Annotated in this window: 51 protein-coding genes and 2 riboswitches (2 of these 53 only partly in view); of the genes, 16 read left to right on the top strand and 35 right to left on the bottom strand. The window is 38.8% G+C overall.

The features are described 5' to 3' along the window. The 11 genes from ccsA to M3166_RS01285 all read right to left on the bottom strand — a co-directional run. Window positions 1-602, bottom strand: the 5' portion of a protein-coding gene (gene ccsA / locus M3166_RS01335) for a cytochrome c biogenesis protein CcsA (RefSeq protein ID WP_251686639.1). The gene continues 226 nt to the left of window position 1, outside the view; only the first 602 of its 828 coding nucleotides appear in the window; it begins with the start codon at window positions 600-602; its stop codon lies beyond the left edge, outside the window. A gap of 139 nt (window positions 603-741) precedes the next feature. After that, window positions 742-2,097: a glutamyl-tRNA reductase gene (hemA, locus tag M3166_RS01330; RefSeq protein WP_251686638.1), complete on the bottom strand. Its 1,356-nt coding sequence runs from the start codon at window positions 2,095-2,097 to the stop codon at window positions 742-744. 346 nt (window positions 2,098-2,443) lie between these two features. Then, a complete protein-coding gene (locus tag M3166_RS01325) occupies window positions 2,444-5,404 on the bottom strand; it encodes a vWA domain-containing protein (protein ID WP_251686637.1) in 2,961 nt (986 codons plus the stop codon). Between the two features lie 12 nt (window positions 5,405-5,416). Continuing rightward, window positions 5,417-6,850 carry an S-layer homology domain-containing protein gene (locus M3166_RS01320; RefSeq protein WP_251686636.1) on the bottom strand — a complete coding sequence of 478 codons (1,434 nt, stop codon included), beginning with the start codon at window positions 6,848-6,850 and terminating at the stop codon, window positions 5,417-5,419. Window positions 6,851-6,927: 77 nt separating this feature from the next. Beyond that, window positions 6,928-8,622, bottom strand: coding sequence for a phosphate ABC transporter ATPase (locus M3166_RS01315; RefSeq protein WP_251686635.1), 1,695 nt, complete (start codon window positions 8,620-8,622; stop codon window positions 6,928-6,930). 142 nt (window positions 8,623-8,764) lie between these two features. Beyond that, window positions 8,765-8,938: a YjfB family protein gene (locus M3166_RS01310; RefSeq protein ID WP_251686634.1), complete on the bottom strand. Its 174-nt coding sequence runs from the start codon at window positions 8,936-8,938 to the stop codon at window positions 8,765-8,767. Between the two features lie 123 nt (window positions 8,939-9,061). Continuing rightward, window positions 9,062-9,643 carry a ribosome biogenesis GTP-binding protein YihA/YsxC gene (gene yihA / locus M3166_RS01305; protein ID WP_079528090.1) on the bottom strand — a complete coding sequence of 194 codons (582 nt, stop codon included), beginning with the start codon at window positions 9,641-9,643 and terminating at the stop codon, window positions 9,062-9,064. After that, on the bottom strand, window positions 9,643-11,985 hold the full coding sequence (lon, locus tag M3166_RS01300; RefSeq protein ID WP_251686633.1) for an endopeptidase La: 2,343 nt from the start codon (window positions 11,983-11,985) through the stop codon (window positions 9,643-9,645). The genes yihA and lon overlap by 1 nt, the downstream gene beginning before the upstream one ends. A 258-nt stretch (window positions 11,986-12,243) precedes the next feature. Next, window positions 12,244-13,515, bottom strand: a complete 1,272-nt coding sequence (clpX, locus tag M3166_RS01295; RefSeq protein ID WP_251686632.1) for an ATP-dependent protease ATP-binding subunit ClpX — start codon at window positions 13,513-13,515, stop codon at window positions 12,244-12,246. A 385-nt stretch (window positions 13,516-13,900) separates the two neighbouring features. Beyond that, window positions 13,901-15,190 (bottom strand): trigger factor, encoded by a 1,290-nt coding sequence (tig, locus tag M3166_RS01290; RefSeq protein WP_251686631.1) that lies wholly within the window; start codon window positions 15,188-15,190, stop codon window positions 13,901-13,903. 109 nt (window positions 15,191-15,299) lie between these two features. Further along, complete coding sequence (locus M3166_RS01285) at window positions 15,300-16,289, bottom strand: DUF3196 family protein (protein ID WP_251686630.1); 990 nt, start codon at window positions 16,287-16,289, stop codon at window positions 15,300-15,302. 343 nt (window positions 16,290-16,632) lie between these two features. On the opposite strand from M3166_RS01285, the gene proC reads away from it, so the two are divergent. The 4 genes from proC to M3166_RS01265 all read left to right on the top strand — a co-directional run bounded on the left by proC (window position 16,633) and on the right by M3166_RS01265 (window position 21,303). Further along, window positions 16,633-17,442, top strand: coding sequence for a pyrroline-5-carboxylate reductase (gene proC / locus M3166_RS01280; RefSeq protein WP_251686629.1), 810 nt, complete (start codon window positions 16,633-16,635; stop codon window positions 17,440-17,442). 201 nt (window positions 17,443-17,643) lie between these two features. Next, complete coding sequence (locus tag M3166_RS01275; RefSeq protein WP_251686628.1) at window positions 17,644-18,873, top strand: saccharopine dehydrogenase family protein; 1,230 nt, start codon at window positions 17,644-17,646, stop codon at window positions 18,871-18,873. Window positions 18,874-18,905: 32 nt separating this feature from the next. Then, a complete protein-coding gene (gene nspC / locus M3166_RS01270) occupies window positions 18,906-20,066 on the top strand; it encodes a carboxynorspermidine decarboxylase (RefSeq protein WP_251689986.1) in 1,161 nt (386 codons plus the stop codon). A gap of 190 nt (window positions 20,067-20,256) precedes the next feature. Next, window positions 20,257-21,303, top strand: a complete 1,047-nt coding sequence (locus tag M3166_RS01265; RefSeq protein ID WP_251686627.1) for an LLM class flavin-dependent oxidoreductase — start codon at window positions 20,257-20,259, stop codon at window positions 21,301-21,303. A gap of 66 nt (window positions 21,304-21,369) precedes the next feature. On the opposite strand, the gene M3166_RS01260 is transcribed toward M3166_RS01265, so the two are convergent. Continuing rightward, window positions 21,370-22,833, bottom strand: a complete 1,464-nt coding sequence (locus tag M3166_RS01260) for a protein adenylyltransferase SelO (protein ID WP_251686626.1) — start codon at window positions 22,831-22,833, stop codon at window positions 21,370-21,372. Window positions 22,834-23,035: 202 nt separating this feature from the next. On the opposite strand from M3166_RS01260, the gene M3166_RS01255 reads away from it, so the two are divergent. Both M3166_RS01255 and M3166_RS01250 read left to right on the top strand, forming a co-directional pair. Continuing rightward, window positions 23,036-23,626 (top strand): biotin transporter BioY, encoded by a 591-nt coding sequence (locus tag M3166_RS01255; protein WP_251686625.1) that lies wholly within the window; start codon window positions 23,036-23,038, stop codon window positions 23,624-23,626. Window positions 23,627-23,734: 108 nt separating this feature from the next. Continuing rightward, window positions 23,735-24,184: a universal stress protein gene (locus tag M3166_RS01250; protein ID WP_251686624.1), complete on the top strand. Its 450-nt coding sequence runs from the start codon at window positions 23,735-23,737 to the stop codon at window positions 24,182-24,184. Between the two features lie 43 nt (window positions 24,185-24,227). Here M3166_RS01250 and M3166_RS01245 read toward each other — a convergent pair whose 3' ends face one another. The 3 genes from M3166_RS01245 to M3166_RS01235 form a co-directional block, all read right to left on the bottom strand. Continuing rightward, on the bottom strand, window positions 24,228-27,413 hold the full coding sequence (locus M3166_RS01245) for a DEAD/DEAH box helicase (protein ID WP_251686623.1): 3,186 nt from the start codon (window positions 27,411-27,413) through the stop codon (window positions 24,228-24,230). Window positions 27,414-27,609: 196 nt separating this feature from the next. Further along, on the bottom strand, window positions 27,610-28,653 hold the full coding sequence (locus tag M3166_RS01240; protein ID WP_251686622.1) for an acyl-CoA dehydrogenase family protein: 1,044 nt from the start codon (window positions 28,651-28,653) through the stop codon (window positions 27,610-27,612). Between the two features lie 20 nt (window positions 28,654-28,673). Continuing rightward, entirely contained in the window at window positions 28,674-29,189 is a 516-nt protein-coding gene (locus tag M3166_RS01235; RefSeq protein WP_251686621.1) for a DUF4242 domain-containing protein, read from the bottom strand. 163 nt (window positions 29,190-29,352) lie between these two features. Between M3166_RS01235 and M3166_RS01230 the strand changes: the two genes are divergently transcribed. Beyond that, a complete protein-coding gene (locus M3166_RS01230; RefSeq protein WP_251686620.1) occupies window positions 29,353-29,781 on the top strand; it encodes a winged helix-turn-helix transcriptional regulator in 429 nt (142 codons plus the stop codon). Between the two features lie 15 nt (window positions 29,782-29,796). Here M3166_RS01230 and M3166_RS01225 read toward each other — a convergent pair whose 3' ends face one another. Genes M3166_RS01225 through M3166_RS01215 form a run of 3 tightly spaced genes read right to left on the bottom strand, consistent with a single transcriptional unit; the run spans window position 29,797 to window position 32,304 of the window. Further along, a complete protein-coding gene (locus tag M3166_RS01225; protein ID WP_079528125.1) occupies window positions 29,797-30,558 on the bottom strand; it encodes an ABC transporter permease in 762 nt (253 codons plus the stop codon). A 19-nt stretch (window positions 30,559-30,577) separates the two neighbouring features. Then, window positions 30,578-31,516: an ABC transporter substrate-binding protein gene (locus M3166_RS01220; RefSeq protein WP_251686619.1), complete on the bottom strand. Its 939-nt coding sequence runs from the start codon at window positions 31,514-31,516 to the stop codon at window positions 30,578-30,580. Window positions 31,517-31,527: 11 nt separating this feature from the next. Further along, the gene (locus M3166_RS01215) at window positions 31,528-32,304 is read right to left on the bottom strand and encodes an ABC transporter ATP-binding protein (protein ID WP_251686618.1); all 777 of its coding nucleotides are present in this window, start codon (window positions 32,302-32,304) and stop codon (window positions 31,528-31,530) included. A 206-nt stretch (window positions 32,305-32,510) separates the two neighbouring features. Here M3166_RS01215 and M3166_RS01210 point away from each other — a divergent pair, with 206 nt between their 5' ends. Continuing rightward, window positions 32,511-33,074 carry a GNAT family N-acetyltransferase gene (locus M3166_RS01210; protein ID WP_251686617.1) on the top strand — a complete coding sequence of 188 codons (564 nt, stop codon included), beginning with the start codon at window positions 32,511-32,513 and terminating at the stop codon, window positions 33,072-33,074. Window positions 33,075-33,108: 34 nt separating this feature from the next. Here the strand turns inward: M3166_RS01210 and M3166_RS01205 are convergent, their stop codons facing one another. Further along, on the bottom strand, window positions 33,109-34,902 hold the full coding sequence (locus M3166_RS01205; protein WP_251686616.1) for a carbon starvation CstA family protein: 1,794 nt from the start codon (window positions 34,900-34,902) through the stop codon (window positions 33,109-33,111). 367 nt (window positions 34,903-35,269) lie between these two features. On the opposite strand from M3166_RS01205, the gene M3166_RS01200 reads away from it, so the two are divergent. Further along, window positions 35,270-35,554, top strand: a complete 285-nt coding sequence (locus M3166_RS01200; protein ID WP_251686615.1) for a KGG domain-containing protein — start codon at window positions 35,270-35,272, stop codon at window positions 35,552-35,554. Window positions 35,555-35,836: 282 nt separating this feature from the next. Continuing rightward, window positions 35,837-36,388: an integrase gene (locus M3166_RS01195; protein ID WP_251686614.1), complete on the top strand. Its 552-nt coding sequence runs from the start codon at window positions 35,837-35,839 to the stop codon at window positions 36,386-36,388. A gap of 104 nt (window positions 36,389-36,492) precedes the next feature. On the opposite strand, the gene M3166_RS01190 is transcribed toward M3166_RS01195, so the two are convergent. Further along, window positions 36,493-38,157, bottom strand: coding sequence for a ribonuclease J (locus M3166_RS01190; protein WP_251686613.1), 1,665 nt, complete (start codon window positions 38,155-38,157; stop codon window positions 36,493-36,495). A 163-nt stretch (window positions 38,158-38,320) separates the two neighbouring features. Between M3166_RS01190 and M3166_RS01185 the strand changes: the two genes are divergently transcribed. Further along, window positions 38,321-39,004 (top strand): TraR/DksA C4-type zinc finger protein, encoded by a 684-nt coding sequence (locus tag M3166_RS01185; protein ID WP_251686612.1) that lies wholly within the window; start codon window positions 38,321-38,323, stop codon window positions 39,002-39,004. 50 nt (window positions 39,005-39,054) lie between these two features. Here the strand turns inward: M3166_RS01185 and M3166_RS01180 are convergent, their stop codons facing one another. Together M3166_RS01180 and M3166_RS01175 are read right to left on the bottom strand one after the other, a co-directional pair. Continuing rightward, a complete protein-coding gene (locus M3166_RS01180) occupies window positions 39,055-40,146 on the bottom strand; it encodes an NAD(P)-dependent alcohol dehydrogenase (protein ID WP_251686611.1) in 1,092 nt (363 codons plus the stop codon). 164 nt (window positions 40,147-40,310) lie between these two features. After that, window positions 40,311-41,615, bottom strand: coding sequence for a globin-coupled sensor protein (locus M3166_RS01175; protein WP_251686610.1), 1,305 nt, complete (start codon window positions 41,613-41,615; stop codon window positions 40,311-40,313). A gap of 201 nt (window positions 41,616-41,816) precedes the next feature. Here M3166_RS01175 and M3166_RS01170 point away from each other — a divergent pair, with 201 nt between their 5' ends. Continuing rightward, the gene (locus M3166_RS01170) at window positions 41,817-42,809 is read left to right on the top strand and encodes an EAL domain-containing protein (protein ID WP_251686609.1); all 993 of its coding nucleotides are present in this window, start codon (window positions 41,817-41,819) and stop codon (window positions 42,807-42,809) included. 84 nt (window positions 42,810-42,893) lie between these two features. On the opposite strand, the gene M3166_RS01165 is transcribed toward M3166_RS01170, so the two are convergent. From M3166_RS01165 to M3166_RS01125, 9 genes are all read right to left on the bottom strand, one after another. After that, window positions 42,894-43,802, bottom strand: a complete 909-nt coding sequence (locus tag M3166_RS01165) for a glycine betaine ABC transporter substrate-binding protein (protein ID WP_251686608.1) — start codon at window positions 43,800-43,802, stop codon at window positions 42,894-42,896. Between the two features lie 141 nt (window positions 43,803-43,943). After that, window positions 43,944-44,858 carry a glycine betaine ABC transporter substrate-binding protein gene (locus tag M3166_RS01160; RefSeq protein ID WP_008405123.1) on the bottom strand — a complete coding sequence of 305 codons (915 nt, stop codon included), beginning with the start codon at window positions 44,856-44,858 and terminating at the stop codon, window positions 43,944-43,946. A gap of 197 nt (window positions 44,859-45,055) precedes the next feature. After that, window positions 45,056-47,419, bottom strand: a complete 2,364-nt coding sequence (locus M3166_RS01155) for a bifunctional 2',3'-cyclic-nucleotide 2'-phosphodiesterase/3'-nucleotidase (protein WP_251686607.1) — start codon at window positions 47,417-47,419, stop codon at window positions 45,056-45,058. Between the two features lie 125 nt (window positions 47,420-47,544). Further along, window positions 47,545-48,162 carry a thiamine phosphate synthase gene (gene thiE / locus M3166_RS01150; RefSeq protein ID WP_251686606.1) on the bottom strand — a complete coding sequence of 206 codons (618 nt, stop codon included), beginning with the start codon at window positions 48,160-48,162 and terminating at the stop codon, window positions 47,545-47,547. Further along, window positions 48,146-48,958 carry a bifunctional hydroxymethylpyrimidine kinase/phosphomethylpyrimidine kinase gene (gene thiD, locus M3166_RS01145; RefSeq protein ID WP_251686605.1) on the bottom strand — a complete coding sequence of 271 codons (813 nt, stop codon included), beginning with the start codon at window positions 48,956-48,958 and terminating at the stop codon, window positions 48,146-48,148. The genes thiE and thiD overlap by 17 nt, the downstream gene beginning before the upstream one ends. After that, the gene (thiM, locus tag M3166_RS01140; RefSeq protein ID WP_251686604.1) at window positions 48,955-49,698 is read right to left on the bottom strand and encodes a hydroxyethylthiazole kinase; all 744 of its coding nucleotides are present in this window, start codon (window positions 49,696-49,698) and stop codon (window positions 48,955-48,957) included. The genes thiD and thiM overlap by 4 nt, the downstream gene beginning before the upstream one ends. Next, window positions 49,676-50,368: a thiaminase II gene (gene tenA / locus M3166_RS01135; RefSeq protein WP_251686603.1), complete on the bottom strand. Its 693-nt coding sequence runs from the start codon at window positions 50,366-50,368 to the stop codon at window positions 49,676-49,678. Before tenA ends, thiM begins: the two co-directional genes overlap by 23 nt. A 75-nt stretch (window positions 50,369-50,443) precedes the next feature. Further along, a riboswitch (TPP riboswitch) is annotated at window positions 50,444-50,542 on the bottom strand. A 66-nt stretch (window positions 50,543-50,608) separates the two neighbouring features. Beyond that, a riboswitch (TPP riboswitch) is annotated at window positions 50,609-50,707 on the bottom strand. A 137-nt stretch (window positions 50,708-50,844) separates the two neighbouring features. Then, the gene (locus tag M3166_RS01130; RefSeq protein WP_251686602.1) at window positions 50,845-51,825 is read right to left on the bottom strand and encodes an NAD(P)H-dependent flavin oxidoreductase; all 981 of its coding nucleotides are present in this window, start codon (window positions 51,823-51,825) and stop codon (window positions 50,845-50,847) included. 121 nt (window positions 51,826-51,946) lie between these two features. Continuing rightward, a complete protein-coding gene (locus tag M3166_RS01125) occupies window positions 51,947-53,203 on the bottom strand; it encodes a glycoside hydrolase family 18 protein (RefSeq protein ID WP_251686601.1) in 1,257 nt (418 codons plus the stop codon). A gap of 205 nt (window positions 53,204-53,408) precedes the next feature. On the opposite strand from M3166_RS01125, the gene M3166_RS01120 reads away from it, so the two are divergent. Further along, window positions 53,409-53,849: a cell wall hydrolase gene (locus tag M3166_RS01120; protein WP_008405114.1), complete on the top strand. Its 441-nt coding sequence runs from the start codon at window positions 53,409-53,411 to the stop codon at window positions 53,847-53,849. A 78-nt stretch (window positions 53,850-53,927) separates the two neighbouring features. Here M3166_RS01120 and M3166_RS01115 read toward each other — a convergent pair whose 3' ends face one another. Continuing rightward, window positions 53,928-54,131: a hypothetical protein gene (locus M3166_RS01115; protein ID WP_008405113.1), complete on the bottom strand. Its 204-nt coding sequence runs from the start codon at window positions 54,129-54,131 to the stop codon at window positions 53,928-53,930. Window positions 54,132-54,265: 134 nt separating this feature from the next. On the opposite strand from M3166_RS01115, the gene M3166_RS01110 reads away from it, so the two are divergent. Beyond that, window positions 54,266-54,427, top strand: coding sequence for a hypothetical protein (locus tag M3166_RS01110; RefSeq protein ID WP_008405112.1), 162 nt, complete (start codon window positions 54,266-54,268; stop codon window positions 54,425-54,427). A gap of 64 nt (window positions 54,428-54,491) precedes the next feature. Here the strand turns inward: M3166_RS01110 and M3166_RS01105 are convergent, their stop codons facing one another. Continuing rightward, window positions 54,492-54,644 (bottom strand): YpzG family protein, encoded by a 153-nt coding sequence (locus tag M3166_RS01105; RefSeq protein WP_008405111.1) that lies wholly within the window; start codon window positions 54,642-54,644, stop codon window positions 54,492-54,494. 196 nt (window positions 54,645-54,840) lie between these two features. On the opposite strand from M3166_RS01105, the gene M3166_RS01100 reads away from it, so the two are divergent. Next, entirely contained in the window at window positions 54,841-55,125 is a 285-nt protein-coding gene (locus M3166_RS01100) for a hypothetical protein (RefSeq protein ID WP_008405110.1), read from the top strand. A gap of 43 nt (window positions 55,126-55,168) precedes the next feature. Here the strand turns inward: M3166_RS01100 and M3166_RS01095 are convergent, their stop codons facing one another. Further along, the gene (locus M3166_RS01095; protein WP_251686600.1) at window positions 55,169-56,359 is read right to left on the bottom strand and encodes a M14 family zinc carboxypeptidase; all 1,191 of its coding nucleotides are present in this window, start codon (window positions 56,357-56,359) and stop codon (window positions 55,169-55,171) included. 197 nt (window positions 56,360-56,556) lie between these two features. On the opposite strand from M3166_RS01095, the gene M3166_RS01090 reads away from it, so the two are divergent. After that, a complete protein-coding gene (locus M3166_RS01090) occupies window positions 56,557-57,186 on the top strand; it encodes a hypothetical protein (RefSeq protein ID WP_251686599.1) in 630 nt (209 codons plus the stop codon). Window positions 57,187-57,580: 394 nt separating this feature from the next. On the opposite strand, the gene M3166_RS01085 is transcribed toward M3166_RS01090, so the two are convergent. Then, on the bottom strand, window positions 57,581-57,671 hold the 3' end of the coding sequence (locus M3166_RS01085; RefSeq protein WP_008405106.1) for a hypothetical protein. The gene runs 446 nt beyond the window's last position; the window shows 91 of its 537 coding nt (coding positions 447-537); its start codon lies beyond the right edge, outside the window; it ends in the stop codon at window positions 57,581-57,583.

Raw genomic sequence — 57,671 nt, 5'->3', positions numbered from 1 at the left:
AAAATTAAACTTATTAATAGCAATGGAATACCAATAATGGTCGATAAATTAATCCACTTAACCATTTGCTGTAAACTAGGCAATCGTGACCATAAATTCGTAAACTTTTTTTGCTTTAATATGCGATATAAAATTAAATACAGCAGCGAGAAGACAAACGCAACCGAAAAAGCGGCGTATGACACAATCGCAAAACTAATATGGATTAACAGCATTTCCGAAACTAATGAATCACCGACAATCTGATCATTCGTTTGCGGTGCAAATAAGTGAATTGTCATAAATACAAAGCTCAATACATTAATGAAAAACACCGGTAAATCAACTCGTACAATACAATGAAGGACGATTGAAAGTGTTGTTAAGAGCCATGCATAAAAGAATACCCCTTCATACAACGACAAAATAGGAAATCGTTTCGTTTCAATGATAAACAAGACGATAAATAAAGTTTGCAACACCCAGACGATGGAAACAAACCAGAAGGCTACACGCCTGAATTTTATATTTTTATAAAGGTAGTCTGAAAAATAAAGTACGATACAGAGCCCATAGAGAATGATCATGAGCTCGTATAATCTTGTCATTACCATTTCTGTCATATGCACCTTCTCCTGATGGAAACTTACTAAAAAAAGCGCTTTCGCTATCTATAATTTTACCATATAGATACGAAAACGCTTATGATTTATTTGAATAAAGTGCTTCAATAAGGCTCAATGTCTATTGGCTATTGTTCAATTAATAAGAGAAACCTGGTTTTAAGGTTACCTCTTGTGCTGCTTCACTGTTTTTAACTTCCGGGCGTAATTGCTGTACTTCTTGCTGCACTTCGTCTTCAATACCGAAGATTTGTTGGAATAATGCAAGCTGTGCTTCCGCATTTTTCTCGTTCGCAAGTTCTTTTGCTTGGAGAATCGGCGTTTTCAATAGCTGATTAATAATCGATTTTGTATGCTTGTTTAAAATTTTGCGTTCGCGCTCTGTTAAATTCGGCATTTTGTTTTCGATACTCATCATCGTTTCTTCTTGAATAGATGCCGCTTTTTTGCGTAAGGCAGAAATAACAGGCACGACACCAAGTGTATTAAACCAATCTTTAAATTGAATAATCTCCTCTTGAATCATCGCCGTAATTTCATTTGCCGCACGTTCGCGCTCTGCCAAGTTGGCTTGTACAATTCCTTGAAGGTCATCAATATCATAAAGGAATATATTTGGCACATCGCCGATACGAGGATCTAAATCACGCGGTACCGCAATATCGACCATAAACAATGGGTCGCCTTTACGGAATTTCGCTACATCTTTCATCAAGTCATAATCGATGACATAGTCTGTTGCCCCAGTTGAACTGATTAAAATATCCGCTTCAAGCAGCGTACATTGCAGCTCATTCATTGCTTTCGCATCGCCATCAAACTTCGATGCCAAGTTTTGAGCTTTTTCAAATGTACGGTTAATCACCGTTACTTTTCCTACACCATTTCCGTATAGGTTTTGAATTGCAAGCTCACCCATTTTACCGGCACCTAAAATGGCTACATGCTTATCTTTTAAGGACCCAAAGATTTTTTTGGCAAGCTCCACGGCAGCATAAGAAACAGAAACAGCATTTTCCCCAATCGCTGTTTCGCTATGGGCACGTTTTGCGAATGTTACGACTTGCTTAAATAATTGGTTGTAAACTGTACCAGTTGTACCAATTTCCTGACCTTGTAAAAAACTTTTCTTTACTTGTCCTAAAATTTGCGTTTCCCCAAGCACCATGGAATCAATACCAGCCGTCACACGGAATAAATGGTTTAATGACTCATCTTCTTCACGGATGAATAAGTGATCCTCAAACTGTTCCATTGGTATGTTAAACCAGTTCGCCAAAAATTGTTTAATATAGTAGCGACCAGTGTGTAATTGATCAACAACCGCATAAATTTCAGTACGGTTACAAGTAGAGATTATTACATTTTCCAATATGCTTTTTTGGTTTTGTAGCGCTTCCATAGCATTCGGAAGTTCCGATTCGATAAACGAGAGCTTTTCACGAATTTCTACTGGCGCTGTTTTATAATTCAGGCCTACTACTAATGTATGCATGAACCCCCACACCTCACACGTTCTAATTCATTGATTTTATTGTAGCATAATGACAGCATGATTCTAGTTTAGTTTGTGAACATGCTTTGAAAGTATTTACTAAACATACTTAATTAAATCCACAAACAACTTTTAAATTGTCATTGGATGTTTAAACCTTTGTATCTATACCCTAACTTCAGAAAAATACATCTTGTCACAAATAGCGCAAGATGAAGTCTTTTCGGAAAAGGATTTCGAATTGTTATATTAGAATTATTCTAATGTAAGTTTAACAAAGTTCGACATAGATTTCAATCATTCAAACCAAAAAAGAAGCCCACTTTATAAGTGAGCCTCTATTTTGTCACATATTATGAATTTTAGTCCCAATAACTTTTCCTGTTGCATCGAGTGCCTGGAATTCCACTTCTACATATAAATCAAATTCCGGGAACTCATAAAGGTTCGGTCGATGCATATAGCGCGAAGAACCCCGTGCCGGCAAGTCGTATTTAACATCTCCACTCGGTGATATAAATACAACGCGTACACCTTTTACATTGTCGCATCCTGTATTCACATCCGCCAAAATTGTTACTTTTGATGTTTCGATACGCACATCAGTATTGTTAAAGATTGTATCCCCTACTAGACAACTATTGTTCATAACAGGAGTTTTACATAAAATCGTTGTAATGATCGCCTGTAGAGAGCTGTGCAAGTTTTCAATCGATGTAATATTTTGATATGTGCCCTTTGTTTCGGATGAAATATCTTTCAGTAGTTTTTCATTTACCGTTGTATATGATCCAACCGAAACAGTGTGGATAGCAATGCCTTTTTCTCTTGCATCGTTCAGCACGTTAGTGAGTCCGCTGCTGTTTGAATAACCGTCTGTCACAAGGACAATGGCTTTACTTGTATACTGGTTTGTCGTGAAATTACTGATTGCTGTTTCAAGTGCTTTCACAATATTTGTCGATCGATTTTCGTTTTTATACGTTAACAAACTATCGATACTAGAAACGATATCCGCTTTGTCTGTTGCTTCGTGATTTGGACGATTATTGAAGCGATATACATGACTTGGGTTTGCCCCGATTTGTTTAATCGTTTGCTTCACTTTATTCGCTGTATAATTTTTCGCATCGCGCGCTTTCATCGAACCAGAGTGGTCTACAACAAACATAACTTCCGATTCAACGGAACATAAATTGTTTTCATATCGCGGATTGGCAAAGATTTGTTCAGAGACTGTTGTATTTTTCAGACTTTGTACGACTTTATCATAACGTGGATCCAGATCGATCAAGCGTGCCTTAACCTGTGATTTACCATATAAAATATCGTCAAAGTAAACTACAGCAGATCCGCGGCTGCCTGTGCCGTTATTATAGTCTTTCGTATTTGTATCAAATGATACGACACGCGTTTTTCCGTTAAATGTTACTTCCACCGTTCCTTTATAGTCGGTAATAATTACCCCGCCTGGTGCGACAAGGTTTACGATTACCTTCGTATAACGGTCCATGCCATCCGGGCGCTGCTGCAGTTCTTTTCCTGCAAGCAATACTTTAATTTTCGCAGCGGCACCTTCCAGCTTCCCGATTACGTCCGCATAATCTTTTCGCAATAAGTTTTTGTCGATTTGACCTAAACGATCATACATTGCCTTAATGACCTCAACCGATTCTTCATGTGCTAATGTTACTTGATCAGCAATCGGTAGAAACTTATCTGTCAAATAAATAATGACCGCATGGAGCATTGAATCGAATGCTTCAGTATCTTCTTCACTCATAACACCTTGCAAATCATATGTTGCACGTCCCTCATTGTTGACCGTGTACATGACTTTAGCATTGCCGAGACCGCCCCAAGAAGACTCCTCTTTTGGTCCTTCGATCATATAGTCGAGAATTTGTTCGAATAGCCAAACCGAAATAATTTGTCCTTCCAGCTTTAGATCTGCATTCCCGTATTGAATTTCCTTGGAAGTAACCTGACCTTGTGTCAATTTCCCGTCAGCAGTTGTATAGTTTTCCCATTTAGACCCTGTCATCACTTTTAAATCCGGATCGTAATCTGAAATTGTAATAACCCCGTTTTGTGTAAATGGTACTGTCGTTGTCCCTACCACACCTGAAGGCAATGCAGGTAATGGTTTTACCCCAGGATCAACCGTTCCTCCATTCCATTCCGTCTGTTCTGGATCAAACACTTCATAAGTAATACGCAATTCCGCTTTTGGCACATAGCGGACAGACGCTTCAATAACCTGATTTTTGTATGTGTAATACTTTTCTGAGGGATTAATCATCTCAAAGCGAATTGTATCAACTACTGACTTCGTTAAAGCAGGAGCCGTTACATATACGCTAAGCTGTGGTCCATCGGTATAAACCGTTGTTGATTGACCGCTTGTACTTGTATTCGTTTCAGAAACTTTTGCCCCGGCTTTTGAAGTCACTTTAAATGCCAATGATTCATCATATGAAATGTCGTTGCCGTAGCTATCGCGCAAATCAATTGTAATTAAAGTTGAATCCACTCCGTTTGCTGTAAGCTCTTCGTTTTCAACATTAATTTTTTTAACCGCTTTATAAACATCCGGACGTGTCACTTTATCATCCGTGTTTTTACCAGGAGTTGTCGGAATCGTCACAGTACCGTTTTTACTCTCAACAAAGTTCACCGGTAATGTAATTTTATTGTTGTCTTTGCCGGCAGGTGTACTTGCCAGACCTTCGATCGCCAATTTCCCCTGCTGATTGATACGGTACATGAAGACCGCCATATCACCGCGATTAATGTTGCGCGTCGGCTTATAGTCTTCATATGTGCGCTTTCCGGTTGTACCTGTTGTAATTTCGTTCATATATAAATATCTGACTGCCTGGATCTCGGATAAATCGAGACCATTTACCGCCGCATAAAGCTTTGCAAAGTGGCCGCGTGAAATATTGGCATTGCGCTTTGACTTATTATTCACGCCATATAACGGAATATTCAAGTCACCATAATATTCATAGAGCATATCTTTATCATTTGTATTGAAGTGATAGTTTTTGTCCATCTTCGCTAAAAACTGCAGCATCTGCCATTCCATCACGAGTGTACCGGACTGGAACTTATTCCCTTTATATAACTGCAAATAATCATTATCTATTGTCCATTTGGCTGCTTTATATTTCGAATTTTTTTTCGCTATATCCGAAATTTGCTTGCTTGCAGCTTCCGTTTCTGCAGCACCGAACGGAAATACCACGGAAAATACTAGTAGGCAACTGAGCAGCATGGCCATTAGTTTCTTCATTTTACTCATGTTTGCATCCCCTTAGTTAAAGAACAGAATATTGTCTCGGTAATTCTCTTTTAAATCTGCTTCTAAATAACGTAAAAATCGTTCAATAATCGCGGAAGACTGTGCACGTGTCAGTGTTGCTTTCGGATTGAAATAACCGTCGCTGCCTGACATTAGCCCTAACTGAGTTGCGACATAAATTGCATCGCGTGCATAATCCGTAATTTTGTAATCATCTTTATAGTCTGTAGAATAGCCTGGATCAGGTGCTTTTCCTTCCAGTCCAAGTGCGCGCACTAAAATTGTCGCTGCCTGCTGGCGTGTTAAAAAACCATCCGGATCAAATGTCGTAGGATTTTTTCCTTTAATAACTCCTTTATCAACCGTTGCCACTAAGTAATTGTAATCCTTTACTGTACGTTTCACGTCTTTGAAAATAGAAGGCTGTGTCTTTTTGCGGTTCGTTTCTTCCAATACACGCAGATCAATTGCTTTACCAATAGCAACTGCAAAATCATAGCGCTGTACAGGTGTATTAGGTGAATAGAAGTTCGATTGATCATCCAATATCCCAAGTGAATACAATTTTTCAATTTGCTCACGTGCCCAGTTGGAAGATAAATCACGGAATTTTGGAATTTTCAGCATTTCCAACTTTGGCATATAATCGATATTGCTTGCGACCGTTCCTTCGCTACCAGGTAAATCGTATTCGTATTCCGATAGCGAATCGGCAGAGCTAATCGTTTTATAGTTGCCGTTAAAACTTGATAAAGATGCATCGTTTTCGTTATATTCTAGTGTTCGTGACTTGGATGTCGATACTTTGTTTTTCACTGTACCGATCGTTCCGTCATCATATTCAATCTCGAAATCTGTAATTTGTGTTTCAGTAGCTCCCCAGAAATTTTCATATCCTTCATTTCGGCTATCTGCATGTACCGTTATCGTTTTTGTAACAGCATTCTTGCCTCGGCCTGTCGTTTCGGTATATGTTTTGCGGGCAATCGCATTTCCTGAATAATAGTCAGATGCCGGACGCTTGTCTGTAATCGTACTTTTAGAAAGCTGGTAATCCGCCAATGTAAATGTTCTGTCGCCAACTGTAATTTTTTCGGTAAATTTTGTAACCTCACCCGTTGCTGAACTTTGCCCTACTTGGTCATAGTTTGTAACATCGTATGTATACGTAAAATTCCGCGTCAGCTTTTCTCCATTTGGTCCAGCCAACGTAAACTTGTATGTCTCGGTTAACTTGCCTTTAGATTCTCTCGTTGAAATCGTTACATTTTTATTTGTGCCCGTAAATTTAATCGGTTTTCCTGTTAAGAAAAAGTATTCTTCATACTCATATTCGTTTTTTATACCGCCTGTTAAATCGATAGATTGTGCGGAACTTGCTGAAGTGAGCAGCATCAGAAAAAATGAGCATGCCAATAGGAAGGTGAAGCAAAGTTTCTTTCTCACAAATTCGTCCCTCATTTCTTTAAAATTCACTTTTGTTTAAATGGCATGCGAGAAACTTGTCCCGCATGCCTTTTTAATTAGTTTACTAATAATACATAAACTTCCGATGTTGAACGTGCAATTGCTGTTACATGATCTGCCTTATGGATATCAGTAATATCGATTACTTCACCATCTTTAATAACCATCGCTTTTGATAGGTCGAGTGAAAGCGAACCGAAACGGTAGTTCCAGTAACCATCTTTGCTCCACTGGCTGCTGTTAACAACAGATATCTTTTTCGTATTAAAATTAATCGAACTTACACGGCCTGTTAATGTTAACGTAGCCAGTTTTTCATTTGGCACAAAATGAATGCCCTCAATATGACCTTCGTTTACAAAGAAATATCCATAATATGGATTTGGTGAATTTGTATAATTATCATATAAATCAAGATCCAGTTCCGGAATGACTTTGAATTGCTTTGTTCCGTCCAGTTCAGATGCGATTGTAGAATTACTGTAAGCAAATGATGTAATGGTCTTATCCATAGTCCAGAAATGATTATCGAAACGTTGTAAATCTGATAACTCCACTTCATATGCATCTAAATCCGCTACATCAATTCGACCAAAGTAAAGTTTATATTTTGATAGATTCGGTGCTAAATATGCATTATTTGTTATATTGACGATATGAGCATAATCACTCTTAGCCGCACCATCCGTTAATACAAATGCCGTTGTCGAAATCGGTTTTTGCGCTAAATCAAGAGCAATAAGGCCTTCAGGTTCTACTAAACGGCCATTGCGGATTAAAATCGAACCGTTATGGTAATTTAATTTCAAAGAATTTTTAAGTTGCAGTGTATTCACACCAAGATTGACACTTGTAATAGGTTGATAGAATGTACGCTCATTTTTAGCTAATACGATAATCTTATCGATTACTTCCTTGCTGAACTGAGTTTTTGTTACAAAATAAAGCTCACTATTTTTATATTTTTTTAATTGGCTTTTTGAGATTTTTTTATTTCCTACGTAAATACTTGTATTGTTTGTAAAATTAAATGTTGCCTGTGTCTTCGTTCTAACCGTCCCAAAGCGCCAGTTTAGTAGAGGATGCGCATTCTTAACATTTAGCGAATTTTTGTTTGTATTAACCGTATTTAAATCTGCTTTATATAATTCTGTCACCATATTGGCTGTACTCATAATCGTAATTTCAGCGATACGGGAAGTATTGGCTGTTGCAAATTTTAAGCGGACACGGTCTCCTACATAAAGTGAACTTAAATCTACTGATGAGCTTCCTTTGAACACTTCCGTATTGTTTGTCACTGTATAATTTTTAGTTGAAGCGCCGTCGATTTTTACACGGAGCTGCAAACCGTTCGGATCAATCTGTGTCACAGCACCGGTTACTTGTTTGCTGTTTTCGACGATTGAACCGCCTTCTACATTTGTAGATCCACGCATTTCTGTAATTTTGCCTAAGTTTAATTTAATCGTGACACTCATGCCTGCTTTAAATCCTGCAATTGTTGTCAGCGTATTATTAATATAGTATTTCTGCGTATTCGCAAGGTTAAATGTTGCGGTTTTCCCTGCACTGTTTTTTAATGTGACACTTTTTAATGTTCGTGTGATATTCCCTTTCTTATCTTCAGTTTCATTATAATTTGCTTTCATAAATGTATATGTATTTGATGCTTCAGCTTGCTGCCCTGTTGGTAAGATTGCTAAAGCAAAAGTAATTGCCATTAATACGGTAATGATTTTTTTAAGCAATTTTTCCGCCTCCTTCTCTCAGTAACTTTTCTTTTAATTCATAGCAAACGCCTGAAATATTTGTATTTAATCCCAAATATTGTTGCAGGACCTATATAGTGTAACAAATTTGCCGACTATTGGCATTGGTTGTCGAAATTATTTATACGGAAATATCGATTAATTTACCTAATACGGGGTGTGACGCATCGATCACTTCGACTATTTGTTCCGCATTTTCTTGCTGAAACTCCATCACTTTTTTCGTCATGGCCAATGAAACATCTTGCATCAATCCAGTATGTTTCATCGACATCGCTAATGCAGCAATATCCAAATGTACACCTCCTATTTACCTTTATCGGCTAAATACTATGAATATCAAGTAATTATTATTATTTCTGAGAGTAAATTGGCCAAAATAAAAACAACCCCGAAAGTTAATTCGAGGTTGCGTTGTTTACATGCGTGATTCAATTTCGGCCCAGGCCTCTTCAAAACCAAGACCTTTTTCAGAAGAAAACACAATTAATGGATCTTGCTTTTCCATTTGTAATGTTTCGCGGACAATCTTTTTATGCTTATCCCATTTCCCTTTCGGAATTTTGTCGGCTTTAGTTGCGACAACTATTACCGGGATATTGTAATGCTTTAAAAAATCATACATCATGCAGTCATCTGAAGTCGGATTATGGCGAATATCAACAATTAAGACAACCGCTTTTAACTGTTCGCGACTCATAAAGTACTGCTCGATCATTCTTCCCCATGCTGCACGTTCTGATTTTGAAACTTTTGCATAGCCGTATCCTGGTACGTCAACATAATAGAGCTGTTCTTCAATTTTATAGAAGTTCAGCTGTTGTGTTTTACCAGGTTTTGACGAAATACGCGCCATTGCTTTACGGCCAATCATACGATTGATAAACGAAGATTTGCCGACATTTGAACGACCCGCTAAAGCGAATTCAGGTAGCCCGTCTTCCGGGAACTGTTCTGGTCGGACAAAGCTGCCGATCATTTCTACGTTATGGACTTTCATTACTTATTAAAACCTCCATCTAGTGCGAGCGCAAGAACTTCTTCCGCTTGTGAAACTAGTTTAAATGTGAGTTGCTCACGAATTGTTTCAGGAATATCATCAATATCACGTTCATTGTCTTGCGGAATGATAATCGTCGTTAATCCCGCGCGGTGGGCACTTAATGATTTCTCTTTTAAGCCGCCGATCGGCAGTACACGACCCCGTAATGTTACTTCTCCAGTCATTCCAATTTCGCGTTTAATTGCTTTTCCAGTTATTGCAGACACAATAGCAGTCGTCATCGTAATACCTGCTGATGGACCATCTTTTGGTACTGCGCCTTCCGGAACGTGGACATGAATATCGTGCTGATCGAAATATTCAGCATCCACACCTAAATCTTTTGTTAATGTGCGGACAAATGAAAGCGCAATTTGTGCAGATTCCTTCATTACATCGCCAAGCTTCCCTGTTAAAATTAATTTACCTTTACCAGGTGTTAATGAAACCTCGATCTGCAATGTATCTCCACCGACTGTCGTATAGGCAAGTCCTGTAGCAACACCTACTTGGTTTTCCATTTCCGCCTGTCCATAGCGGAAGCGGTGTTTCCCAAGCATATCCACCAATACTTTCGAATTGACCGTTACTTTTTTCTTTTCGCCAGATACGATTTTTTTCGCAGCTTTACGGCAAACAGTCGCAACTTGGCGTTCCAATCCACGAACACCAGCTTCACGTGTATAGTAACGAATTAAATCCGTAATCGCTTCGTCTTTCATTGCCATTTGCGTTTTCTTCAAACCATGTTCCTTCATCTGTTTCGGAATCAAATGGTTCTTAGTAATTTCTACTTTTTCGAATTCTGTATAACCTGCGATATTAATGACTTCCATACGATCCAGTAACGGTGCAGGGATTGTACTTAAATCATTTGCTGTTGCAATAAATAATACATCTTGCAAATTGTATGGTTCTTCGATGAAGTGATCACTGAATGTATTATTTTGCTCCGGATCCAATACTTCAAGCATTGCAGCCGATGGGTCTCCACGGAAGTCATTTGACATTTTATCAATTTCATCAAGTAAAAATACAGGATTTGTCGTGCCTGCTTTTTTCATTCCTTGAATGATACGTCCTGGCATTGCGCCGACATACGTACGACGGTGACCACGAATTTCAGACTCATCACGCACACCGCCAAGTGAAACACGGACAAATTTACGGTCAAGGCTTTCTGCAATAGAACGCGCTAAACTCGTTTTACCTACGCCCGGAGGTCCTGCTAAACATAAAATCGGACCGCGCAATGAATTCATTAATTGACGTACTGATAAATATTCCAAAACACGCTCTTTCACTTTTTCCAGGCCATCATGATCGCGGTTTAAAATTTCTTCAGCATAGGCAATATCGATACGGTCTTCCGTTTTTTCTGTCCAGGGAATCGATACAAGCCATTCCAAATAGTTGCGGATGACACCACTCTCTGCACTTGCAGCAGGCAGCTTTTCGTAGCGGTCCAGTTCTTTTAACGCAACTTTTTGTGTAGACTCCGGCATTCCGGCACTATCGATTTTTTTACGAAGTTCAGCAATTTCACCCGTTTTTCCTTCGCGATCACCAAGCTCTGTTTGAATTGCTTTCATTTGCTCACGCAGATAATACTCTTTCTGTGTGCGCTCCATCGCCTGCTTCACTTTTGTACTGATTTTTTTCTCGAGATTTAAAATCTCCTGCTCGTCATGCAAACGAATCATCAAGTGGTCTAAACGCTTTTTAATGTTCGTAATATCGAGCACTTCTTGCTTTTCATTAATTTTGAAAGGTAAATGAGAAGCAATGACATCTGCTAATCGGCCCGGTTCTTCAATATCAAGCACCGATTCGATTGTTTCCGTCGTAATTTTATTTGAAGATTTTGCGTATTTTTCGAAATACGATAATACAGTACGCATTAAAGCTTCCGTTTCCGCATCTTTGTGCAGCTCATCTTCAAATAGTTCCAAATCTGCAGTTGTAAATTTACCGGAATCTTCATAACGAACCATTTCCGCACGGTTTAAACCTTCAACCAGAATACGCAATGTTCCATTCGGAAGTTTTAGCATTTGTTTTACTTTCGCTAATGTCCCCATTTTATAAAGATCTGCTTTTCCCGGTGAATCAACGCGTAAATCTTTTTGAGTTACCAAAAAGATTGTGCTATCTTCAAGCATCGCATGTTCTAGTGCAGCAATAGAACGTTCTCGACCCACATCAATATGTAAAACCATCGTTGGGTATACAAGAAGTCCTCTTAACGGTAAAACTGGCATATTAGTTAATTTTTTTGTCACGCGGGTATTCACCTCCATCCAAATCTTAAAAACAACCCGCAATATAAGTATGTGTTAGTTTCTTGTCAATTACGCCTAAGCGTAGCTGTGTCCAGATTTTTCCGAGTTTATGTGCTCTAAATACTGGAGCAAACCATAAATAACGCTTCAAAACCTGTATCATTCGGCTAAAAATACCCGAAACTTTATGTATATACGTTTTGTAAGAAAAAGCTGACTTTGGACTTGCTTGAGAAGTCTAAGTCAGCTACATAGTTGGAATCCATTCAGCTAAAATTAAGCTGAAGTTTTTTTGTTGTCATCTTTTTTCAATTCAGACCCATCATCCAAAATTAATTTTGGATCTGCTTTATCACGAATTGTTTCAGCTGTGATGATACATTTTTTAATATCTTCACGTGAAGGCAATTCAAACATAACATCAAGCATTGTCGCTTCGATGATTGAACGAAGACCACGGGCACCTGTTTTACGTTCGATTGCTAATTTAGAAATTTCGACAAGTGCATCATCTTCAAACTCAAGTTCTACATCATCTAGCTCCAACATTTTTTGGTATTGTTTTGCTAAAGCATTTTTAGGTTCAGTTAAAATTTGTACTAATGCATCGACATTTAACTGTTCTAAAGTAGCCAATACCGGTAAACGTCCGATAAATTCCGGAATTAAACCGAATTTCAATAAATCTTCAGGAATTAACTGAGACATAATTGAAGCTTCTTCATCAATATCTTTATTTTGTGTTGAAGCAAAGCCAATTACTTTTTCGCCTTGACGACGTTTAATAATTGTTTCGATTCCATCAAATGCTCCACCTACGATAAATAAGATGTTCGATGTATCGATTTGAAGGAACTCCTGGTGTGGATGCTTACGTCCGCCTTGTGGAGGAACACTTGCAACTGTACCTTCTAAAATTTTCAGTAATGCTTGTTGTACACCTTCACCTGATACGTCTCGTGTAATTGAAGGATTTTCAGATTTACGAGCAACCTTGTCAATCTCATCAATATAAATGATACCCTTTTCTGCACGTTCTATATCATAATCTGCAGCCTGGATTAGTTTTAAAAGAATATTTTCAACATCCTCACCAACATAACCTGCTTCAGTTAAGCTTGTCGCGTCAGCAATTGCGAATGGTACATTTAAAATACGCGCCAACGTTTGAGCAAGTAAAGTTTTACCGCTACCAGTTGGTCCGATTAATACGATATTCGATTTTGATAATTCAACATCATCAATTTTTGAATTCGAATTAATACGTTTATAGTGATTATATACAGCAACTGCCAATGCTTTTTTTGCACGTTCTTGTCCGATTACATATTCACCTAAAATATTTAAAATCTCTTTAGGTTTTGGAATTTCATTGAACTCGATTTCCTCTTCGATCCCTAACTCTTCCACTACGATCTCTGAGCATAGTTCGATACATTCATCACAAATATATACGCCTGGTCCTGCAACCAGTTTACGAACTTGTTCTTGTGGTTTACCACAAAAAGAGCATTTTAAATTGCCTTTTTCATCATTAAATTTAAACAATTTGGTTCACCCCTATTCAAGCAACAATCTTACAAGATTCTAGTTGTTTTATCAAATAAATTGATTGCGCGTTGTTACTAGCTTATTTTATGTCCTATTAAACTTTGCTGGCTGTTCAATAGTTAATGAAATTATATTGTAACTTTTTATCATTAAATATTCAAATGAACCAACTATTATATGTATGTATTCAAAGGTAGAAAACAAGGCACGGGAATACCGTACCTTGTCAAAATCTCATTTTATTCAATCCGTACTAGTTTTATCTTTATGTTAGACGGTAGCCCAGGAATTAAACCGGTACTTGTCGGTACTGATTCTTGCTTCACCATGGTCATGAATCAGTACAGGATTGAATTCGAACTCGATTATTCAAAACAAATAATTAGTTAGAAATTTTAGCGTTTTCAACTAGGAATTCAACTGTTTTTTGAGTGCGGATATCGTTCTCAAGAACTTGAGTTCCACCTAAAGCAGTTAAAATTTGGTCGTTTGACATACCGAATTGAGCAGCCATTTTTTCAACTTCTGTATTGATATCTTCTTCAGATACTTCAATATTTTCAGCTTGACCAATTGCTTCTAAAACTAAAGATACACGTACACGGTTTACAGCTTCTTCAGCCATTTGAGTGCGTAATGCTTCTTCGTTTTGACCTGAGAATTGGTAGTATAGGTCTAAGTTCATGCCTTGCATTTGTAAACGTTGGCCGAATTCTTGAACCATACGGTCAACTTCAGTGTTGATCATACCTTGTGGAATTTCAACTTCTGCATTAGAAGCTGCTTTTTCTACTAACTCGTCGCGTAAAGAAGCTTCAACGTCTGCTTCTTTGTTAGCTAAAGTTGTTTCTTTTAATTTAGTGCGTAATGCTTCTACAGTTTCAACTTCTGGATCGATTTCTTTAGCGAACTCATCAGTTAAGTCTGGTAATACTTTTGTTTTAACTTCTTTAACTGTTACAACGAATTTCGCTTCTTTACCAGCTAATTCAGCAGCATGGTATTCTTCTGGGAAAGTAACTACTACATCTTTCGTTTCACCAGTTTTAGCACCTACTAATTGCTCTTCGAAACCTGGAATGAATGAACCAGAACCGATTTCTAATGCGTAGTCTTCACCTTTACCGCCTTCGAATGCTTCTTCTCCAACAAAACCTTCGAAATCGATTACAGCTGTATCGCCTTCAACGATTGCTTCATCTTCTTTAATTTCTAATTCAGCTTTTTTAGCTAATTGAGCGTCGATTAAAGATTGAACTTCTTCGTCTGTTACTTCAGCAGATTGTTTTGTTACTTCTAAACCTTTATATTCACCTAATTTAGGTTCTGGTTTCACAGTTACTGTAGCAGTGTATGTGAAGTCAGTACCTTTAGTGAAATTCTCAGTACCCGCGATTTCCGGGTAGTCAACTGGCTCAATACCAGCTTCGTCTAAAGCAACTGGGTATGAAGAATTGATAACGATTTCTAAAGCATCTTGGTAAAGAGCTTCTACACCGTACATTTTTTCAAATACGTTACGAGGCATTTTTCCTTTACGGAAACCTGGTACATTAATTTGTTTTACTACTTTTTTGAAAGCTTGGTCTAAAGCTTTATCAACTTCTGCAGCTTCTACAGTAACCGTTAATAAACCTTCGTTACCTTCTTGTTTTTCCCATTTTACTGACATATATATTACCTCCAAAGTTAACATTCGTTTGAATAAACAAACTCGTCATATATATTGTTTGACAACCATTTTAGTATAACATAGATGCTCAATGTTTCAACTTTTTTCACTACTCTTGCAAATCCGACATTTTTTCTATGTTTTGTAAAAAAGTTACTATTTCACCATTCTTTTCGCTGTCTTCACCGAACATTGTTTTCACGTAATCGATATAGCCTGCTGCAACTTCTTCACTGGAATACCCGGACCATTCATACGGATAAAGAACAATTGCATGCTTATCGATTAAGTGCAGCGCAAACTCTAATGTTGAAGGTTCCTGCGCCAATTTCCCCGCTATAATTTCCGTAATTTCCGTATATTGAGGCAGCTTCGTCGGCAACGGAAAATTCACCGGATTTAATTCTATGGACTGATCAAGTTTTGTTACAGTAACTGTCATATTGATTTCCTGTTCAACAAGCAGGATGAGCAGTAAACTCTTTATAAATGGTTCGATTCCATCGTTTTCAATGATTGCTTTCAATTCATCTGAATAAGGACGGATATTCTTTTCTGTAAGCTCATGTATTAGGATCATTTGCTGTTGTGCGGACTTTTCTAAAAATTCTGTTGCCGTAAATTCTTCAAGTTCTTCATCTTCTATAATTGTTGCTTGAAAATGGGATTCCTGATTTTCGGCAATATGGGCGTTCAAGTTTTTTAAACGTTCGAATTTCCCCACTTCATGATCAGGAATTAACTGTTCGTCAAACAATGACTCAATGATTTTTTCGACTTGTTTAAACTGGCGTAATTGCATGCAGATCGTTAAGTACAATTCCATTACTTCAAAGTACATGTTAGGGCCTATCGCAAGCAATTCCTCACATACTTGTTTCGCACGTTCGAAATTTTTTTCTTCATATAATGAGTACGCAAAAATACTAAGTGACATTTCATCCCCTTCACCCAGCAACAAAGCTTGCTCAAATAACTCATTCGCTTCTTTGTATTGGTTATTTTCAGCCATATGTTTTGCTTCATTAAATAACCGGTCCGTCATCCCAGGGAATAAAATTACTTTTCCATGACCTTTATTCTTTTTATTTTCTTTCATCTAATCACTCCATCGGCGACAAAGTAATGCTAATGCACTCTTCGTCCATTGCATTTATTTTAACGTTGTTTTTTCATTCCAACAATAAGTACTCAAAAATTATAGTTATATACAATTGATTACTCGTATGCGTGTTTTAATTCGAAGTTGTTACCCTTTTTCCTCAATGTTCCCGTTCTTACTTGGAAATAACCTATTTTATTGATAATATCAGCAGATTGAAGGTATTTTTATGTGTGAAAAAAGTCGTTCTGGTTGCATTGACCGAGCAGTGCGGTATACTAAGCGCTATGAATATTTACGTAATAGATATAATTAAATTAATTGAAAGAAGGATTTATAAATGAAATTTGGATTTATCGGCCTTGGAAACATGGCTGGCGCGATTATTCACGGCATGATTACAAGCGAGCAATTTAATGCTGCCGATGTACACGGGATGAATAGGAGCCGCGAAAAAACCGATGACCTTGTACATAAATACGGCATTCAGGCAGCCGATACGATCGAACAGCTAATGGAACAAGTTGACGTTATTGTCATCGCTGTAAAGCCCCAAATGTTTGAAGATGTTTTACCCGCAATTAAAAAACACCTGACAAATAAACACATCGTCATTTCAATCGCTGCCGGTAAATCACTCGATTATTTACACGAGGAACTTGGAAGCGAAACGTCTATCTTCCGCGTTATGCCAAATATCAACGCTACCATCGGGGCATCGACAAGTTGTTATTCAACTCAGAAAGCTAGTGACAATCAAAAAGCCATCGTCGAGAAGCTGTTTGCTACAGTCGGAACAATTGTTGAACTTCCTGAAAGCCTATTCTCAATCTTTACAACAATCGGTTGTGCTTCTCCTGCCTTCACTTACCTTTATATCGACTCATTAGCACGTGCGGCAGTTCGTGAAGGAATGCCAAAAGATATGGCACTTCAAATTGCAGCAAGCTCTGTATTAGGCAGTGCGCAAATGGTATTACAATCCGAATCACACCCATGGGCATTGATCGATCAAGTATGTTCACCTGGAGGAACGACAATTCAAGGTGTCACTTCCCTTCAAGTCAATCACTTCGAAAGTACAATCTACGAAGCCGTTGATGCCGTTACGAACCGTGATACATTTTTGCAAAAACAGACAGTTAAATAGAAATGCCAGCCCAGTGGATTTGACTTCTCACTGGGCATTTTCTTTTTTAGACAAAAATGATAATAATTTATGTTTTTCATTTCTCTCAATTCTCAAAAAAAAATATGAGAACATAATTGCTAACTACCGTACTATTCTATATAATCAATCTTGTTTCAAAAATGAAACCAAAAAATTATAGATTTGGAGCGTGACAAGAAATTGGGTAAAGCATTGATTATTGGAGCTGGCGGTGTAGCTAGCGTTGTCGTACATAAATGTGTACAAAACTCAGAAGTATTCGAAGAGATTATGATCGCAAGTCGAACAAAATCAAAATGTGATGCTTTAAAAGATAAATTAGATGGTGGAAAAACGATTATTCACACAGCACAAGTGGATGCGGATAACACTGAGGAACTAATTGACCTAATCAATGGATTTAATCCAGATGTGGTGATCAATGTAGCTTTACCATATCAAGACTTAACTATTATGGATGCATGTTTAGCAACAAAGACTCACTATGTAGATACAGCGAACTACGAGCCTTTAGATACTGCTAAATTCGAATATAAATGGCAATGGGCGTATAAAGAACGTTTTGAAGAAGCAGGTATTACTGCGCTTCTAGGTTCAGGTTTTGACCCAGGTGTAACAGGCGTATTCACAGCGCATGCACAAAAGCATCATTTCGATGAAATTCATTACATCGATATCGTTGATGCAAACGGTGGAGACCACGGACTTCCATTCGCAACAAACTTCAACCCTGAAATCAACATTCGCGAAATTACTGCGAACGGACGTTTCTGGAAAGATGGCGAGTGGGTTGAAACGGAGCCTTTAGAATATAAAACAGTTTATAACTTACCGGAAATCGGTGAAAAAGATTGCTACCTTCTATACCATGAAGAGTTAGAATCTTTAGCGAAGAACATTAAAGGTTTAAAACAAATCCGCTTCTGGATGACGTTTGGCGAAAAATACTTAACACATTTAAATGTACTTGAAAATGTAGGTATGACTTCAATTGAGCCAATCGAATTCCAAGGACAAATGATTCAGCCAATCCAGTTTTTAAAAGCTGTTTTACCAGACCCAGCTACATTAGGTCCTCTTACAAAAGGTAAAACAAACATCGGCTGTATCGTTCGCGGTATTAAAGACGGTAAAGAAAAAACTTACTATGTATACAATGTATGTGATCACCAAGAATGCTACAGAGAAGTTGGCTCACAGGCGATTTCATACACAACTGGTGTACCGGCAATGATCGGCGCAATGCTTGTAATGAACGGCGAATGGCAAAAACCAGGTGTATGGAATGTAGAAGACTTCAATCCAGACCCATTCATGGATGCATTAAATAAATGGGGATTACCATGGCACGAAACAGAAAACCCTGAATTAATCGGCTTGGAATTTACTTCTGCTGGAGAAAAAGCATAATGGCAGATATTAAAAATACGAAAAAACCTGTGATGGCGGCTGCTCTTGCAGAAGAAACAGGCATAGACTGGTCACAGGCACCATCTCCAGCCTTCGTAGTGGACGAGCGATTACTTGAGCGCAATTTAAAACTATTAAAATCCGTACAAGATCGCACGAATTGTGATATTTTACTTGCACTTAAAGGCTTTTCTATGTGGTCAACATTTCCGATGGCGCGCAATTATTTAGCGGGAATTACATCTTCCTCACTATTTGAAGCACGTCTTGGTTTTGAAGAATTCGGCAAGGAAGTACACGCTTACGCTCCTGCTTATGCAGAGCATGAAATCGATGAGTATTTAACTTATGTCGACCATATTGTATTTAACTCTTTTGATCAGTTAAATAAGTACAAAGACAAAGTGTTAAATCACGAGAAAAATATTTCTATTGGTTTACGTGTAAATCCTGGTTATTCAGAAGTGGAAACTCCTCTGTACGACCCTTGCTATATTAACTCGCGTTTAGGTATTCCGGTGGAGTCATTCCGTCCGGATGAACTTGACGGTGTTGAAGGCATTCACTTCCATGCTATGTGTGAGCAAGGTGCTGAAGTTCTGGAGCGTATTTTAGTACACTTTGAAGAGAAATATGGTGAATACTTGCATCAAATGAAGTGGATCAACTTCGGCGGCGGACACCATATTACGAAACCAGGTTATAATGTTGAGCTATTAGTCAGCTTAATCAACCGCATCCAAGAAACATATGGCGTAAAAGTAATTTTAGAGCCAGGCGAAGCAATTGCGCTTAATACAGGGTATTTAGTCGCGACAGTGCTTGATATCGTGCATAACGGCATGGAGCTTGCAATTGTCGACTCTTCAGCTACTTGCCATATGCCGGATACACTTGAAATGCCTTATCGCGCGCATATTATCGGTTCGGGTCAGCCAAACGAAAAAGCTTACACATATCGTTTAGGCGGCATGACTTGCTTAGCAGGTGACATTATCGGAGACTATTCTTTTGATGAGCCGCTTAAAGCAGGCGACAAACTTGTCTTTACGGACATGGCCCATTATACAATGGTAAAAACGCATATGTTCAATGGTGTAAATTTACCAAGTATTTGCACTTACAATGAACAAGATGGAGTGAAAGTAATTCGTACCTTCCAATACGAAGACTACCGTAACCGTCTATCTTAATTAACAATACAGGGTAACAAAACATCCATTTTCTCCTTGAGGAAATGGATGTTTTTCTGTTTTCAGAAGTTCCGTATTTAAATATACTTTTATCATTTTGAATGATTTGTTGCACGAAGCTAATTAATATAGATATTACAGAGTATATGTTAAACTTACTTTTAGTAACTTACTAAAGGAGTCTAATAATATGAAGAAATTTGAATTCGGCATTTATTCCCTTGCTGATATTGGCATCGATCCTTTAACAGGAAACCCCCCCACTCCTTCACAACGTTTGGAGGAAATTTTACAGATGGCGGACTTAACGGAAAATTTAGGACTGGATGTGTTTGGTGTCGGTGAGCATCACCGTCTTGATTATGTCGTTTCTGCCCCGCCTGTTGTCTTGTCTGCAATTTCTCAGCGGACAAAACATATTAAACTGACGAGCACAACAACCGTTTTAAGCACGGTGGATCCTGTTCGACTTTATGAAGATTTTGCAACGCTTGATTTACTTAGCAATGGACGAGCCGAAATTTTAGCAGGTCGTGGTGCATTCATTGAATCTTTCCCCCTTTTTGGGTATTCAACAAGTGACTATGACGCATTATTTGAGGAAAACTTACTTTTACTTCAACAATTAAATTCACAGGCACGCGTAACATGGAGTGGTCAATTTCGCCCAGCTTTAAATAATGCGGAAATCGCTCCAAGACCCTTTAATCAGGAAATTCCTATTTGGGTTGGTGTTGGCGGTACTCCAGAAAGTGCCGTTCGAGCAGGTCGTGTCGGAGTTGGAATGGCACTTGCAATATTAGGAGGCCCCCTTGACCGGTTCCAGCCATTAGTGAATCTTTACCGAAAATCCGGACAGCATCATCCTGAAAAGTTAAATGTTGGAGTTACTGGTCACCTTTTCATTGCAGATACAACGGAACAGGCACAGGAGCAATTTTACCCTTACTATAAAAACTATTGGCAGTATGTTAATCAGCAACGAGGCAGTTTCAGCTTCCAGTTATCTTTTGAACAATTCATCGAAATTACCGGACCGAACATGGCATTATTTGTTGGAAGTCCTGAAGATGTTGCAGAAAAAATTATTAAACAATATGAATTCTTCGAGCATAGCCGATTTTTGGCGCAGCCGGATATTGGTGGTCAACCATTTGAACTTGTAAAAAACAGTATGAATTTATTTGCCAACGAAGTCGTTCCAATTGTTAGAAACCACATTGAGATGAAATTATAAAAGTTTTCTTTTGCAAAGGAAAACAAGCACGGCAACAACTTTTACGTTGTACCATGCTTGTTTTTTTTAAGTTCCACAATAGCTTACAAACGGTGGTTCTTCGTCTGTTGGTGGCTCTGTATATTTTTTGTACTGCTCCGTTATATTAAACGGACTTGTCAGCACTTGCAGCATCTCGGCAAACATTGACGGGTCGCCTTCTGCAAATTGTTCAATTGCCTGTTCCACAAAATGATTTCTTGGAATAACGGCCGGATTAACAGACTGCATTACTTGCATCGTTTCATCAATCGTCGTGTCTTGCTGTTCAATCCGTTCAAACCATGTTTTTTCCCACTGTTTAAATGCCTCTGACTGGAACAAATCATTATTCGGCCGCTTACCTTCCGACAATGCACGGAAAGTATTTGTATAATCCACTTCATGTTCTTCCATTAAATTCAGCAGATCATCAATCAGCTTCTCATCATGTTCATCAATTGAAAGAAGACCTAATTTTTCCCGCATTTCGCTATAATAATATGCTTCATAAATTGATGGGAATTTCCCAAGAATATTTTGTGCTAGCTGAACTGCTTCCTCTTCATTTTCATGAAGGAGCGGCAGCAAGCTCTCAGCAAAACGTGTTAAGTTCCATGATGCGATCGGCGGCTGATTGCGGTAGGCATAACGCCCCTGACGGTCAATCGAACTGAATACAGTTGCCACATCATACGTATCCATAAACGCACATGGCCCGTAATCGATTGTTTCACCGCTGATTGTCATATTATCGGTATTCATTACACCATGAATAAAGCCGATACTTTGCCACTTCGCTATAAGGGCAGCTTGTCTATCAAGTACCGCTTCGAGCAATGCAAGATAGCGGTTTTCCGCCTGCAATAGCTCGGGATAATGGCGCCGGGTTGCATAATCTGCCAAAGCTTTTAAGTCGCCAGCTTCGCCAAATGTAGCCGCATACTGAAACGTTCCGACCCGCAAATGACTTGCGGCAACCCGAGTTAAAACAGCGCCTTCCAAAGCCGTTTCACGATAGATAATATTGCCAGTTGCCGTAACGGCTAGGCTGCGTGTTGTCGGGATCGAAAGCGCATGCATTGCCTCACTGATGATAAACTCCCGCAACATTGGACCGAGTGCAGCACGTCCATCGCCACCACGAGAATATGGTGTAAGACCGGATCCCTTCAATTGAAGATCAAATCGTTCCCCATTTGGCGTGATGTGCTCTCCGATTAATAACGCTCTTCCGTCGCCTAGCATATTAAAATGTCCGAACTGATGTCCCGCATAGGCTTGAGCAATTTGCGCTGCACCATCCGGCATTTCATGTCCCGCCAAAATAGCGGCACCATACTCTTTTAATTCCTGAGCCTTTAAACCAAGCTGCTCTGCTAATGTACGGTTAAAGATGACGATTGAAGGTGATGTCACTTCATTAGCCGTTACATGGGAATAAAAAGTTTCCGGCAACTCCATATAACTGTTATTAAAACGAAAACCAAAATTCTGCTTTTTATCTGTCATTGTTTTCGCCTCATTTCTTTCAAAGATGCACTTATTATAAACTTTTTTATACAAGTTAACCAAAATTACGACCGGTTATATTTATATAAGCACGCCCCTCATATGTTAACCTATCAAAAATAAAAGTTGACACAAAACAAAACTCATTTTATATTTATGTTAACCAGAATAATATAGAAGTTAACGACAAGGGGAGTAATGTATGGAGACTGTTCACAAAACACAAAGCTTTAAAACAATCGATTTAATTTACAGTGCACTTTTTGCGACACTTATTATGGTAGGAGCAAATATTACATCATTCGTACCTTTTCTAACGGTCGGTGGTGTACCGATAACATTACAAGCATTTTTTGCAATATTAGCAGGTTTAGTACTTGGATCAAAAAAAGGAGCCATTGCATGTGCAGTGTATATGTTTATCGGGTTAGCAGGGGCACCGGTATTCTCTAAATTCACAGGCGGATTTTCGGCGATTCTACTACCGACTTTCGGCTTTATCGTAACGTTTATTATTAGTGCATATATTGCCGGTAAAATTGCCGAAAAGTTTCAAACGCGACTTGCCTATATTATTGGCGCACTTATTGCGATGGCAGTTAACTATATTATAGGAACAACATGGATGTATTTCGCCTATACATTATGGGCATCTGCTCCAGAAGGTTTTACATTTAAAATGGCATGGCTTTGGATGATTCCTCCAATGCCAAAAGATATTATTCTTTCAATTTTTGCCGGGTTTTTTGCTTATCGTATCCAAAAGATCCTGAAAATCCTGCCAACAAAATAATATAAAAGATTGCAGTAGAACTCCTCATCTAATGTTATCGGCGTCATCATTATACCGAGATTCATATATTTGATATACTTTATTCAATAGATGAAGGAGGAATTTCATATGGCAAATCATTATCAAAATATAGTTGTTGCAGTAGATGGTTCAGAAATAAGTGATCTCGCTTTTCAAAAATCGATTGATATAGCAAAACGAAATATCGGCTCGACTTTACATATTATCCATGTAATCGATACGAGCTTCTCCACATCTTTTGATATGCTTTATGATAATATGGTTGAATTGGTTCGAAAACATGGTGAAGTTTTATTGGACCGCTATGAATTGGAAGCAAAAGAAGCAGGCATTCCTACAATCAATAAAATTTTAACAAAAGGCACACCTAAGACGATTTTAGCGAGAAAGCTTTCAGAGCATGCGCCAGCAGATATTATTATTTGTGGGGCAACCGGATCAAATGCGGCAGAGCAGATGTTCATGGGCTCCACTACAGAAGCAATCGTTCGGCATGCAACATGTGATGTATTGATTGTACGTACACCAGAAAAATAAAAAAAGGGGTTATGAGGTGCACAAAAATGTCCTCATAACCTTTTTAAATCATTAAAATTTCCCGGATATCTTGCTCGGTTAATGTTCCCTTCGACGATTCATCACCGTCCAATATATCCGAAATAAGCATTTTCTTCTTCTGTTGAAGCTCACTCATTTTTTCCTCAATCGTTCCATTTGCAATAAGCTTAATAACTTGTACAACTTCCTTTTGCCCCATACGATGGGCACGGTCAGCTGCTTGTTCCTCGACTGCCGGATTCCACCATAAATCATATAAAATGACGGTGTCCGCCCCTGTTAGATTCAGTCCAGTACCACCTGCTTTTAATGAAATCAAAAACATATCCCGCTCTCCATCATTAAAAGAGTTACAAAGTGCAATACGCTCTTCTGAAGGCGTTTGTCCATCAAGGTAAAAATATTGTTCTCCGCGCTTGGAAAGCTCTGTCGCAATCATTTTCAACATTTGTGTAAACTGTGAAAATATTAATACCCGTCGGCCGGATGCCTTCGATTGTTCCAATAGTCGGAACAGCTGCTCAAACTTTGCGGAACCACCTTTATACCCTTCGACAAACAATGCCGGGTGACAGCAGATTTGACGCAGTCTCGTAATTCCCGCCAAAATACGAATTCGGTTTTTATGAAACGTTTCTTTGTCCAGATGCTTCATTGTATCAACACGCAACTTGGCCAAATAGGCGGCATACAACGCTTTTTGCTCCGGTAACAGTTCAGCTTTTTCAATCATTTCCTCTTTTTGAGGTAATTCCCCTAATACATGTTCTTTCATTCGGCGAAGGAGAAACGGCCGTACTTTTCGTGCAATATCTTTTCGCTGCATATGGCGGAAATCCTCAAGCTCGCGGAACAGCTGCGGAAAGATGACACGGTAAATCGACCATAATTCCGATAATGAGTTTTCAATCGGTGTTCCTGTTAAACCAAAGCGATTTGTTGCATTGATTCTTTTTACCGTTCTTGCTGTCTGAGTAACCGGATTTTTAAAGGCCTGTGCCTCATCAAAAAATACCGTATGGAAATGCTGACGTTCATAAAATGCGCTATCTTTACGTAATAACGGATAGGTTGTAATAATAACATCATGATCTTCCATTGTACGCAGTAAATGACGCCGCTCCGCTACTTCCCCATCAATGACAATCGCTTCGGCTTCCGGTGCAAATTGCATGAACTCATAAAGCCAATTGTATGAAAGCGACGATGGACAAACGATTAGAACCGGCTGTTTGTTAGCACGGATTATCGGCAATTCTGATACAATAAAAGCAATACTCTGGACTGTTTTCCCAAGCCCCATATCATCGGCAAGCACACCGCCGAATCCATAATTCGAGAGCAATTTCAACCAGTTAAAACCATGTTTCTGGTAATCCCGAAGAATTGGTTCCAGGCTTTTTGGAACTTCAAATGTCAATGATTCAGGATGTAATAACTGACCTGTAAACTGTTTAAACGATTCTTCCGCTTCGAATATATCACTTTGTTCAAATTGCTCCAAAAACGGTAGACTATCCGTTATTGGCATATTAAACGTTAATTCATACTCATCATCCTGAGCTGGAATTGCTCTAAGAAAACGTTGAATTTCTTCGATTTCCCTCGTCTCCAAAGACAGCAATGCCCCATCTTGTAGACGATAATATTTTTGCTTCACTTTGATTGCCGCTAAAATTTCTTTAATTTGCTTATTCGAAACGCCATCCATTTCAAATTTAAATTCCAGCCAATTTGTTCGTTCCTTTTGGACATTCACCCGGATTTTTGGAAAGTTATTTTCTTTGGCAATCCGCAGCTTAACAGAACTTGTTGCATAGATTTTAGCGAGTTTTGTGAGCTTTGGAAGCTGGTGATATAAAAACTCATATTCAAGTTCTTCATTCTGCATATAGTAGCCGCCATCCGTTTTTGTAAAGCCGCTTTCATCCATCAACGCTAAAACTGCCGCTTCCTTTTCGATATCCCGAATGATGAACACGTCATCTGAAAGCTGTTCATCCAATGGTTGAATGACAAATTGCCCGTACTGAAATTCCACACCTGCTAGGAAACGATTTTTCAGACGGTCTAAATAAACGTTTACTACTAATGGGTTTTCCATCTGTTTAACCGAAAGCTCCCGAGCCATTTCGACAACGCCTATTTTTTTCAGTTTAGGTATCACCTGTTCCCGGAAGTAATCCCAGTGTGAATGCTCAATTGTTAATAAAGATTTTTGCTGAAGCATTTGCTTTAATTCGAAAAGCTGCTTCATGCTGTCTTCACTCATTTGCGTCAATTCACCTTCAAATAGCACTAACCGGTAACTTGGAAGCAAGACAGCACGTTCAATTCCTTCTATATAAAGCTGATACTCTTCTCCTTTTGCTTCAATGAAAAAACGAAGTGCTGTAGGCTGTGTTACAATCTTTAATTCGCTATAGCTTTCGTTTTGATAAAATAACAAAACATTTTTCGTATTGGAAATCAATGAAGAAAGTATATACCAGGATGAAGGCGGAATGATCAGCAAATGCTGCTCCTGACTTTGTACAGGCATATCATTATAAAGTGCATCATCTTCTACAATTTTTATAAGGAGCTGTAAGATGGCATCATGCTGTTCGTCAAAACAAAACTGTTCAAAATTATAGGTTGTGTTATGGGAAATCCGGTATGGCTTTTTATTTTTTATATGTGTTAAGAACTCTCGAATAGATAAAATTTGATCTCCATTAACTTGGAGCTGCATTCCAATAACCGGGTCTTGTTCTGTAAATTGAACAGGTGTTATTACGAACTGTACATCCATTACTTCCCGCTTTTCAAAGTGACGCTGCTGCTTTGTCGTTTGTACTGTCTGTTGTTTAAAAATAGAAAGAAAACTGTTTTCAGAAATAAAACTTTCATCGTACTCATCATCTGGCAGCGATTGAGCCTTATTCTTGCTGAGATTATTAATAGCGATAAGAACCGCCGCTACATGTTGACAGCTTTTACTGAAATCACCCAATGTCGGACAACTGCACGATGTCTTAAATTGATCTGTTCCCTCTTTTTCTATCCGGACAACGAATTGTTCCGTGCTTTTTACAACCGCTTCTCCATACATATCCGTATATTGCAGGAAATTCACTTTTCCTGTTTGATAAAAAGTTTGCCCTTTTTTAAAAGAAACGGTTCCGCATAGATTTTTTATTTGTTTTTCCGATAGTTTAATATCCATGCCGTTCCCCCTTTTCTATTCAATCCATTTTCTCATGTCACTCATTGAATTACTAGTTTGAAGCGAAGATGAAGAAAACCTTTAATTCTTCAATAATTACGTTATGAGATGAGTAAATGAAAAAATTAAGAGCAAAAAAATATCATTTCCCCTTAGAGAAAAATGATATTTTTGGGTTATCTTTGCCTCTTCAAACTCAAGCAAAAGATGATTTGATTTTTTCTAGATGTCGGACTGTTGGCGTCAAGTTGGCAAAGAAGTATGCTTCACGCAGTTTGCGTGATGGTACACTTCCTGCAACATAACCGGCAGCTCCATTGTGTATCATGTTCGCCTGTACCGCAGCTAATGTATCATGCACTGCTTGCAGACGTGTGTTGACAATTTCCTTCAATGACAAATTGCCTGCCAAGTTGTTCAACTCTGAATTAATTCTATCATATTGATCCCGCAGTTCAGTTGCCTGTACTTTTAAGTATTCATTACAGCCATTTTGCTTCGCTTTTACTTTTTCAATACCTTCAACTGCTGCCGCAATAACACCTGCACCAAGCGGAACTTGATAATAAATAAACGTAGGGCGAATAATATCGCAAAATGCTTTTGCATCCTCGGAAATGACAAAGTCTTTCGAAATTACAACTTGATTAAATTTACATGAATAAGTCGCGCTGCCATTCACTCCAAGGAAACCAAGTCGTTCATTCATTTCAAGACCTTTGATATCAGTTGGGACAAGCACCAGAACTTCACGACTATCGACTGTCGCAACTGCACCAAAGTAATGACGGTTCCCCAAATTTGATACAGCAGGCAATGTTCCAGTAATAACATAGCCTTCTTCTGTCTTTTCTGCCTTCAGATGAAGTTTTTCTAATCCAGAATAGTACTTCATCGCATTTGATAAACCTGTTGCACCAAGTTTTACGCCGTTTTCCAGCTCAGGTAATATTGTTTGCTTTAAATACGAGTTATTACTATTACGCAAATAAGTTAATGCGGCTAAATGGCACCAAACACAAAACGCTGTTGTCATACAAACCTTTGCTGTTTCACGAACAACCGCTGCCTCATCTTGTAATAGTGTCGATTGGTCCTTATTTGCCGAATGGAAGAATCCAGCCTCACTTAGCGCTAAAATATAATCTTCTGCATAATGTGCCTGTTCATCGACCTTCTTCACTACGGGCTTCAGTTTTTCATCGATGATTCGTTCTAACAATTCTTTGTTCAATGCCATTGTCCCCGCATCCTTTCCTTTTAGTCTGCCAATTCCGTTAATGATGTGATCGGTGTTTGCACTGCTTCACGTGCACGTTTTACAGCTGCTTCATCTGGTGCATCATAGAAACATAAACATTTTGTCATATCTTCACATACATAAGTACGAGAGAATTTTACATCTGGAACTTCTTCGTATTTTACCGAATTTTTCTTTTTACGCTCTAAATATTTTTCCATTGTGATTTCTGCAGGAATTTCCCATTCCACTAGGTAGTTCACTTGCTCGCCGCCTGCTTTGACTTCATCAAGTTCTTTACCGATTAAACGTACTTCCTTTACTAAATCAATAGCAACACCTTGTGTTTGTAATGCTGTTTTTGCTGCTTCCTCATCAGATGCTTCAATAATGAAATAGCCACGGGAAAAATCTTTTGCCACTTGTACTTCGATAACCCCAACACCTTCTGTTGCATGCACTTTTTCGACTAATGCCGCAAATGCTTCCTTTGAAGAAACCTCGTTAATTGTTGATTCTACTAAAAATAAACTCATTGTATTATCCTCCTAATAGTAAATGTTAGATTGTTCTATATTCAAATAGGCGTTCTGATAGAGCGCACTATGAATACCCATTTAAAATGCCTTTTACAGGTTAAAAAAATTAACTCGCATTGCATAAAATTAATGTTTATACTTGTATCAAGGAGGCGAAAACATGAAAACACGTTATGACTTACCTTGTAACATTGCACAAACATTAAATATTCTTGGTGATCGTTGGACGCTTCTCATCATTCATGAACTGCTGATCGGTGAAACGAACTTCAATGATATTAAGCTGAAGCTTCCAGGTTTGTCAGCAAATATTCTGTCAAACCGGTTAAAAGAATTGGAAGAAGCACAGATCGTTCAAAGTGAGCTATATTCCGCCCATCCCCCACGCTACCGTTACACATTAACGGAAAAAGGTACCGCCCTTGAGCATGTTTTCAATTCGATGATTATATGGGGTGCTGATCATCTGGAAACCTGCTATAAAGAAATCGTAGGTCCTGATGAACAGCGTGTAGAAGTCGGATATTATTCTACTGACACTGGCGAACGTGTCGATACGATTCATATACGGCCGTTAAAAACTGTCTAAAATCATTAGGCAGTTTTATTTCGCGCCTCCCCAGATGCGGTTTACCCAGCTTTCAAAATAATGAATGCCTTTATCCAGTAAAAGGCCAAGTACCCCGATTACAACAATACTCGCCATGACTAAATCCAGACTCAAAGAATTTCGTGCATCGACAATTAAAAATCCTAAACCCGATTGCGCACCGACCATTTCCCCGGCTACGAGGAAAATCCATGCAGAACCTAGCGCCATATGCAGCCCATTGGCGATCATCGGAAATGAAGCCGGCAATATAATTTTTCTCATTGTCTCAAAAGGGCTCATTTCAAAATTCGATGCAATGCGTAAATACGTTTTGTCGACTTTTTTTACCGCTGATACCGTTGACAATAAGACCGGGAAAAATGCAGCGATAAAAATAATCACAATCGCCGGCATATTGCCGATGCCGAACCATAAAACGATAAACGGTGACCATGCAATCGGCGAAACCGGTCGCAATACTTGAACTACTGGATCGAGCACTTTCCAGACAGCCGGCAACCTTCCTAAAATCAACCCTAACGAAATGGCTGCAACAACTGCAATAAGATAACCTGAAAAAAATCGTAATAAACTAATTTGTATATGTGCAAACAGCGAACCATCGGAAATGATCGCAAGTAATGCTTCCCCCACTTTTAAAGGCGGAGGGAAAAGTGCCGACTGATGCCCACCTATCATAATTGCAGCTTGCCAAACGACAAGTAATAATAGAAAGCCAAGTGCAATCGGGGACAATTTCTTCACTATCGCCATAATATCCCTCCGTCCTCTACTAATTTACAAAGCTAGCATCAACAAAATCTTCATAGGAAGGCGGGTTTTCGGATAATCCCATTTCCAATAATGCATCACGTAGAATCGCATAGCTGTCTTGTTCAATACTTAAATTGTCGTAGGAAATCCAATCTAATGATATATCCAGTACATTTTTTTCAACTGTTAAATATTGACCAACGACTTCATGCATATGGTCGTCTTTCCCTTGTGCAAGCTCACCGCCTGCTACATAGTCATCGACAAACTTCCCTGCCAATTCTTTATTGTCTTTAATAAACTGACCGCGCAATACTAAACCGCAATCAATCGAATCTTGCCAAATTTCTTCTGACTGATAAAGCACTTTCCCGTTTTCCAATGCAACCGATATCGCACCAAATGGCTCAGCAACTACATAACCAGCAATACGCCCTTCCGCTAAAGCTGCAGGCATTTCCGCTGGCGGCAATTCGATCACATCTACTTCATCGTAAGCAATGCCATGTTTTTTCAGCATTTCATACAGCAAAATATTGTGTGTTGAAAATCTGCTTGGAATCGCAAAAGATTTCCCTTTTAGTTCTTCCACGGAGTTTATATCTTTCCCACCGATCAATACATTGCCATCACGGTGACCAAGTGCCACTGCTTTTAGATCAATGCCTTTTTCCTTTGCATTCATCGCTAGCTGGATCAATACAGATGCCCCATCAATTGCACCAGTATTCAGTGCATCCATCAGCTCTGGCCAAGACCCGAATTTCACGAGCTCTAAATTGTAATCTTCATACTTTTCATCATTCTGCATATATAACGGAACTGCATGCGTAATCGGTAAATAGCCGATTTTAATCGTTGGCTTTTCCCCGTCACCTGCAGAACTTCCTTCATTCGTCCCGCATGCCGACAACACTGCCACGAACAGCATTGTCATGATTAACACTACCTTTTTCATCTACTATCCTCCTAAATATTAAATTCGATTGCTGCTTTATCATGAGTAAACTGGAATTCATTGAATATAATTTCGCGGTAATGCTGAAAATCCGTATCAGCACGATTGCGTTCCTTTGGCAACTTCAGCACAACTTCTTTATGAATTTCACCAGGATTAGGCTTCATAATAAGGATGCGATCTGCTAAATAAATTGCTTCATCGATGTCATGGGTTACTAATACAATCGTCATTTTCTCGCGTTGCTGGATTTGTTTTAATTCATCCTGTAAATAATAGCGTGTAAAGGTATCAAGCGCTCCGAACGGTTCATCCATTAAAATAACTTCCGGTTGAATGGCTAGCGCACGGGCAATTGCGACGCGTTGCTGCATGCCACCCGACAGCTCGCCAGGCAATGCATTTGCACGGTCTTCCAATCCGACCATCTGTAAATAATGGGCCGCTCTTTTTGTAATTTCAGCAGTCGATAAATCTGAATTCTCAATCCCGAGCTCCACATTTTTCCGAACAGAGCGCCATGGCAGCAGCCCGTAATTTTGCATAAGCATAATACAGCGTTTACTAGGTTTTGTAACGGCAGTCCCATCAAGCAGGATCTGTCCTTGATTAGTCGTTTCAAAGCCACCGATACAGTTCAGCAATGTACTTTTACCGCAACCGCTTTTCCCCAGAATGGCAATCACTTCGCCGTGTTTTATATTAAAGGAAACATCCTTTAATACTGTCGGACCTTTTTCTCCATACGACTTTGAAACCTCATTAATTTCAATCTTAGCTGTCGACAATTATTTTTCACCCCAATACCGATTATTCAACTTGGTTTTATATTATATGAGTTATATTATTATACTTACTTAAATAAAACAACCTTATTTTTTAATTAATTTTTATTTTCTAAAAAATAATCGGATATTTTTAGAATATAATGTAAAATAGAGCAATCTACTCTTTGTAGATTTCGTTTGTTTTATCGGAAAGTGAGGTTATATGAATGAAAAAAGTAACATTAGTTCCACAAGCGCTTAGCTATGCGAAAGAAATCCATCGATTATCAATGGCGCCCGAAGTAAAGAATGCACTCGGGCTCCCTACACAATCTTTAGAGGATACGGAAAACTTTATTATTAATACACTAATGGAGGAATCTGAAGGGAAAACTATATCCCGTTTAATTTTGAATGAAGAGGACCAATTGATTGGTATTACGACACTGATGTTTATCGATCAGTCCAATAAGCAATGCCATATCGGAAGCTGGATTGGAGTCGATTATTGGGGACAAGGTTATAATCTGGCCTCTAAAATAGAACTATTGAAAATAGCATTTGAATACTTGCATCTTGAGGTAGTTTTTGCCGGTGCACGCACGGTCAATTTGCGTTCTCAAAAAGCACAGGAAAAACTCCCGTTCATATCTTTAAATATCGAACAGCAATTTCCCGAAGAACATTTGCTGCTGGAAAAAAGACAAAAGCAGCCGTGTATTTTAAATGCTGTTTTCAAGGACGACTTTCTCAACTATTTATATCCAACACAAAAAGAGCGGAAAATTTAGAGATTACTCTAATTTTCCGCTCTTTTTATTTATTTTAGTTAGCAGCTGCTTGTTTTGTGAAACGAGGATGTGCCCAAAGTTCACGCCATTTTATGAATGATGTAATTACAATGATCAATCCCAATGTCAGCATAATAATCGATAGAATACCGTTTAAAATATTGTAACCACCGGCCATTTCGTTCCAGTAAACATTTTTCACCATCCAGAATCCTGCTACATTTACCGTAATATATAAATACACTAATGGAATAAAGCAAGTTAAAGCATAAATACGTTTATCTGCTACTTTCAATACGAATGTTACACCACATACTAGACCAATGGAGGCCATCAGCTGGTTGGATACCCCGAATAACGCCCAGACAGAAGCAATATCCCCTGAATTTAATAAGTATCCCCACATGATACAGGCCAATGCACTTGCTCCAATTGCCCCTGGTAGCCAATCCGTCTTTTTCAGCGGCTTATAGACATTCCCTAAAAAGTCTTGAATTAAGTAACGTGCTGTACGTGTACCTGCGTCAATTGCAGTTAAAATAAATACAGCTTCAAACATTATAACAAATTGATAGAAGTAAGCGGTTAGATGGCTAAACCATTCTACCCCTGCAAATATGGATGCCATACCGACTGCAAGTGTTACGGCACCACCAGTACGTCCCTCCAGATCCATACCAATCGCTTCTGACAGCACCGGTAAATCAACTACCGTCATTCCTAATTTCGCGAATGCTTCAGGTGATGAGTTAATCGCAAAGTAATCTGCCGGATGCAGTACAGTTGCAGCGATCAGTGCCATAACTCCAACGACACATTCTACGAGCATTGCACCAAAACCAACTACGCGAATATCATCCCATCGGTTCAGCATTTTCGGTGTAGTACCTGATCCTACAAATGCATGGAAACCAGAAATAGCTCCACAAGCGATTGTAATCGATACGAATGGCCATACTGGACCTGCAACAATTGGACCGCCTCCTAGGAATTCAGGAATAAACGCAGGGAATTGAATTGTAGGGTTAATAATAAACACTCCAATGATTAAAGCAATAAACACCCCTATTTTCATGAAACTGCTTAAATAATCGCGTGGTGCCAATAAGAACCATACTGGTAAAGCAGCCGCAAAGAACGCATAAATCGGCAATAGAATCGATAATGTTTCACGATCCAATGTTAGTACATCACCTAACCAAGTACCTTGAATAGATGGTCCGTAGAAAACGGCCCCAACAAGGAGGATGACCCCAAGTATTGTTGATATTTTCAAGTTCCCTGTAAATTTATTGATCAGGCCCATGAGCATTGCAATCGGTATCGTTGCAGCAACCGCAAATGTTCCCCAAGGGTTTTCTGCTAAAGCACCTAAAATAACCATTGATAAACCAGCCATTGTAATTGTAATAATGAACAGCATTGCTAATCCTGTACAAAAACCAGCGACAGGCCCAAGCTCTTCACGCATAACTTCCGATAATGACTTCCCGCCTTTTGTCATCGAAGCAAATAATACAACAGCATCGTGTACAGCTCCCCCAATAACAGCACCAATTAATAACCAAAGGTAACCCGGTAAATAACCGAATTGCGCGGCTAAAATTGGCCCAACTAACGGTCCTGCAGCTGCAATTGCTGCAAAGTGATGCCCGAATGCTACCCAACGATTTGTCGGCACATAATCTTGTCCGTCATTTTTTTCGTTTGCAGGTGTTGGCGTATCTTCATTAATCTTTAATACTTTTTTTGTAAAGAAAATTCCGTAAAAACGATAGGCAATTACTAAAATACATATTGCCCCAATTACTAGTGTAATCGCATTCATTTCACTTTCCCCCTATGTATATCTCTTTTGTTGTAATACAACAATAACAAAATTAAGAACTGTTGTATCACAATATTTAAAATTAACTGAAAATTATGCATAATAGCTATTTTATCATACTAGACTACTTAAATTATGGTAATTATCAAAATAATAGAAATAAATTCCCCTTACAATACTTCACATACCTATGTTACGTGAAGATTCTCTTCTAAAGAATGAACTGCTTTTTTTGTTTCTAATAACTTTACATCATTTTTTTGTAATATAAATGAAATATAATTTATGTTTAATATAAAGTGAGATGGGAATTTAACTAGTAAGCTTAGCAATAAGCTAAAAAATTTTCACTAGGAGGATGTAAGAAATGGCTAACAACAACAAACGTAATCAGAATCAGAATGACGGATCAATGACGGTTCAAGAAGCGGGTCGTAAAGGCGGAGAAGCTACATCTAATAACCATGGTAGAGAATTTTACGAAGAAATCGGCCGTAAAGGTGGAGAAGCGAGCAGCGGAAACAACCAAAACGGTAACAACAACAATAACAACGGCGGCGGCAAAATGAGCCGTGAAGAAGCTGGCCGCAAAGGCGGAGAAGCAAGCCGTAAAAACAATAACAGTAACAATAACAACAAAAATAACTCATAATTATTTAATTGACCTTGAAGATAGGTTAATGCAAGATGTAAATATTAATAATTTACATTAATAAGGGATGTTTGCCGTTTAGAAGAATGGCAAACATCCTTTTTTGCATGCTTTTACTCGCCTATCCAAAATTTCTCTCCAACAGCATACATAACCAAACAAATTACTTGAAAATATTATATAGGAATTATATATTATTTTATGCTTGCTTTAATTATAGCGAGCGTTTTATTGTGTTTTCTTATTTATTTTATATATATAGAAAAGGAAATGAGCGCATACATGCAACAATCTACAAACAAATTTTTATATGAATTAATTTATTCCACTATAAAAGCTACCGGCCTCAATACAATGTTGGAAGAGGATCATACCGGAGTAAATATGAGCTATAACTTTATAACGAATGTTGTTAGTTTTGATGCAAACCGTTTAGTAAAAGCAGCTGGAGAACTATCAACCATTCCATTTGATCAATATGTAAAAACCATTACACTTCATGAACTAGGTCATGCGATTGACCGCCCTGCACTAGATGCTTCTTTAACTAGAACCTTCGATTATTTTGATATGCGAGATCAATATTCTACTAAAGAAATTTTTAATAATCCCGAATTGTTAGGTATGATTATTGAAGAACATCAAATGAACATTGCTTTTGAAGAAACAGCATGGGCTAATGCAGAAATTCTGAATCAAAAATTACAATTCATCGATCAAAATTCATTTGAAACGATAAAAAAACATAGTCTTTCCACATATATTAGAAATTATGAAGAAGATTTAGCAGCTTACAAACAGTTACTGGAACAAACAGAACTTCAGCCTGCTTAATTTTAGTGCGCCCAAACAAATAAAGAATAAAAAGCATGTAATAAAACAACGATCTTGAAAGCGAACATTTCCTTTCAAGATCGTTTTTCTGTTTTAATTTAATTTTATATTTCAATAATTATCGGCAATATCATTGGCTTTTTCATTTTTAATGTAAAGATATATTGATCTACCGCGTGTTTAACCGCTTTTTTCATAGCAAAAGGATTGGCTTCATTAAAGTTTTCTACAGCTGCTTGAGCAATTTCGTTAATATCATTTATTAATCCTTCTGATTCCCTTGCATAGACGAATCCTCGTGAAATACTATCCGGACCTGAAATAATGGAACCATCGAATTTACTGATTGTGACAACAATAACTAGCATCCCATCTTCGGATAGCTGCTTTCGATCCCGCAGTACAATTTCACCGACTTCATCACTTCCAGTACCATCCACATACGTATCTCCTGCCGGAATTGAACGTGTTTGCCGTGCTTCCCCGCCTTTAATATCAACTATATCACCATTTTTCAAAATAAATGTATGCCCTTTTTCAACTCCAACCGCTTCGGCCAATGAACGATGAATATGAAGCATGCGATATTCTCCATGAATCGGAATAAAATATTTTGGTTTCATGAGTGTCAGCATCATTTTTAAATCTTCTTGATAGCCATGTCCAGAGACGTGCATACCGGTAATACTTGAATTTCCGTAAACTACATTTGCGCCAAGCTGAAACAGATTATCAACTATTTTTGAAACATCTTTTTCATTTCCCGGAATAGGAGAAGCTGCGAAAATAACCGTATCGCCTTGGACAACTTTGACATCTCGATTACGACCAGTTGAGAGGCGGGAAAGCGCAGCTAATGGTTCCCCTTGGCTTCCCGTACATAAGATTACTGCCCGTTCCGGCGGCAACTCTTTTAACTCTCTTGGTTCGATAAGCATCCAACCTGGAATATCCAAGTAGCCTAGTCGCATCGCTACAGACGTAACATTGACCATGCTGCGGCCTAATAATACAATTTTTCGATTCGTCTTTTTTGCTGCTTCGACAATTTGATGAATACGATTCACATTGGATGCAAATGTAGAAATGAAGATTTTTCCGGTCGCCTTTTGAAACGCCTCATCCAAATGACGTCCAATTACTTGCTCGGATGGTGTAAATCCCGGACGTTCAGCGTTTGTACTTTCGGAAATAAGCGCAAGCACCCCTTCTGAACCGAGTGCTGCCATTTTGTGAATATCCGACGTTTGATCATTAACAGGTGTAAAATCAAATTTAAAGTCACCTGTATGAATGACTTTCCCTTCAGGTGTATGAAAAACAATCCCTAAACAGTCTGGGATGCTGTGACTCGTCTTAAAGAATGTGAGTGATAATTGGTCGAAACTAATTTTCGATTCTGCATTTATCTCATTTAATTCTGAATCACGTAGCAATTTATGCTCTTTTAATTTCAATTCAATTAACCCGAGTGTAAATCTGGTAGCGTATATCGGCATATTAATTTTTCTCAGCAAATATGGGATTCCGCCAATATGATCTTCATGCCCATGGGTTACAACTAAAGCCTTGATTTTATGTTTATTTTCCTCCAAATAACTTAAATCCGGGATAATTAAATCGACACCTAATAAACTTTGATCCGCAAATTTACCGCCACAGTCAACAATAACTAATTCTTCTCCATATTCAATGACATACATATTTTTTCCGATTTCATTAATACCACCGAGTGCGAAGATGGATAGTGTATTTTCAGTATTTAGCAACTTCGAGTCCTCCTATAGGATGGATATTTTTATGTGTGCATAAAATTTCGCCTTATACATTAGTATTTCTAATTTAAAAAGAAACTATACGAACGCAGTTCACGATGTTTTGAAATAATTCATCGTATTTCGCCCATACTATTATTGAAAGGAATTGATTATGATGCTTAGTGAAAAACAGCTTACTAAATTAAAACGACTGCTCATCGAACAAAAAAGAGAATTAATTGGTGATGTCAATACAAATGAAAATGAAATTATTGCACGTGCCAGTTTAAGGGATTCTACTGATGAACTCTCTACTATTGACAATCATCCCGCAGATTTGGCGACCGAATTATATGACCGTGAAAAAGATATGGCGTTAAAAGTGCATAGTGATGACTTATTGGGCCAAATCGAAGCAGCATTTAAACGGTTGAATGACGGTACATATGGAGTTTGTGCAAAATGCCAAACAGAAATCCCATATGATCGGCTGCAAGCAATTCCGTATACGACTTTTTGTATTGAGCATAGTGATGCAAAAGCTCCTGCAACAGATCGTCCGGTTGAAGAACAACTGCTCCATCCGGCTGTAGACAACTCCTTTTCAAATCGGGAAAAGGATGATGAGCTTCAAGATAACGAAGACTCTTTCCAAATCGTAGCACAATATGGAAATTCCGATACACCCGCGGATTTTGAAGGGGATTTCGATCACTACAATGATTTATATAAAGACAAAGATGATGAAGATACGTATTCTGCATTAGAAATATTGCATGTCTCAAAAGAAGATTATCTTCAGGGGCAAATTTCCAAAGAGTATGCAGATGAAGCACGTAAATATGATTATTTAGAATGACCGCAATAAAATCAAAAAGCCGAGAATTTTTGTGTACTCGGCTTTTATCTTTATTTCGCGATTTTTAAAATGGGTTTAATCGTAATCCCTTTTTTAGAGTCTTCAAAAGCTTCGTTAATTTGTTCAAATTCATAAAACTTAACGAGTCGATCAAACGGGAATTTACCATCTTTATAATAGTTAACTAACTCCGGAATAAATACGCGAGGTACCGAATCGCCTTCGATGACACCCATCATTGTTTTCCCTTCCGCCATAATATCGTTATGGACATCAATTGCCATCTCAGGTGTTACGCCTACAATGGCACAAGTACCTAATGGGCGTAATGCATTTAGGGATTGTTTCACAACGGGCGGCACACCTGTCGTTTCAACAGCAAAGTTTGAACCTCCGTTTGTAATCTTTTTCACCTCGGCAACGACATCAACATTTCGTCCATTTAATACATGTGTTGCCCCGAGTTCTTTTGCAAACTCCAATCGGGAATCATGGACGTCCACGGCAATAATTTGTTTACAGCCTACAATTTTTGCTGCCATCAATGCAGACAAACCTACAGCTCCGCATCCGTATATGACAATTGTGGAACCAAATTGTGGTCGCAGGCGATTTAATACTGTACCGGCACCTGTTTGAATCCCACAGCCAAGAGGACCAAGCAACGCTAAGTCGACATCTTTATCTACTTTTACAACATTTCGCTCATGTGCAATTGCATATGTTCCGAATGAAGACTGGCCGAAGAATGTCGCTAACTCAGTACCATCTTTTGAAAGACGTGTTGTATAGTCATTTTGGACACCGCCAAAGTTTAGTGGATTAAACGTATCACATACTGTCGGATGGCCAGTCAAACAGTTTGGACATGAACCGCAATGTGCAAATGAAATAACGACATGGTCACCTTTTTCTAAACTTGTTACGGCTTCACCCACTTCTTCCACAATTCCTGATCCTTCATGACCAAGAACGGCTGGAAGTGGAGCAATTGCTAAATCACGTGCTACCGCATCCGTATGACAAACACCAGTTGCTACAATTTTAATCATTACTTCATTTGCTTTTGGAGATGCAAGTTCCACTTCCTGCAAGACGAAATCTTTTCCTTGTGCTTCAGTTACAGCTGCTGTAATTTTCATTCTTTGTGTCTCCTTATTTGTTAATTTATTCTCACCTACCTTACTATTCCCAATCATTTTGTAATTACACTTAATTATAAAAGGCAGCTCAGAAAACAAAAAACTGTGTAAAAGCAATTGCACTTTTACACAGCCTTATTCATTTCATAATACTTAAACAATTTTTACAGGTGGGTAGTCATTTGGTACAGTTCATCTGCAGTAGTTGCAACATCTCTCGTCTCTTGACCGATGTTGCTAATGACACTTGTTAGGTTTGTTATATCCAATGCGACTTCTTTAATTTGTGCTTCATTCTTTTCGATTGCCTTTAAAATTTGCTGGAATTTTGTTTGCGTACTTATTGATACGTCCAGACCTGAATCCACCCTTGACTGGACAGCATCAATCATTTGAACAGCAGTCGACGTTAACAACGTGGATGTCTGGATAAGGTTTGTTATGTTCTCTACTGAACTTTTCGATTGCTCTGCCAGTTTACGTACTTCCTGTGCGACAACTGCAAAACCTTTTCCATGGTCCCCTGCTCTTGCTGCTTCAATCGAGGCGTTTAATGCCAGTAAATTTGTCTGGTCGGCAATATTTTTTACTAGCAACACAATATTGATTATCTGTTCTGAAGAGACCTTTAAATTTCCGATTAGTTGTCCCATTTCAACCGCGCTGTCTTTAATTTCAATCATTTCCTGCTCCAGCCTTGCAACTTCATTTTTCCCTGTCAATGCATCTGTATGAATATGTTGGACAATTGCGACATTCGATTTGATTGTATTGTTTATATGTGATGTATGATTGTTTACTTGTTCAATCGATTGGTTCGTTTCTTCTGTTAAATCAGCCAGATTTTGAATAACGGCCGATAATTTATCCTTTAATTCAAGTTTGACAACATTATATTGCTCTCCTCGTAGATTTTGATTTTCCTTTTCGTATTCCTCCAATACAATCTGCATTTCCAGGTTAATAAGTTTTGACACATTTAATGTAATTTGTTCCCTAAGTGCAAGGTCCGTTATATCTTTACTAATGAGCACAATCATCGTTTCCTGCAATTTTTGAAATGTACCCATATACCACTTCGGGTCCAAACCGATTTTGAAATGCATGCGGGCGATTTTTCGTTTTGCTTCAATTGTCTCTTCATTAAAATCGCCATCAAACATAGAAATAATGTACAAATTCAATGTTTTCTTTAAGCGATCAATTTTTGTTCGTTCTTCAATTATTTTTTTTAGTGATGGCACAGCCAATACATTTTCATAAAATACATCCGTTATCTCTGATACGCCTGCAGTAATTGCAGGTTGATACGATTTTATACAACGTAAATTATTTTCGTCTATTCCGATTAATTTCATCTGCTGCTCTAACTCCGGCATGCTTGTAAATTGTATAATAGGCTTAAAGTAATTCATTTCTTCTAATTTACTATCTTCATTTACCGATTTCCGCTTCCACCATATCACCATTATCGTCACCCTTACATTATGTATAGTATTTGTACAACGTTATACTCTATTTCCTGTAAACATTATCGCTATTTAATGCACTTAATATACAAACATTGTACATCTTATATAAGTAAATGTATATATTATTAATTTTTTTTATAGTATATTTGTACTTAATGGTATACAGTAAAATTAAAACTAAGAAGTGAGGGAAAACTCATGTCCTGTAAAAACTGTGTCGTATCTGAATTACAGTTTGATATTTTATTAGAAGGCGAAAATAATATAGCTATGATGGATATGATTATCGATCACTTTAACCGTCGGAATTTAACGATTACTAAAAAGGAACAGCTCGTATCGATACAAGAATCCGGTGTAAAGGAATTTCTTGACTTTAGCAGGGATTATATGGAACCCGAACAGATTTATTTTAGAATAGATGAGATGGCTTGGAAGACTATTGCTGAAATTGAAACAGTTTTGGAAATGCAATGGATTGATGATGTCATACATAGAAATGCGATTGTCAGCTATTCACAACCTATCGTAAATAACAAGAAAGAAATTTATGCTTACGAAGTGTTGTCACGCTTTACCCGTGAAGATGGTTCGCTTATATACCCAAATGAAATTTTCACGGCAGCAAAAACTCGAGGGCGCTTGTATGCATTGGACCGTTTATGTCGTATGGCTGCCGTAAAATATGCTGCTGTGCTAAAGAAAAAAACATTTATCAATTTCATTCCTACATCGATTTATTCTCCGGAATATTGTCTGCAGTCAACGGTGAAGCTTGCTAAACTTCTGCAAATTGACCCGAGTCAATTTGTCTTTGAAGTCGTCGAATCGGAGCAGGTCGATGATATTGAGCATCTAAAATCGATCTTGAATTACTATAATGATAAGGGCTTTCAATATGCTTTGGATGATGTAGGAGAAGGGTATAACACACTGGAAATGCTCGACGGCATGAAGCCGCATTATATGAAGCTTGATATGAAGTATGTACAAGGTGTTGTAAACGATAGTCAAAAACAACATACCGCTAAACAGTTTTTAAAGAAAGCACTTGAAATTGGTGCAACACCACTTGCTGAAGGTATTGAAACCGAGGAAGACTTTGAGTGGCTAAAACAAATTGGCTATGAGCTTTTCCAAGGCTATTTATTTGGAAAACCAAGCGTCGAACCACAGCGTTCCATCCGATAAGAAAAAGCTATGTGCAAAATGGTTTCCCACTACTGCACATAGCTTTTTTCATATTAGATTTACTCTAAAGATCTTATTCGTAATTTACTTCTTTGGATCCAAATCCTCAATTGAATCGATATCCATATATGCTGGTACGACTAAACCATTTTGTGTGCCTTTTAAGTTTTCTCCTAAATCCACTATATCTTCCTTATGCTTTTTGTAAAATGCATCATGTGTGGTTGGAAGTGCTGCAGAAAGCGATGCATCTCCTTCACCGCTAGCAATAGCCTGGAACATAATGGCTGGATCAACAGGAATCACATTAACTTTATACCCTAAATCATTAATTACTTGTTTCATGACACTGCTTGATGCTAATTCAGAATCCCAAGTAGTAGTAATTAACTTTAATTCTTCCCCGTTTCCTTTTACAATACCTTCAGTCCATTCATTCACTTTATCTTCATTATTTTGAATCCACTCCGCTGCAGCCGAATCAAAATCACTATTTGAAGCTTCCAGCATTACTTGTTCTACATCTTCCGGTTCCCAATAAAATCGGTCAAGAACAGTATACAAATCAGGTAAATCTTCCTCTAACCCTTTTCTTACAAGTGTATTCGTATATTCTTCCCCACCTAAAGCTCCTTTTGGATCCTCCAATATCTTTAGATCGTAAGCTGAGAATTTCCAATGAGGCTTCCAACCTGTAACAATAATTGGTTCTTCATTACGAATTGCTTGATCTAAACTACCTATCATACCGGCTGTCGAACTTTCCTGTAATGTCCAGCCTTCCAGATTTTCATATTGTTCTAATGCGTCATATGTAAGACCTGTTAATCCAGCACCAGGTTCAATACCAACTATTGTATAGCCCACTTCTTCACCAATACTGGCTTCTTTTCCATTTGAATTATCACTGCTGCCTGTATCATCCCCGCATGCTGCTAATAACAATGCTGCAGACATCCCTATAGTTAAACCTAAAGTTTTAAATCGTTTCAAATGTTTCATCCCCTATAATCTGAATTTATCTACTCCTAAAAAAGCGACAACCCCATTTTAACTACAAGTTGTTACTTTTGTCAAACTAGAAGTACAAATAAATAAAGCCCCGTATAGGCTATTTACGGAGCATATTTCTATTTATTCTTTCGGTTTTAAATCTTCAATCGAATCAATTTCTACATATGCCGGAACAACAAAACCATTTTGCGTTCCTTCTAGATTTTCACCTAAATCAACAATATCGTCTTTATGCTTATCATAAAATGCTTTGTGAGTTGTTGGTAACCATGGTGCTACCGTTACATCTCCTTCACCAGTTGCGATTGACTGGAACATAATGGCCGGATCGACTGGTGTTACTTCAGGTTCATACCCTAATTGTTCCAGCACCAATTTTATTACGCTACTTGAAGCAAATTCCGAATCCCAAGGTGTTGAAATGATTTTTACCTTTTCGCCATTTCCTTGTGCTATATCTTTTGTCCATTCACTAACTTTATCTTGGTTATTTTCAACCCAATCGGCTGCTGCTACATCAAAGTCACCATTTTCTTGTGCATCATACATGACTTTTTCCATATCTTCCGGCTCCCAATAAAAGCGGTCAAGTACTGTATATACATCAGGCAAGTCTTGTTCTAAACCTTTTCTGGCAAGTGTTTGAATGTTTTCAGCACCGCCTAAAATACCTTTAGGATCTTCAAGTATTTTTAAATCATAAGCCGAGAATTTCCAGTGTGGTGTCCAGCCTGTCACAATAACCGGTTCTTCATTTCGTATTGCCTTATCCAATGTACTCAGCATTCCAGCAGTTGAACTTTCCTGTAATGTCCAGCCTTCCAGATTCTCATATTGCTCCATTACTTCATGGGAAAGGCCAGTTAAACCTGCTCCGGGTTCAGTAGCAACTACTGTATAATCGACTTGTTCGCCAATACTAGAAGACGACGCTCCGGCCGAACTTTCTTTATTCTCCGTATCATCTCCGCAAGCAGCAAGTAGCAGTGCGGAAGACATTCCTAAAGTAATACCCATTGTTTTGATTTTGCTCATCTTCTCATCCTCTTTTAAATTTTTTATCTAAAAAGTAACAACTCAATATTAACAACAGGTTGTTACTATGTCAAAAGGTTTTCTAAAAAAAATAGTTACTTACCGGTATTAATTCTTACTCGTGACAGTCATTTAAAACAAACAAAAAAACCTGCAGACAGAAGAAAGGAATTCTTCGCCTACAGGCATTTTTAAAATTATTTTGTTTTTAAACCATACTTGCCAAAGCCGTCTGTACCGTCTCCAATATACTTAATAGCGCTGTTTTCATCCAATACATCAACTGCTTTTTTAGAAGATTCAAATACAACGTTTACGCTATCCGGAATCGGAGCGAACTTCCAGTTGCCATCTGCTGTCGGATCAATTGTTTTTTCGGCTAAAATATAGTCGATAATTGCCTGACGGTTTTCATCCGGATAAATTTCAACCGCTGTCGCATTACGAACACCTGGGAATGTACCATTCGCACGATAGTTATTTGTCGCTACGATAAATTCCTGTGCTGCATCAATTGGCTTCCCGTTATATTGCAGATTGACAATACGTGATGATTGTTCGTTTACAACTTTTCCACTTGCATCATATTTTGCCGGTTTTGTTACATCAATTTCATACGTCACACCGTCAATAACATCATAATTGTATGAACGGTATTCGGCGTTGATTAATTGCTGTTCTTCTGATTTTGTTGCATCTATTTGATTGAATTGTCCTGTAGACATTTCAAGCCATTCTTTCACATCTGCACCTGTTACCTTCAGCATCGCAAGTGTATTATCATATAAATATAAATCTGCTACATTTTTAATTGCAAGCTCACCTTTTGGTACAAATGTATAGTATTCTGGATCACTTCTTGTTCCGGCTTTGAATGGTGCACCAGCTGACAGGACAGGAAGGTTTTCATACGCTGTACCTTTCAACTTTTCTTTCACATAGATTGACTGGGCATTTGTTACAATTTGAATAGAAGGATCATCCTGAACTTGCGAGAAGTAACTGTGAATGTTCGCTGTCGTTGTCCCTACTGCCTGACGCACATATTTAATTGTTCCTTCATGTGCTTCTTTTACACTTTCTACAACCGTAGCGCTGACAGCATCATTATCTTTTGCGATTTCACGCACCGCGCCCGTTCCTGTTGTAACATCCCATGCATCGTCTTTTTTCTCAATCTCTAGATCAATGACCCCTAAATGGCTACCAAATTTACCGGCCATAACAATCGGCTTGCCGTTCATTGTTCCTTTTTCAATATCCACATTTGTTATAGAGCTATCCACTTTACCAGGGAATACGCCATGGGCATGCCCTGTAATGATTGCATCCACATCTTCAATTGTAGATAGTAAATACGATACATCCTCTTCCCCTTTTTCATGTGTAGCATCTCCCATACCAGAGTGTGAAAGTACTACGACAACATCTGCTCCTGCTTCTTTCATTTGCGGAACGACTGTTTTAACAGCCTCTACGGAATCATCGACTGTTACTTTTCCTTCTAAATTTGCTTTATCCCATTTTAAAATTTGAGGTGGCACAATACCTGTTACCCCAATATTAATCAACGTTTTTTCACCGTTTGAATCGACTACTTCTTTTTCAATCATGACATATGGCTTATACATTAATTCCTTTGTCGTTGCATTACGCACATTGGCATTTACATACGGGAATGGGGCATCATCCGTTACTTCATCGATAAATTCCAAACCGTAGTTAAACTCGTGGTTACCATATGTCGCTACATCATAATCAAGTGCGATCATCGCAGCAATCGATGGATGAACTTCCCCGTCTTTTAATTTCGTTACTGACTGAATATACGAGCCAAGTGGCGTTCCTTGTATTGCATCTCCATTGTCAAACAGCACTGTATTTGGATTTTCCTCACGCGCCTTTTCGATTAGTAGCGCAGTTTTTGCCAAACCTAAACTGTTCGTTGGCGTATCTTTGTAATAATCATAGTTTACAATATTTGTGTGAATATCCGTCGTTCCTAAAATACGTAAAGAAACCGTCGTATTTGCCTTTACCGGACTGTATTCTTCCAAAAAGCGCTGAAGAATTTTTTGCATTTGAGCTTTTGTTACAAAATCATTCGGGCGAATCGTTCCGTCATCAAAGCCTGTCAGTAATCCTGTTGCTACCGCTTTCGCCATTTCCTGGCGATTGCCTTGTCCAATTTTGTTTGCGTCTTTAAACTGATCCAATACCTTTTCAGAATATGTTTCCTTATCCTGCAATCCTCTTGCCGCAATAAGGAATGCATGTGTGCGTGTCAGTTTTTCGTCTGGTGCAAATTTAGTTGGAGTTTTTCCTTTAATTAACTTTAATTCCACCGCTTTTTCAATATAAGGCTTAAGTGAATCAGGTACATCCTGAAATTTTACAGACTGACCCGTACCGACCTCTACCCCCAATGCATCGATTACGGCCTTCACAAACTCCCCACGCGTCATATCTTCATTTGTAGAGACTGGTGCCGCTGAAACTGCTGACATGCCACTTGCTAAAAGGGTTAGCGTTAAGGCTGAAGCAGATAGTTTTTTCAACATTTCTTTCACTCCCATATTCTGTAGTGTATAACAGAACTATCATACTAAATTGCCAGAATAGTAGAAAAGAGTAATTTGGTACAGGTTATTACAATCAAAATAGTACTTATATGACAGAATTTAACTTATAGTGAATTTACAGCCTCTTTTATATTATCGCTATGACTGATTGCCGAAATAACGGCGACTCCATTTACTCCGGTTTGTCTTACAATGAAACTATTTTCAACAGAGATTCCGCCAATTGCTACAATAGGGAATTGAGTGTACTGAGAATTCGCTTCTTCCAGTAACGTCAGCCCTACTGGTGCTCTCGCATCATCTTTTGTGGAAGTTTCATAAATTGGACCAATTCCCGCATAATCCGCCCCATTTGCAATGGCCATTTCGAGTTGCTCCATCGTATGAACCGATACACCGATGATTTTATTTTTTGCAAGGAATCTAAATTGTTCAATACCGGTGTCTTCCTGCCCTACATGAATACCATCTGCATTTAATGTTAGTGCAAGCTCGACATCATCATTAATAATAAACGGCACTTTATATGTTTGGCACAGCTTTTGGCATTGACGGGCAAACTCTGCATACGCATCGCCTTTTAATGCATTTTTTCCTTTTTCTCGCAGTTGGAACATCGTAATACCTGCCTGTAAAGCTTCTTCCAAAACAAGCAATGGTTCGCGTTTACAATTGGCCGTTCCCATCACAAAATATTTATTCAAATCAAAAGACATGGACATCGCACATCCCCCGCTGTTCATGATAGGCGAAATGATTTGTCGGACCAAACCCATGACCAATATTAAGCGGATGACGGATTGCAAGCTGCACATATTTTTTTGCTTCTATTATGGCTGCCTCTATCGATCTGCCTTTTGCCATTTCCGCGGTAATCGCTGCAGAAAATGTACATCCTGTACCGTGAGTATGTTTCGTATCCACCCGCTCGGTTTTCATTTTAAATGGTTGCACCCCGCGAATGAAAACCGTATCTGTCGCATGCTTACTGTTTAAGTGACCACCCTTAATGACTACACATTCCAGCCCCAGACTTAATAAATCATGCGCCGCTAAATTGATATCTTTTTCATTTTGTATTGTATAACCAGTCAGGATTTCCGCTTCCGGAATGTTCGGGGTACAAACGGTTGCGAGCGGCAATAACTTTTCTTTAAGAGCTGTTGTTGCCTGCTGCTCTAGCAAACTGGCACCGCCTTTTGCAATCATGACCGGATCAACGATAAGCGGAATATCCGTATTTTTTAGTAAAGTCACAATGGCTTCGATAATTTCAGCACTAAACAGCATCCCTGTCTTAATTGCCTTTACGTCGAAATCTTGAAGTACTGCCTTTAGCTGAGCTTGAACGAAATCAGCCGTTGTCGGAAAAATTCCATGCACTCCTTCAGTATTTTGTGCGGTTAATGCGGTGATTACTGATGTACCGAATACACGGAGTTCCTGAAACGTTTTTAAATCGGCTTGAATCCCGGCACCGCCACCGCTATCCGATCCTGCTATCGTACATGTAATCATTTTCGTCCCTCCGCTAAATTCTCTAGTTGATTCAAGAAATTTGTGTGGAAATTTCCTATAGCTGCAACAGAATTGGCACTTACCTGTTTATATTCATTCAGTAGCGTTAGTAAGTCATCAAACGGTTCTTTACTGTTTGCAAGCACCGCTGCACAAAAGGCACTAAGCAAGCAGCCACTCCCCGTCATTTTTGTCACCTTTTCATGACCACCCTCTACAAATTCCACTCTTATCCCATCAGTAATAACATCTTGTTCTCCTGTTACGATCACAATACATTGATAGTTATTAGCCAACTTTTTGGCAGTCACTGCAACATCGATATCTCCTTTGCCACTATCCACACCTTTAGACGCCCAATTTACTCCCGCCAGAGCCGCCATTTCTCCAATATTGCAACGGATTACATTAATCTTTAAAAGGTCGAGCAATTGTTGTGCTGTCTCCGCTCGAAACTTCGTTGCCCCTACACCTACTGGATCAAAAACAAGCGGAGTATTATGCATGTTTGCGCTAAGTCCTGCTTTCTTCATCGACTCTATTGTCCGTTCATTCAAAGTGCCCATATTTAAAAGCAAAGCATTGGCCTGGGCAGCCATTTCCCCCACTTCTTCTATTGCATCCGCCATTACTGGTGAAGCACCCACCGCCAGCAAACCATTCGCTGTAAAGTTTGCGACGACATAATTTGTAATGCAATGTACTAACGGTTGATTTTTATGAATTACTTGCAGACTCATTTATATACACCCCTTGTTCCCAGCTTTGCTTTGTCCAAGGCATCTCCCAGAACATCCATTCGTAATAACAGCTTTTCTTAAAATGCTCCTGCAATACTTTTAGCTTTGCAGGTTGTTCTTCCGCATATCGATCCAGCATCGATTTTTGTACTTCAATATTTTGAAGCATCTCCTCGGAAGCATATAATGCAATCCACTGTTCATAAAGAGGGACATTCGGGCATGCATCTTTTAACCTTTGCCCAATCTCCTGATACAGCCATGGGCATGGCAGGATTGCCGCAAATGCTTCTGCTACATCTCCGTTATGCACTGCATTATACATATGGCTTACATAGTTATAGGCTGCTGGAGCCGGTTCGAATTGTTCCAAATCATCCGCTGTCACACCTAATTCTTTAAACGTTGTACGGTGTAACTCCAGCTCTGCGTCATGAATAAATTTTGCTGTTTGCAGAAAATATTGAACATCGTCATCCGTAGTCGCTTTTGCAGCTGCAAGAGCAAGAACTTTCGTATAATGTTTTAAATAATATGCATCCTGCAGCATATAAAACTTAAACTTTTCAAGCGGTAAACTCCCATCTGCAATCCCTTGTACAAAAGGATGATAGAAGCTAGCCTCCCAATAAAAATCCGTTTCTTTCCTTACCTTTTCACAAAATCCCATTGTTACTCCTCCTTTTTGTTGGCGGAAGCACAAAAAAGACGCCTCAATATAGAGAGACGTCCCCAAAAAGTGTACGTACCACTTTTCATTGCTCCCTACGTCCGTATTAACGGCCAGGTTCCAAGGGTCAGGTTTTAACCTTCTCAACACTGCTGTGTCCCCCCGCAAATCAAATGCTTGTGTATTTGCAAAAGAAAGACTCCACGTAAAAGATACGCGGAGCCAAAGTAAGTACATATGTATAGCGTGTACTTTGCTCCCTACGTCCGTATTAACGGCCAGGTTCTAAGGGTCAGGTTTTAACCTTCTCAACACTGATGTGTCCCCCCGCAAATGCATTTAATTACCCCGAGTGTAACAAATTAATTCGAACCGGGCAAGTGAATTCACAAAATTACGAAATTAATAGTTCAATAACAAATTCACAAAATAGCGCATCGTTAGTAGAAATTTTGTTACTAATGATGCGCTGACATCTATTGTAAATGGGTTACTGCAGATCTTTTACCAGTCAGTTCCTGATAAGCCTGAGCATATTCCTCGGCCAGTTTATCGACATATTGTTTTGTGGAAGTAATCTCTTTAATCGCGCCAATTCCTTGCCCGCTGCCCCAAATATCTTTCCAGGCTTTTGCGGTATTATCATTAAAGTTCATTGCTGAAGGATTACTTTCTTTTAAATTACTCGGGTCCATCCCCGCGTTCATGATAGAACCTTTCAAATAATTCCCGTGGATTCCTGTAAATAAATTGCTGTATACAATATCTTCTGCAGTACTATCAACAATCATCTGTTTATATTCTTGACGAGCAAACGCTTCTTCGGTCGCGATGAATGGTGAACCGATATAGCCAAAATCAGCCCCCATCGCCTGTGCAGCCAATACCGAATGTCCTCGTGCGATTGATCCTGATAAAGCTAATGGACCGTCAAACCATTCACGGATTTCCTGTACGAGCGCAAATGGGCTTTGCTGACCTGCATGGCCACCTGCACCTGTTGCTACAGCAATGATGCCGTCTGCACCTTTTTGAATCGCTTTTTTTGCAAAATGATTGTTAATGACATCATGGAAAACGATGCCTCCATAACTATGAGCTGCCTCAAATACTTCTTCACGTGCCCCAAGTGAAGTAATAATAATCGGAACTTTATATTTCACACAGAGCTCCATATCCTGTTCCAGACGTTCATTTGTTTTATGAACAATCTGATTAATGGCAAATGGCGCAGCCGGCTGATCCGGATTTTTGGCATTATAGCTGGCCAACTCCTCTGTAATTTCAGCTAACCATTCATCCAACTGGCTTGCCGGTCTTGCATTTAACGCAGGCATTGACCCGACTATTCCTGCCTTACATTGTTCAATGACCAATTTCGGATTGCTAATAATAAACAATGGTGCCCCGATTACTGGGATACGTAAGTTTTGTAAAATTTCCGGAATATTCCCCATCTATAATCCCCCTTTTATTCAGCTACTACTAATACTTCATCAGCTTCAATAAAATCTCCTTCTTAATTTAGATGACAATCAAAAAGTCAGATGTTTTTTCATCTGACTTTCTTTCCTTTTGCTATTTCTTCACTACATTAAAATTAGCCCCGATGAGCTGCCAATTTTGCGGGAATGGCAGACCGAGCTTCCAATAGCCGACTCCGCGCAAATTTAATCGCTTTACTAAATCGAACTTCGCCTGAATCGAACGCGCATCTTCAAACCAGACAATATGTGAACGCCCTTGCTCATCATAATAGTTAAAGTAGGGTGCCTGTGCTGTATAGTCAAATTGGATTGCTGCGTTGTAGCGTTTGGCCACTTCAATTGCACGTTGCGGGCTTATCGCTTCTGCGTAATCTCCTCCTTGTACAAAAGGTAATGTCCAATCGTAACCATACAAATTTTGCCCAAGTAAAATTTTATTTGCAGGAATTTCTGTTAATGCATATTGTACTACTTGTTCGACTTGAGGCAGCGGAGAAACGGCCATTGGAGGTCCAGCAGAATAGCCCCACTCATATGTCATCAACATAACAAAATCCACTATTTCGCCGTGCGCCTTATAGTCATGGCCCATAAACCATTCCCCTGGCTGATCGGCTCTCGTTTTTGGAGCCAATGCGGTAGAAACGGTATATCCTTCCGCATGCATACGCTCGACAGCTCTTCGGAGGAAATTATTATAAGCTTCCCGCTGATCGCGTGCAATCCGTTCAAAATCAAAATGAATATCCAAAATATTTCCGATACGCTTTGCTTCAGCAATGATATTGTCCAGCAGTAAATTTTGAACAGCAACACTTTGGAAAATATCACGTGCTAGCTCAGCACTAAACTGATAATCCTCGAGATTAGTGATTGCCATTGCTATTCCTGTATTATTTTGTTCAGCAATTTCCGGTAATGGGTTAATTGTAGGCGCTTTTAATGAACCATCCCGTCTTGCTTCAAAACTGAAAATAGCTAAATACGTTAAATAAGGACTTGCCTCCCGAACTTGGTCGAGCAGCGTATCACTTATTTCATCGCCTCTTGGTTCTACATATGCCAAAATTTCTGCGGACCTTTTAGTTGGTTCCGGTATATACAATGAGGTGCCAATCATCAGCAACGCATCTGGATTCAAGCCATTTGCTTGTGCGAGCGTTAAATAATTCACCTGAAAACGTTGACCAATTGACCATAAACTATCCCCTGGCTGTACAATATAATACTGCCCTTTCAATGGAACGACCAATGCTTGCCCGACCACTAACCGGGCCGGCTCCGGAATTTGGTTGGCTTCCACTAAACTCTGCACCGTTGTTCCATAAGCCTGTGCGATTGCCCACAATGATTCTCCCGGTTGTACTACATGAATTTGAATTGTCCGTCCTCCTTTTCCTATGTACTAATTTATGAACTATATACCGTATTAATGCGGAAAGATAGGTTAGAAATATATAAGTAACCATGACAAAAAACAATATTATACATTTTCATTCATTCATATGCGCAACCAGGTTAACTGTTTCATACTATAGTTGTGAGGTGAAAAAATGCCAAGAGTAAAATACCGGGATTCCGATGTGGATTTGATGGCACGAATGATGCGGGCTGAGGCTGAAGGTGAAGGAAAACAAGGGATGCTGTATGTCGGAAATGTAATTGTGAACCGAGCTGTTGCTTCATGCCTGGATTTTAATGATGTGAGAACAATCGAGCAGGTTATTTTCCAAGTACAGGGCAATAACTATTCTTTTGAGGCGGTACAAAAAGGAAACATGTTTTATCAGAGGGCTAGAGAGACTGAAAGAAGATTAGCAAGACAGACGCTGGACTATTGGCGAGACCATCCGGCGAAATATGCACTTTGGTATTTTAACCCATCCGGCCCATGTCCTCCTACTTGGTACGATCAACCATTTACAGGTCAATTTAAACAGCATTGTTTCTATGAGCCTATAGCAGGAACATGTGAAAGTGTTTATATGGGCTAGATTTACCTATTGCCCAGCTATATAAGAAAAAGCCTTGTACATTCTATGTAGCGAGGCTTTTTCATTTTTCTTTATCCGTTACTTTTTATTGGATTGCTGGTTTTTATCATGGTTTGTTTTATTATTTTTATTTTTTAATTTCGAATCGAACTCTTCGGCAAATTCCGCTGTATTATCTTCAGGATTCCGGTTGTGACTTGTTGTATTTCGGTGTAATTCTTTATAGGTAGAAAAAGGATTATGTGTTCGCGTATTCATCGTTTCTTTACTGTTTTTGCTCATTTCATCACCTCCTACTGGCTTAATGTGCTCAGGATAGGAGGTTTTATGCTTTTTTCAGGCTTCCTCAATTTTTGTAATGAAAAAAAGTTGTAAAGCCATATTAAGAAGGAACCAATATTGAAAGGAGCATTTAAATGGGCAGAGATGATAGTAAAAGTAAAGGAACGAATAAACAATCATTACCGCAAACACCGAAAAACATGAAAATTGCACCAAACAAAGTAAAGGAAGAAATTGCGAATGAACTAACCGAGCTCCATCAGCAAGCAAAAAAAGGAAAAAGAAAAATGTATTGATATGTAAATGGCCTTCATTCCAGTATGTACTGGAATGAAGGCCTGATTTACTTCAAGACAAAGGTTAGAACTGTCTCGCCTTCGCATTAATTCTCAAAATCTGGTTATGCAGAGTTACCTCTGTTTCCCCTTTGATTTGAGACTTTTGATGCTTGTCGCTCGCCCAGTTTTGGTGGATCTTCTTAGATTTTGGATCTGTGAAACCCTTCTTATCCATTCGTTCCGCCTCCCTATGTTTAAAAGTGAATCAATTTTAGTATGGCTGTACTTGCTGCAGTTATTCCCTATAAAGATAAAAATTGATATCGACACATTTCCTAACAATTCCGAATTTCTTCCGCGTATGGAATCATTGCATCCACCAATACTAAACGTGTGAATCAGTCAATTTTCGCAAGAAAGGATGAGGAACAGTGGCTAAAAAAAGTTCAGGTACACCTAGCTGGAAACAAAATCACCCGATTACTTTATTATCCAACTCCGTTGAACGAACAGAACGTGCAGTAAAACAGGCAATGTCCCACCCGGAGGAATTTGCGGTGGAACATGCTTTTAATTCAATGGAACGTACCGAAAATGCACTTGCCAATGCAGAGCAAAGGCAGGAGCATTTGGATATTGTCGAGCAGAATAAATCCAAACTAGATGAGCTAAAGCAAAGCATCCTTGAAATTGATGAAACCTTGAGGGATTCATAAAAGTTCCCCCGTTACCTCTAAGGACGTAACGGGGGGACTTTATTTACATATATAATGCACTTAAAAAAATCCCTAATGCTTCTTCATAAATTTCACCGAATTGGCTGATTGGTAAAGGATTCGTTCCAAGCCCCAGTTCAACGGTGAATCCGGGGCGGCGCCAATCTTGAATAAACCAGTCTTTGTAACCCGCATAGCTTTCTATTGTCTGCACAGGCTCATATCCGCTTACCCTCGCAAATTCATTGACAAGCTGTTCTGTTTCAGGAGGTTCCAATCCCATGAATCCCCAATAAATAACTTGACCTTGTGTATGGAAAGCCAAAACCCGAGCAAAATCCCGCTCTACTGTCAAATCGGCCATTGCAATGGATTCCGGTTCCGATAGCGGACTTTTCCCACCATAATCCCGCGGCCCAGGCGTTTTCGGGTTTCTTTCTCTTTCCCGTTCCCATTCAGCAGGAAACTGGTCGTTCAGATCAACCCCATTAATATTCGCTTTCCAACCCGAGAAATCTGTACTACCATTATTCCATTCGATTACGTTTTTACGAATTGTTTCATCTTCCGGAGGTCCGTTCAGCACTAAATCTACTCCGTCGGGATTTACCATTGGCACAATATTTAAACTCGTTTGAATATACAATGGCAATGTATATAGCCCTCGTATTGAAGCATTATTCGTTAGCGAAATTAAATAATCATTAAGAAACGTCATGACAATCGACGTCGTAATCCACTCATTGGCATGAAAAGAAGCATTAAAATGAACACGTTTCTGCCCGTTCCCAATCGTGAGCCCCGGAATTTCTTTTTCCAATACGGAATTGCCGATCGGCTCATTTGCTATAAACGGATAGATTGCCTGCAATGACCGAATATCCTGCACCATTGCCCTATAATCGTAATCCTGTTCACCATTCACAACTCTCCATGTTACACGAACAGGTAACCGCAACCGTAGACCGACCTGAAGTACGTATGGATTGAGTACCGGATTGAGCAGAAAAAGCGCATCCATCGGCATATTGATTCTTTGTGCAATCGACCAAATTGTATCTCCCCGTTGAACCGTATACTGACTTGTCACATAACCGGGAATCTGAACGGGTTGGTTGGGCATCAGGGCCTGTGCATTCAGATTCCGATTCGAATCAAGAATCAGCTGAAAAGGAAGATTAAAAACTTGGCTATAATACCAAAAGGAATCACCCGGTCTTACGAAAATCTCCACAAAGCTCCTCCCTCAATAAAATCATCAATAGGAAAGTATATGAATGGGGGGAATGATTATTAACACGTTTCGAGAAAACGGATTTATTTCCGTCAAACACTTTCTCTATCCCCTAATATTTCCCTATATAGATGAAATGGAGAGCAACATTATGTTATAGTAGAATCTACTAAATTTTTATTGTATGGAGGTTCATCATGGAGACGAAAAGAATATCGCTGCATCGTGCACTATCTGAGTTAAAAATGCTTGGTGAACGGATCCAATCGGCTACGTACCGCGTAGTGCTGGCTCGAGCAAACCGAAAAAGCAACGAAAAAATTGAAGGCATGTCTATTGATGAATACAAAAAAGAAATGCAAGGTTCGTATGACAAAGTCACAAGCCTTATTCAATACCGCAATAAACTAAAAGCACTCGTTGTCGAATCAAATGCTAAAACAATCGTTAAAATTGGAGTAAATGAAATGACAGTGGCTGAAGCAATTGAACGTAAACAATCAATTGCATATGAGAAGGATTTACTGAATCATCTACGCCGCCAATATTTTGAAGCAATCGACGAAGTAACAGCTGCGAATGAGGCCCTTCCAGAAAAGCTTGAAAATTACCTGATTAATATTTTGGGCAGCAAGGAAAAGCAATCATCCTCAGACGAAGTGAAGCTTCATACTGATACTTTTATGAAGCGTAATGAATATGAATTGATCGACCCGATGCAAGTAAAGAAAACCATTGACGAGCTTGCAGCGAAAATCGAGGAATTTGAGTCAGAAGTAGACGCTGTATTATCAGAATCAAATGCCACAACATTTATTGAGATCTAACTAATAATTTGCATAGCGTAGCGAAAACAGTAAACGGATCGGCGCTCGTGCTTTGACTGTGTGCGAGTTGAAACAACCAAACAGTCACTCAACCTACAATTAATAGATGAATTTTTAATAGAAAAGTTCAAAGCATAAAGGTCAAAGCTGAAATATCAAAATTCAAAGCTCTTAACTTTTAAAGCTCAATGTTCAAATGATAAAGCTCATTCAAATCCTGGATCATGGTTTAGGTATGCCGATTCATGACCGTCTGTGGCTCCACCAGGCAGCTATTGTTGTGCACAAATAAGCCGAATTCGCTTTCTTAGCGCATTCGGCTTTTGTTTTTCTTACCCTTTTACCGGTGCTCATTTATCCGTCCGAATAATTATGGATAACAAAAAAGAAGCAGTCAATTGCAACTGCCTCCCTCAAAATTTAATAGGACAATCTCATTTTCATCATACCAGTACTTTTCTGCTCTATCTATGTATGATAAAAAA

It is taken from the genome of Solibacillus isronensis, assembly GCF_023715405.1.
Lineage (GTDB): Bacteria > Bacillota > Bacilli > Bacillales_A > Planococcaceae > Solibacillus > Solibacillus isronensis_B.
This window is presented reverse-complemented; position numbering and strand designations above follow the sequence as displayed.

Bases quoted from the DNA above. Each gene is read 5' to 3' on its own strand.
- hemA (WP_251686638.1), bottom strand. From the start codon at position 2,097: ATGCATACATTAGTAGTAGGCCTGAATTATAAAACAGCGCCAGTAGAA.
- M3166_RS01325 (WP_251686637.1), bottom strand. From the start codon at position 5,404: ATGAGTAAAATGAAGAAACTAATGGCCATGCTGCTCAGTTGCCTACTA.
- yihA (WP_079528090.1), bottom strand. From the start codon at position 9,643: ATGAAAGTCCATAACGTAGAAATGATCGGCAGCTTTGTCCGACCAGAA.
- lon (WP_251686633.1), bottom strand. From the start codon at position 11,985: ATGGAGGTGAATACCCGCGTGACAAAAAAATTAACTAATATGCCAGTT.
- tig (WP_251686631.1), bottom strand. From the start codon at position 15,190: ATGTCAGTAAAATGGGAAAAACAAGAAGGTAACGAAGGTTTATTAACG.
- M3166_RS01285 (WP_251686630.1), bottom strand. From the start codon at position 16,289: ATGAAAGAAAATAAAAAGAATAAAGGTCATGGAAAAGTAATTTTATTC.
- proC (WP_251686629.1), top strand. From the start codon at position 16,633: ATGAAATTTGGATTTATCGGCCTTGGAAACATGGCTGGCGCGATTATT.
- nspC (WP_251689986.1), top strand. From the start codon at position 18,906: ATGGCGGCTGCTCTTGCAGAAGAAACAGGCATAGACTGGTCACAGGCA.
- M3166_RS01265 (WP_251686627.1), top strand. From the start codon at position 20,257: ATGAAGAAATTTGAATTCGGCATTTATTCCCTTGCTGATATTGGCATC.
- M3166_RS01260 (WP_251686626.1), bottom strand. From the start codon at position 22,833: ATGACAGATAAAAAGCAGAATTTTGGTTTTCGTTTTAATAACAGTTAT.
- M3166_RS01255 (WP_251686625.1), top strand. From the start codon at position 23,036: ATGGAGACTGTTCACAAAACACAAAGCTTTAAAACAATCGATTTAATT.
- M3166_RS01250 (WP_251686624.1), top strand. From the start codon at position 23,735: ATGGCAAATCATTATCAAAATATAGTTGTTGCAGTAGATGGTTCAGAA.
- M3166_RS01245 (WP_251686623.1), bottom strand. From the start codon at position 27,413: ATGGATATTAAACTATCGGAAAAACAAATAAAAAATCTATGCGGAACC.
- M3166_RS01240 (WP_251686622.1), bottom strand. From the start codon at position 28,653: ATGGCATTGAACAAAGAATTGTTAGAACGAATCATCGATGAAAAACTG.
- M3166_RS01235 (WP_251686621.1), bottom strand. From the start codon at position 29,189: ATGAGTTTATTTTTAGTAGAATCAACAATTAACGAGGTTTCTTCAAAG.
- M3166_RS01230 (WP_251686620.1), top strand. From the start codon at position 29,353: ATGAAAACACGTTATGACTTACCTTGTAACATTGCACAAACATTAAAT.
- M3166_RS01225 (WP_079528125.1), bottom strand. From the start codon at position 30,558: ATGGCGATAGTGAAGAAATTGTCCCCGATTGCACTTGGCTTTCTATTA.
- M3166_RS01220 (WP_251686619.1), bottom strand. From the start codon at position 31,516: ATGAAAAAGGTAGTGTTAATCATGACAATGCTGTTCGTGGCAGTGTTG.
- M3166_RS01210 (WP_251686617.1), top strand. From the start codon at position 32,511: ATGAAAAAAGTAACATTAGTTCCACAAGCGCTTAGCTATGCGAAAGAA.
- M3166_RS01205 (WP_251686616.1), bottom strand. From the start codon at position 34,902: ATGAATGCGATTACACTAGTAATTGGGGCAATATGTATTTTAGTAATT.
- M3166_RS01200 (WP_251686615.1), top strand. From the start codon at position 35,270: ATGGCTAACAACAACAAACGTAATCAGAATCAGAATGACGGATCAATG.
- M3166_RS01195 (WP_251686614.1), top strand. From the start codon at position 35,837: ATGCAACAATCTACAAACAAATTTTTATATGAATTAATTTATTCCACT.
- M3166_RS01185 (WP_251686612.1), top strand. From the start codon at position 38,321: ATGCTTAGTGAAAAACAGCTTACTAAATTAAAACGACTGCTCATCGAA.
- M3166_RS01180 (WP_251686611.1), bottom strand. From the start codon at position 40,146: ATGAAAATTACAGCAGCTGTAACTGAAGCACAAGGAAAAGATTTCGTC.
- M3166_RS01175 (WP_251686610.1), bottom strand. From the start codon at position 41,615: ATGGTGATATGGTGGAAGCGGAAATCGGTAAATGAAGATAGTAAATTA.
- M3166_RS01170 (WP_251686609.1), top strand. From the start codon at position 41,817: ATGTCCTGTAAAAACTGTGTCGTATCTGAATTACAGTTTGATATTTTA.
- M3166_RS01160 (WP_008405123.1), bottom strand. From the start codon at position 44,858: ATGAGCAAAATCAAAACAATGGGTATTACTTTAGGAATGTCTTCCGCA.
- M3166_RS01155 (WP_251686607.1), bottom strand. From the start codon at position 47,419: ATGTTGAAAAAACTATCTGCTTCAGCCTTAACGCTAACCCTTTTAGCA.
- thiE (WP_251686606.1), bottom strand. From the start codon at position 48,162: ATGTCCATGTCTTTTGATTTGAATAAATATTTTGTGATGGGAACGGCC.
- thiD (WP_251686605.1), bottom strand. From the start codon at position 48,958: ATGATTACATGTACGATAGCAGGATCGGATAGCGGTGGCGGTGCCGGG.
- thiM (WP_251686604.1), bottom strand. From the start codon at position 49,698: ATGAGTCTGCAAGTAATTCATAAAAATCAACCGTTAGTACATTGCATT.
- tenA (WP_251686603.1), bottom strand. From the start codon at position 50,368: ATGGGATTTTGTGAAAAGGTAAGGAAAGAAACGGATTTTTATTGGGAG.
- M3166_RS01130 (WP_251686602.1), bottom strand. From the start codon at position 51,825: ATGGGGAATATTCCGGAAATTTTACAAAACTTACGTATCCCAGTAATC.
- M3166_RS01120 (WP_008405114.1), top strand. From the start codon at position 53,409: ATGCCAAGAGTAAAATACCGGGATTCCGATGTGGATTTGATGGCACGA.
- M3166_RS01115 (WP_008405113.1), bottom strand. From the start codon at position 54,131: ATGAGCAAAAACAGTAAAGAAACGATGAATACGCGAACACATAATCCT.
- M3166_RS01110 (WP_008405112.1), top strand. From the start codon at position 54,266: ATGGGCAGAGATGATAGTAAAAGTAAAGGAACGAATAAACAATCATTA.
- M3166_RS01105 (WP_008405111.1), bottom strand. From the start codon at position 54,644: ATGGATAAGAAGGGTTTCACAGATCCAAAATCTAAGAAGATCCACCAA.
- M3166_RS01090 (WP_251686599.1), top strand. From the start codon at position 56,557: ATGGAGACGAAAAGAATATCGCTGCATCGTGCACTATCTGAGTTAAAA.